Source organism: Micromonospora maris AB-18-032, assembly GCF_000204155.1.
Lineage (GTDB): Bacteria > Actinomycetota > Actinomycetes > Mycobacteriales > Micromonosporaceae > Micromonospora > Micromonospora gifhornensis.
Genome location: NC_015434.1, coordinates 4407284 through 4461545, shown reverse-complemented (window position 1 = coordinate 4461545; position 54262 = coordinate 4407284). Strand labels below are relative to the sequence as shown.

Annotated in this window: 56 protein-coding genes and 1 pseudogene (2 of these 57 cut by a window edge); 23 read left to right on the top strand and 34 right to left on the bottom strand. The window is 71.3% G+C overall.

The window, feature by feature from the left end:
• Both VAB18032_RS19780 and VAB18032_RS19775 read right to left on the bottom strand, forming a co-directional pair.
• Positions 1-108 carry the 5' portion of a response regulator gene (locus VAB18032_RS19780; RefSeq protein WP_013734673.1) on the bottom strand. The gene continues 552 nt to the left of window position 1, outside the view, so 108 of the gene's 660 nt are visible here — the first part of the coding sequence; the start codon lies at positions 106-108; its stop codon lies off the left edge, out of view.
• The gene (locus VAB18032_RS19775; protein ID WP_013734672.1) at positions 96-1397 is read right to left on the bottom strand and encodes a sensor histidine kinase; all 1302 of its coding nucleotides are present in this window, start codon (positions 1395-1397) and stop codon (positions 96-98) included. The genes VAB18032_RS19780 and VAB18032_RS19775 overlap by 13 nt, the downstream gene beginning before the upstream one ends.
• A 138-nt stretch (positions 1398-1535) precedes the next feature.
• On the opposite strand from VAB18032_RS19775, the gene VAB18032_RS19770 reads away from it, so the two are divergent.
• Together VAB18032_RS19770 and VAB18032_RS19765 are read left to right on the top strand one after the other, a co-directional pair.
• A complete protein-coding gene (locus tag VAB18032_RS19770) occupies positions 1536-1790 on the top strand; it encodes a hypothetical protein (protein ID WP_148272319.1) in 255 nt (84 codons plus the stop codon).
• 128 nt (positions 1791-1918) lie between these two features.
• Entirely contained in the window at positions 1919-2368 is a 450-nt protein-coding gene (locus VAB18032_RS19765) for an SCP2 sterol-binding domain-containing protein (RefSeq protein ID WP_013734670.1), read from the top strand.
• 51 nt (positions 2369-2419) lie between these two features.
• On the opposite strand, the gene VAB18032_RS19760 is transcribed toward VAB18032_RS19765, so the two are convergent.
• Positions 2420-3352: a hypothetical protein gene (locus VAB18032_RS19760; protein ID WP_013734669.1), complete on the bottom strand. Its 933-nt coding sequence runs from the start codon at positions 3350-3352 to the stop codon at positions 2420-2422.
• A 285-nt stretch (positions 3353-3637) separates the two neighbouring features.
• On the opposite strand from VAB18032_RS19760, the gene VAB18032_RS19755 reads away from it, so the two are divergent.
• Both VAB18032_RS19755 and VAB18032_RS19750 read left to right on the top strand, forming a co-directional pair.
• Complete coding sequence (locus tag VAB18032_RS19755) at positions 3638-4345, top strand: DUF4386 domain-containing protein (protein ID WP_013734668.1); 708 nt, start codon at positions 3638-3640, stop codon at positions 4343-4345.
• Positions 4346-4404: 59 nt separating this feature from the next.
• Complete coding sequence (locus tag VAB18032_RS19750; protein WP_148272318.1) at positions 4405-4944, top strand: hypothetical protein; 540 nt, start codon at positions 4405-4407, stop codon at positions 4942-4944.
• Here the strand turns inward: VAB18032_RS19750 and VAB18032_RS19745 are convergent.
• The 5 genes from VAB18032_RS19745 to VAB18032_RS19725 are packed head-to-tail and all read right to left on the bottom strand — an operon-like array spanning position 4928 to position 9020.
• Positions 4928-5512: a TetR/AcrR family transcriptional regulator gene (locus tag VAB18032_RS19745; RefSeq protein WP_013734666.1), complete on the bottom strand. Its 585-nt coding sequence runs from the start codon at positions 5510-5512 to the stop codon at positions 4928-4930. The two genes, VAB18032_RS19750 and VAB18032_RS19745, sit on opposite strands and share 17 nt — an antisense overlap.
• Positions 5513-5555: 43 nt before the next feature.
• A complete protein-coding gene (locus VAB18032_RS19740; protein ID WP_013734665.1) occupies positions 5556-6488 on the bottom strand; it encodes a M56 family metallopeptidase in 933 nt (310 codons plus the stop codon).
• Positions 6485-6880 carry a BlaI/MecI/CopY family transcriptional regulator gene (locus VAB18032_RS32940; protein WP_013734664.1) on the bottom strand — a complete coding sequence of 132 codons (396 nt, stop codon included), beginning with the start codon at positions 6878-6880 and terminating at the stop codon, positions 6485-6487. The genes VAB18032_RS19740 and VAB18032_RS32940 overlap by 4 nt, the downstream gene beginning before the upstream one ends.
• Entirely contained in the window at positions 6877-8298 is a 1422-nt protein-coding gene (locus VAB18032_RS32935; RefSeq protein WP_013734663.1) for a cytochrome c biogenesis CcdA family protein, read from the bottom strand. Before VAB18032_RS32935 ends, VAB18032_RS32940 begins: the two co-directional genes overlap by 4 nt.
• Positions 8295-9020 carry a DsbA family protein gene (locus VAB18032_RS19725; RefSeq protein ID WP_013734662.1) on the bottom strand — a complete coding sequence of 242 codons (726 nt, stop codon included), beginning with the start codon at positions 9018-9020 and terminating at the stop codon, positions 8295-8297. Before VAB18032_RS19725 ends, VAB18032_RS32935 begins: the two co-directional genes overlap by 4 nt.
• Before the next feature lie 260 nt (positions 9021-9280).
• Between VAB18032_RS19725 and VAB18032_RS19720 the strand changes: the two genes are divergently transcribed.
• A complete protein-coding gene (locus tag VAB18032_RS19720) occupies positions 9281-10699 on the top strand; it encodes an MBL fold metallo-hydrolase (RefSeq protein ID WP_043721355.1) in 1419 nt (472 codons plus the stop codon).
• Between the two features lie 175 nt (positions 10700-10874).
• On the opposite strand, the gene VAB18032_RS19715 is transcribed toward VAB18032_RS19720, so the two are convergent.
• On the bottom strand, positions 10875-12092 hold the full coding sequence (locus VAB18032_RS19715) for a cellulose binding domain-containing protein (protein ID WP_013734660.1): 1218 nt from the start codon (positions 12090-12092) through the stop codon (positions 10875-10877).
• Positions 12093-12283: 191 nt separating this feature from the next.
• Complete coding sequence (locus VAB18032_RS19710; RefSeq protein WP_013734659.1) at positions 12284-13276, bottom strand: PaaX family transcriptional regulator; 993 nt, start codon at positions 13274-13276, stop codon at positions 12284-12286.
• A 198-nt stretch (positions 13277-13474) separates the two neighbouring features.
• On the opposite strand from VAB18032_RS19710, the gene VAB18032_RS19705 reads away from it, so the two are divergent.
• Entirely contained in the window at positions 13475-14005 is a 531-nt protein-coding gene (locus VAB18032_RS19705) for a cupin domain-containing protein (protein ID WP_013734658.1), read from the top strand.
• 79 nt (positions 14006-14084) lie between these two features.
• Here VAB18032_RS19705 and VAB18032_RS19700 read toward each other — a convergent pair whose 3' ends face one another.
• Both VAB18032_RS19700 and VAB18032_RS19695 read right to left on the bottom strand, forming a co-directional pair.
• Entirely contained in the window at positions 14085-15476 is a 1392-nt protein-coding gene (locus tag VAB18032_RS19700) for a DEAD/DEAH box helicase (RefSeq protein ID WP_013734657.1), read from the bottom strand.
• Positions 15477-15658: 182 nt separating this feature from the next.
• Positions 15659-15877, bottom strand: a complete 219-nt coding sequence (locus tag VAB18032_RS19695; RefSeq protein ID WP_013734656.1) for a hypothetical protein — start codon at positions 15875-15877, stop codon at positions 15659-15661.
• Positions 15878-16333: 456 nt separating this feature from the next.
• On the opposite strand from VAB18032_RS19695, the gene VAB18032_RS19690 reads away from it, so the two are divergent.
• Positions 16334-17305 carry a trypsin-like serine peptidase gene (locus tag VAB18032_RS19690; RefSeq protein ID WP_043725050.1) on the top strand — a complete coding sequence of 324 codons (972 nt, stop codon included), beginning with the start codon at positions 16334-16336 and terminating at the stop codon, positions 17303-17305.
• Positions 17306-17388: 83 nt separating this feature from the next.
• Here the strand turns inward: VAB18032_RS19690 and VAB18032_RS19685 are convergent, their stop codons facing one another.
• Positions 17389-17973: a hypothetical protein gene (locus tag VAB18032_RS19685; protein WP_043721352.1), complete on the bottom strand. Its 585-nt coding sequence runs from the start codon at positions 17971-17973 to the stop codon at positions 17389-17391.
• 323 nt (positions 17974-18296) lie between these two features.
• Between VAB18032_RS19685 and VAB18032_RS19680 the strand changes: the two genes are divergently transcribed.
• Positions 18297-19841: an NAD(P)-binding domain-containing protein gene (locus VAB18032_RS19680; RefSeq protein ID WP_013734653.1), complete on the top strand. Its 1545-nt coding sequence runs from the start codon at positions 18297-18299 to the stop codon at positions 19839-19841.
• Here VAB18032_RS19680 and VAB18032_RS19675 read toward each other — a convergent pair.
• The 5 genes from VAB18032_RS19675 to VAB18032_RS19655 all read right to left on the bottom strand — a co-directional run bounded on the left by VAB18032_RS19675 (position 19825) and on the right by VAB18032_RS19655 (position 24720).
• A complete protein-coding gene (locus VAB18032_RS19675; RefSeq protein WP_013734652.1) occupies positions 19825-20424 on the bottom strand; it encodes a nitroreductase family protein in 600 nt (199 codons plus the stop codon). The genes VAB18032_RS19680 and VAB18032_RS19675 overlap by 17 nt on opposite strands.
• Before the next feature lie 166 nt (positions 20425-20590).
• The gene (locus VAB18032_RS19670; RefSeq protein ID WP_013734651.1) at positions 20591-21742 is read right to left on the bottom strand and encodes a carboxylate-amine ligase; all 1152 of its coding nucleotides are present in this window, start codon (positions 21740-21742) and stop codon (positions 20591-20593) included.
• A 56-nt stretch (positions 21743-21798) separates the two neighbouring features.
• On the bottom strand, positions 21799-22953 hold the full coding sequence (locus VAB18032_RS19665; protein WP_013734650.1) for a M20 family metallopeptidase: 1155 nt from the start codon (positions 22951-22953) through the stop codon (positions 21799-21801).
• 98 nt (positions 22954-23051) lie between these two features.
• A complete protein-coding gene (locus VAB18032_RS19660; RefSeq protein WP_013734649.1) occupies positions 23052-23609 on the bottom strand; it encodes a carboxymuconolactone decarboxylase family protein in 558 nt (185 codons plus the stop codon).
• Between the two features lie 148 nt (positions 23610-23757).
• On the bottom strand, positions 23758-24720 hold the full coding sequence (locus VAB18032_RS19655; protein ID WP_050814634.1) for an AraC family transcriptional regulator: 963 nt from the start codon (positions 24718-24720) through the stop codon (positions 23758-23760).
• A gap of 101 nt (positions 24721-24821) precedes the next feature.
• Between VAB18032_RS19655 and VAB18032_RS19650 the strand changes: the two genes are divergently transcribed.
• Together VAB18032_RS19650 and VAB18032_RS19645 are read left to right on the top strand one after the other, a co-directional pair.
• Positions 24822-25736 carry an NADP-dependent oxidoreductase gene (locus VAB18032_RS19650; RefSeq protein WP_232510828.1) on the top strand — a complete coding sequence of 305 codons (915 nt, stop codon included), beginning with the start codon at positions 24822-24824 and terminating at the stop codon, positions 25734-25736.
• A gap of 216 nt (positions 25737-25952) precedes the next feature.
• On the top strand, positions 25953-26864 hold the full coding sequence (locus tag VAB18032_RS19645; protein ID WP_013734646.1) for a CDP-diacylglycerol diphosphatase: 912 nt from the start codon (positions 25953-25955) through the stop codon (positions 26862-26864).
• A 64-nt stretch (positions 26865-26928) separates the two neighbouring features.
• Here the strand turns inward: VAB18032_RS19645 and VAB18032_RS19640 are convergent, their stop codons facing one another.
• The 4 genes from VAB18032_RS19640 to eda all read right to left on the bottom strand — a co-directional run bounded on the left by VAB18032_RS19640 (position 26929) and on the right by eda (position 29613).
• The gene (locus VAB18032_RS19640) at positions 26929-27381 is read right to left on the bottom strand and encodes an SRPBCC family protein (RefSeq protein WP_013734645.1); all 453 of its coding nucleotides are present in this window, start codon (positions 27379-27381) and stop codon (positions 26929-26931) included.
• Positions 27378-27716 (bottom strand): ArsR/SmtB family transcription factor, encoded by a 339-nt coding sequence (locus VAB18032_RS19635; protein WP_013734644.1) that lies wholly within the window; start codon positions 27714-27716, stop codon positions 27378-27380. Before VAB18032_RS19635 ends, VAB18032_RS19640 begins: the two co-directional genes overlap by 4 nt.
• Before the next feature lie 133 nt (positions 27717-27849).
• Positions 27850-28950 (bottom strand): sugar kinase, encoded by a 1101-nt coding sequence (locus VAB18032_RS19630; RefSeq protein ID WP_013734643.1) that lies wholly within the window; start codon positions 28948-28950, stop codon positions 27850-27852.
• A gap of 6 nt (positions 28951-28956) precedes the next feature.
• Positions 28957-29613 (bottom strand): bifunctional 4-hydroxy-2-oxoglutarate aldolase/2-dehydro-3-deoxy-phosphogluconate aldolase, encoded by a 657-nt coding sequence (gene eda / locus VAB18032_RS19625; RefSeq protein WP_013734642.1) that lies wholly within the window; start codon positions 29611-29613, stop codon positions 28957-28959.
• Positions 29614-29667: 54 nt separating this feature from the next.
• Here eda and VAB18032_RS19620 point away from each other — a divergent pair, with 54 nt between their 5' ends.
• From VAB18032_RS19620 to VAB18032_RS19610, 3 genes are all read left to right on the top strand, one after another.
• Positions 29668-30444: an IclR family transcriptional regulator gene (locus VAB18032_RS19620; protein WP_043721344.1), complete on the top strand. Its 777-nt coding sequence runs from the start codon at positions 29668-29670 to the stop codon at positions 30442-30444.
• A gap of 288 nt (positions 30445-30732) precedes the next feature.
• Positions 30733-31398 (top strand): YceI family protein, encoded by a 666-nt coding sequence (locus tag VAB18032_RS19615; RefSeq protein WP_013734640.1) that lies wholly within the window; start codon positions 30733-30735, stop codon positions 31396-31398.
• Positions 31399-31544: 146 nt separating this feature from the next.
• Positions 31545-32177 carry an HNH endonuclease family protein gene (locus tag VAB18032_RS19610; protein ID WP_013734639.1) on the top strand — a complete coding sequence of 211 codons (633 nt, stop codon included), beginning with the start codon at positions 31545-31547 and terminating at the stop codon, positions 32175-32177.
• A gap of 58 nt (positions 32178-32235) precedes the next feature.
• On the opposite strand, the gene VAB18032_RS19605 is transcribed toward VAB18032_RS19610, so the two are convergent.
• The 4 genes and pseudogenes from VAB18032_RS19605 to VAB18032_RS33225 form a co-directional block, all read right to left on the bottom strand.
• Positions 32236-33987, bottom strand: coding sequence for an ABC transporter ATP-binding protein (locus tag VAB18032_RS19605; protein WP_013734638.1), 1752 nt, complete (start codon positions 33985-33987; stop codon positions 32236-32238).
• Entirely contained in the window at positions 33984-35675 is a 1692-nt protein-coding gene (locus VAB18032_RS19600; protein ID WP_043721334.1) for an ABC transporter ATP-binding protein, read from the bottom strand. The genes VAB18032_RS19605 and VAB18032_RS19600 overlap by 4 nt, the downstream gene beginning before the upstream one ends.
• A gap of 99 nt (positions 35676-35774) precedes the next feature.
• On the bottom strand, positions 35775-36026 hold the full coding sequence (locus VAB18032_RS19595; protein WP_013734636.1) for a hypothetical protein: 252 nt from the start codon (positions 36024-36026) through the stop codon (positions 35775-35777).
• Positions 36026-36130, bottom strand: a pseudogene (locus tag VAB18032_RS33225) (DivIVA domain-containing protein); the annotation flags it as partial. The pseudogene VAB18032_RS33225 and the gene VAB18032_RS19595, both read right to left, overlap by 1 nt.
• Positions 36131-36138: 8 nt before the next feature.
• On the opposite strand from VAB18032_RS33225, the gene VAB18032_RS19590 reads away from it, so the two are divergent.
• Positions 36139-36378, top strand: coding sequence for a GntR family transcriptional regulator (locus tag VAB18032_RS19590; RefSeq protein ID WP_013734635.1), 240 nt, complete (start codon positions 36139-36141; stop codon positions 36376-36378).
• Positions 36379-36490: 112 nt separating this feature from the next.
• Here the strand turns inward: VAB18032_RS19590 and VAB18032_RS19585 are convergent, their stop codons facing one another.
• Together VAB18032_RS19585 and VAB18032_RS19580 are read right to left on the bottom strand one after the other, a co-directional pair.
• Positions 36491-37951 (bottom strand): thrombospondin type 3 repeat-containing protein, encoded by a 1461-nt coding sequence (locus tag VAB18032_RS19585; protein ID WP_148272317.1) that lies wholly within the window; start codon positions 37949-37951, stop codon positions 36491-36493.
• Positions 37938-38729, bottom strand: a complete 792-nt coding sequence (locus tag VAB18032_RS19580; protein WP_148272316.1) for a hypothetical protein — start codon at positions 38727-38729, stop codon at positions 37938-37940. The genes VAB18032_RS19585 and VAB18032_RS19580 overlap by 14 nt, the downstream gene beginning before the upstream one ends.
• Before the next feature lie 226 nt (positions 38730-38955).
• On the opposite strand from VAB18032_RS19580, the gene VAB18032_RS32570 reads away from it, so the two are divergent.
• The 3 genes from VAB18032_RS32570 (at position 38956) to VAB18032_RS19565 (ending at position 41248) form a co-directional block, all read left to right on the top strand.
• Complete coding sequence (locus tag VAB18032_RS32570) at positions 38956-39648, top strand: helix-turn-helix transcriptional regulator (protein ID WP_232510827.1); 693 nt, start codon at positions 38956-38958, stop codon at positions 39646-39648.
• Between the two features lie 69 nt (positions 39649-39717).
• Positions 39718-40317 carry a cysteine hydrolase family protein gene (locus VAB18032_RS19570; RefSeq protein WP_013734631.1) on the top strand — a complete coding sequence of 200 codons (600 nt, stop codon included), beginning with the start codon at positions 39718-39720 and terminating at the stop codon, positions 40315-40317.
• Between the two features lie 7 nt (positions 40318-40324).
• Positions 40325-41248 carry a GlxA family transcriptional regulator gene (locus tag VAB18032_RS19565; RefSeq protein WP_013734630.1) on the top strand — a complete coding sequence of 308 codons (924 nt, stop codon included), beginning with the start codon at positions 40325-40327 and terminating at the stop codon, positions 41246-41248.
• A 1-nt stretch (position 41249) separates the two neighbouring features.
• On the opposite strand, the gene VAB18032_RS19560 is transcribed toward VAB18032_RS19565, so the two are convergent.
• From VAB18032_RS19560 to VAB18032_RS19550, 3 genes are all read right to left on the bottom strand, one after another.
• Positions 41250-42335, bottom strand: a complete 1086-nt coding sequence (locus VAB18032_RS19560) for a TFIIB-type zinc ribbon-containing protein (protein WP_043721329.1) — start codon at positions 42333-42335, stop codon at positions 41250-41252.
• A 25-nt stretch (positions 42336-42360) separates the two neighbouring features.
• The gene (locus VAB18032_RS19555) at positions 42361-43512 is read right to left on the bottom strand and encodes an SPFH domain-containing protein (protein WP_013734628.1); all 1152 of its coding nucleotides are present in this window, start codon (positions 43510-43512) and stop codon (positions 42361-42363) included.
• 169 nt (positions 43513-43681) lie between these two features.
• Positions 43682-44302, bottom strand: a complete 621-nt coding sequence (locus VAB18032_RS19550; RefSeq protein ID WP_013734627.1) for an L-threonylcarbamoyladenylate synthase — start codon at positions 44300-44302, stop codon at positions 43682-43684.
• Between the two features lie 85 nt (positions 44303-44387).
• Here VAB18032_RS19550 and VAB18032_RS19545 point away from each other — a divergent pair, with 85 nt between their 5' ends.
• Entirely contained in the window at positions 44388-44774 is a 387-nt protein-coding gene (locus VAB18032_RS19545) for a hypothetical protein (RefSeq protein ID WP_013734626.1), read from the top strand.
• A gap of 78 nt (positions 44775-44852) precedes the next feature.
• On the opposite strand, the gene VAB18032_RS19540 is transcribed toward VAB18032_RS19545, so the two are convergent.
• Positions 44853-45149: an amphi-Trp domain-containing protein gene (locus VAB18032_RS19540; RefSeq protein ID WP_013734625.1), complete on the bottom strand. Its 297-nt coding sequence runs from the start codon at positions 45147-45149 to the stop codon at positions 44853-44855.
• 63 nt (positions 45150-45212) lie between these two features.
• Entirely contained in the window at positions 45213-47363 is a 2151-nt protein-coding gene (locus VAB18032_RS19535; protein WP_081476160.1) for an amylo-alpha-1,6-glucosidase, read from the bottom strand.
• Positions 47364-47538: 175 nt separating this feature from the next.
• Between VAB18032_RS19535 and VAB18032_RS19530 the strand changes: the two genes are divergently transcribed.
• The 3 genes from VAB18032_RS19530 (at position 47539) to VAB18032_RS19520 (ending at position 50716) form a co-directional block, all read left to right on the top strand.
• Entirely contained in the window at positions 47539-48186 is a 648-nt protein-coding gene (locus VAB18032_RS19530; RefSeq protein WP_148272315.1) for a class I SAM-dependent methyltransferase, read from the top strand.
• A gap of 97 nt (positions 48187-48283) precedes the next feature.
• Positions 48284-48865 carry a LemA family protein gene (locus VAB18032_RS19525; protein ID WP_043721323.1) on the top strand — a complete coding sequence of 194 codons (582 nt, stop codon included), beginning with the start codon at positions 48284-48286 and terminating at the stop codon, positions 48863-48865.
• Positions 48866-48892: 27 nt separating this feature from the next.
• Positions 48893-50716 (top strand): DUF2207 family protein, encoded by a 1824-nt coding sequence (locus VAB18032_RS19520; protein WP_013734621.1) that lies wholly within the window; start codon positions 48893-48895, stop codon positions 50714-50716.
• Between the two features lie 6 nt (positions 50717-50722).
• Here VAB18032_RS19520 and VAB18032_RS19515 read toward each other — a convergent pair whose 3' ends face one another.
• Positions 50723-51685, bottom strand: a complete 963-nt coding sequence (locus tag VAB18032_RS19515; RefSeq protein WP_013734620.1) for an ArsR/SmtB family transcription factor — start codon at positions 51683-51685, stop codon at positions 50723-50725.
• A gap of 59 nt (positions 51686-51744) precedes the next feature.
• On the opposite strand from VAB18032_RS19515, the gene VAB18032_RS19510 reads away from it, so the two are divergent.
• Together VAB18032_RS19510 and VAB18032_RS19505 are read left to right on the top strand one after the other, a co-directional pair.
• Entirely contained in the window at positions 51745-52968 is a 1224-nt protein-coding gene (locus tag VAB18032_RS19510; protein ID WP_013734619.1) for an MFS transporter, read from the top strand.
• A 76-nt stretch (positions 52969-53044) separates the two neighbouring features.
• Positions 53045-54262, top strand: partial view of a copper resistance CopC family protein gene (locus VAB18032_RS19505; RefSeq protein ID WP_013734618.1) — the 5' portion only. Its footprint extends 708 nt past the window's final position; the window shows 1218 of its 1926 coding nt (coding positions 1-1218); its start codon is at positions 53045-53047; the stop codon falls past the right edge of the window.

The following is a 54262-nucleotide window of genomic DNA, read 5'->3' as shown; positions in this document are numbered from 1 at the left end:
TGTGGTCGGCGAGTCGGTGGTGGCGACCACGTCGAGCGATTCGGCCCGCAGCAGCAGCGCCAGCCCCTCACGCAGCAGGGCGTCGTCCTCGGCGATCACGATCCGCACGTCAACTCCACGAGCATCGTCGTCGGCCCACCGGGTGGGCTGGTGAGGGTGAACCGGCCGTCATGGGCCTCGACCCGCCGTCGGATGCCGCCGATTCCCGAGCCGCGGCCCTCGTCGGCACCGCCGTGGCCGTCGTCGGTGACCGACAGGTACAACCGGTCGGCGTCGCGCCGTACGGTGACCGCGGCCGTACGGGCACCGCTGTGCCGGGCGACGTTTGTCAGCGCCTCCGCCACCACGAAGTACGCCGTCGCCTCCACCGACGCGGCGCACCGGCCCGGTACGTCGACCTCCACCGTGCACGGCACACCGCAGCCGGCGGCCAGACCGTGCAGCGCACCGGCGAGCCCACGGTCGTCGAGCACCGGCGGCAGGATGCCCCGTACCACGGTCCGTAGTTCCGCGAGCGCCGACTCGGCCGCGTCCTGCGCCCGCTCCAGCACCTGCGCGGCCTGCGCCGGATCACGCGCCAGCGCCCGTCGGGCGGCACCGAGCAACACGGTGACCGCGACCAGCCGGTTCTGCGCCCCGTCGTGCAGGGAACGCTCGATGCGGCGCAACTCGACCGCGTGCGCGTCCAAGGCCGCCGCACGGGTGGCGGTCAGTTCGGCGATCCGCAGCGAGGCGTCGACGTCGCGCGGCGGTGCCAGCAACCGTCGGCCCGGCAGCGCCTGCAGGCGGGCCATCCGGGGGCCGAGGGCGATGGCCACGGCGAGCCAGCCGACGCCGATCATCGCGACCACCAGCGCGTCGGGCAGCCCGTCGATGCGCCACATGACGACGCCCGGGCCACCCACGTCCGGCGGCAGCAACCAGAAGTAGAGCGGGAACAGCAGGTACTGCACGGCGGACAGCGGCAGCGACAACCCGAGCACGCCCAGCACGAACCCGCCTGTGCCGTGTATCGCCACGAAGGCGCACTCGCGCCGTACCCACGGGTCGCGCAGGGCGTCGCCCAGGCCGGCGGGGACCGGTGGCGGTGCGGGCAGCGGGAACCCCCACCGGGACAGCCGACCCCGTTCCCGCTCGGCGACCGACCGCACCGCCTTCAACGCGGACGGGACGACCGCGAGACCGATGCCGACCACGCTCGCGATCGTCACCACGAACAGCAGCAGGAACGCCGCCAGCGCCAGGATCGCCGTACCGAGGCCGCCGACGAGGTGTTCCAGAGCGTCGACGGTTATCCGTACGCGCTCGCGCAGGTACCGCCGTACCGCGTGGTCGCGATCCGGCTCGGTCCCGGCGCGGGTTTCCCCGGAATCCCCACCCGCGTCTGTTCTCGGCATGCCCACCTCCCCGGCAGAGACGATAGGCGACCGCCCTCGACGCCGGCCCGCGGCGGCGGAAAAGGTACAGCCTGCTGTACCTGGATCGGGTCGCTGACTGGATCGTCGGTGGCCGGCCGGATCCCTAGCGTTGTCGTCATGGTCAACCACGACACGCAGGGAGCAGCAATGATCGACCAGCACCGTCACGCCTCCGCCGAGACCGCCGCCACGCCGGACAACGACCGTAACCTGCTCCGCCCGGTGTTGTGGCTGCTGCTGATCCTCAGCGCCGCCGCCAACATCACCATGTCCGTGATCGGCGCGTACATGATCGGTTCCGGGTTCGGGCTGATCACCGTGGCCTGCACGGTGGCGCTCGTCGTGCACCACTACCGCCACCGCCGCGCCTAGCCGCGAGCCGGCGACGGCGTCGGGGGCAGGCGTCCGGGGCCAGCGGAGCTGGGCAGCCTGGAAGATGCCGTGTCCGGCGCGCCGCCGCGACGATGAAACGACCAGCCCGCCGGCCCTGGAGGAGTCCGATGTCCATCCACGACGTACGAGTCGACGTCATGGAGCCGGTCGAGTTCGCCCGGCTGGTCAAGCGCACCCCGATCGAGGAGCTACGCCAGGTTCTCCACGGTGCACGGCGTACCGAGATTCTCGACCACCTGATCGGCGGGATGCCTGCCGCGTTCCGTCCGGAGGTCGCCGGTCGTACCCGGGCGGTGGTGCACTGGCGCATCGGCGACCGGCCCGACGGCGGAGTCGACAGGTACGAGATGGTCATCGCCGACGGGGTCTGCACCCTGTCGCCGCGCGCCGACGGCACGCCGCAGTTGACCCTGGACCTCGCTGCCGCGGACTTCGTCCGCCTGGTCACCGGCAACGCCCGCGCCGTCATGTTGGTGATGAAGGGCAAGTTGCAGACCCGCGGCGACCTCGCGTTGACCGCCCGGTTCCCGAAGCTGTTCGCCGCCCCCCGGCCCTGAGCGGGCGAGGTCCGACCGCGCCCGGACCTCGCCCTCACCGGGTACCGACGGTCAGCGGTACGGCATCATCGGGAACCAGCCCACGCCGAACATCGCGGGGACTCGCAGATCCCAGTAGACGACGGTGAAGACACCCAGCATGAGCATCAGCCCGCCGGTCACCACGGCGCTGCGCGACGGATCGGACGCCCACTGCAGGAAGCGACCGCGGGTGACGAGCACGATGATGGCGAACAGCACCGCCACGATCAGGATGTTGCCCAGCGACTGTAGGACGAACGCCAGTGCCCCGTTGAGCGGGTTCCCGGTGTCCACGGCCCAGTGGAACAGCTTGTTGAACAGCGGGTACGGCCGGCCGATGAGGAAGCCGCCGATGAGGGCGCCGATGGTGACCACCCGGGCCACCGGGCGACGGGCGAACACGTCGGGAAGGATGCCGAGGGCAGCCAGGCCGAGATAGGCCAACGCCAGCCCGATGAGGCCGAACACCACTGACGACTGGATGAGCCGGACCGGCATCTCGCCGACGACCTCTGTCGACAACTGCGGCAGCCGGTCGCCGAGCATCACCCCGACCGCCCCGTACACCGCGGAGACGGCCACCATGCCGACGGTCATCCAGCCGACCGGGCGCAGCAGCGCGGCGACGGTGTGCCGGGCCATGCCGGTGCGTTCCGTACTGGCCTGGGTCAGCGGGCCGACCGACGCCATCATGGCGATGTTGCAGGCGGTGAAGGTGCCCGCCAACCCGGAGACGAAGGCGAAGAGAAGCCCGGCAGCCGTGCCGGCGATGGGTGTGGTCTTGGCGTCGTGGCCGAGCGCCGCGTTGGCCACGGTGTCGCCGATGACCGAGTCGACGAGTTCGAACGACCACACGACAGCCAGCAGAATGCCCCCGAGGACGGCGATGATGGTTGCCCGTACCGGTGGCCGGGTCTTCGTCGCATTTATCGGTAGTGCCTCGCGGCTGTCAAGGTGGGCCATGTCGACCGTCCTTCCGTCGTGCTCTTTTCGGGGGTGTGCGGCCCGGTCGCTGCCGTGCTCGCGCAGATAGCATCGAAGGTTCGTTCGTGGATGACGTCTCGTATCGTGCGGACTTCGGCATTGATCAGCGGCAACGTCCGCCGTTCGGCGGCACTGTGCCGGTTTTCGGGAGAACTGTCGTCCTCGCAGGATCGTCCGAGTGGCCGATTCGCCGTCGCACCGGCACGCAGCAGGGTTGCGGTATGACCGCCGTCTGTTGAGTGGCCGCGCCGTAGAGGAGTGCCGATGGACGCATTGCGAAGGACCTCACTGGTCGCCGGTGGGCTCTACGTGCTCACCTTCGTCTCGATTCCGACCGTCGCGCTCTACGGGCCGGTGCGCGACTCGGATTTCGTCCTCGGCGCCACGTCCGAGACCTCGGTCCTCGTCGGCAGCGTCCTCGAGGTGATCGTTGCCCTCGCCTGCATCGGCACCGCCGTCGTGCTGTATCCGGTGGTGAAGCGGCAGGGTCAGACCCGGGCGCTGGGCTTCGTCAGCGTCCGGATTCTCGAAGCCGCCTGCATCTTCATCGGCGTCGCGAGTCTGCTGACGATCGTGGCGCTGCGGCGGCAGGGAGTCGGCGCGGAGGCCGTGGTCACCGGCCAGATGCTTGTCGCCTTCTACGACTCGGTCTTCCTGGTCAGCCAGAGTCTCATCCCGGCCGCGAACGCGTTGTTGCTGGGCACGCTGTTGTACCAGGCGCGCCTCGTGCCGCGGGTTCTGCCGGTGCTCGGGCTCGTCGGTGCACCCCTGCTCGTCGTCTCGGACCTGTGCGTGCTGTTCGGTCTCTGGGACCGGCTGTCCCCGGTGACGGCGATCGGGGCCCTGCCCATCGCCGTCTGGGAGTTCTCGCTGGGGGTCTACCTGATCGTCCGGGGCTTTCGACCGTCGGAGATCACGGCGGGATCGGCCGCCGCCGGCACGTCTGTCCGGGACGTCGAGCCCGTGACATAACTCGTACAACGGCGTACGGTTTATCTCGAACATGAATGTTCGAGATGGAGGTGCGCGGCATGACCGTCGACAAGCTCCTGCGACGTTGGCCCGCAGCCCTCGGTGTGCTGGTCGCGGTCGGTACCGTGCTGGGCGTCGAGCATGGCGGCCAGATCGCCCCCGTCGTGGCGGCGTCCGGGTTCGTCTACCTCGCCGCGGTGGCGATCGGGCGGCCCGGCGCGGCATGGGCCGCCTTCGGTGTCACCTTCGTGCTCGTCGGGCTGAGCCTTCGTGCCGGTTTCGATGCCGTGCTCTGGATCTGCGTCGCGGCTGCCGTCCTCGCCGTCCTCGGTGCCCTGCGGGCCGGCGTACGGCCGGTGTGGTCGTTGCCGCTGCAGTCGGCGGCGATGCTCGTGCTCGGAGCGGCGGCGCTGCTCGCGGTACGGGCCGACCACCTCGCCGCCGGCGTCATCGTCAGTGTCGCCCTGTTCGCGCACGCCGCCTGGGACGTGTGGCACCACCGTACCGAGCGGGTCGTCACGCGTTCCTTCGCGGAGTTCTGTGGCGTCCTGGACGTGCTGGTCGGGGTGGGCCTGCTCGTGGTCACCCTGACGAGGTGACGGCGAGCGCCGCCAGTACGGTGTCGGTTACCAGCCGGGTGGCGTCGTCGGCCGGCACGTCGCCCCGATGCACTGCGGCGGAGGCCCCGTGCAACACCGCCTGGACGGTGGTGAGCTGCCACGACAGCGGCATGTCCCGGCGGAACACGCCCTCGTCCCGGCCGCGTTCGACAAGGGCGCGCATCCGGCGAGCCGGCTCCTCGTGCACGCGCCGCATCTCCTCCGGCGTCAGCGCATCGCTCGCCGCGACCACGATCGCCCCGAACCGGTACGTCAGCTGCCAGGTCGCCGCCAGCAGGCGGGCCATCGCCTCCCGGGCGTCACCGTCGAGATCGACCGCGTCGAGGGCCTGGTCGGTGCTGGCGATCACCCGGCGGCTGACCGCCTCGACCAGCGCCGCACGGGACGGGAAGTGGCCGTAGAGCGTCACCCGGCCCACGCCCGCCGCCCGCGCGATCTCGTTGACGCTCACCGCCGGGTCGGTGGCGAGCAGGGCGGTGGCGGCCTCCAGGATCGACTCGACGTTGCGGCGCGCGTCCGCGCGCCGGGCCGTCCCGTCGATCGTCATCCCGCCTCACCCTGTTTCTCGAACAACGGTGTACGCCTTGAGTCTAGGGCGAGCCGATCGGACAGGTGACGCTCTGCACTGCCACCCCGGCGGAGGCAACCGTCACGGCCGCGGGCCCGGCCAGGAGCAACGCGATCGCGGTGGCGGCGACGAGGCGGTGGCGGATCCGGGGCCGGGCCGGCGGGGCCAGCATCCGGCGTACCCGTTCGACCGCACCTGTCGCCGCGCCGAGCGCGTGCCGGGGGGTGCGGTCGGCGAGCCGCACGATGGCGGTGGCGACCGCCTGCCGCCCGTGGTGCTCACTCGCGCGGTCGTCGGCGAGATGCTCCACCAGTCGCCGGATCTCCCGTTCGGCGATCTCGGCCATCGGCAGTCCGGGCAGCGCGCGGTGGAACGCGGCGGCGAGGGCGACGAGGAGGTGGTGCCGGCCGCGCAGGTGCGCGCGCTCGTGCCGCAGTACGGCCGCGAACTCGTCGGCGGTGAGGGCGTCGAACGCGGCGCTGGTGACGATGACCTTCCCCGGACGGCCGGGCAGGCAGTAGACCGCCGCATCCGTGTGGTCGACGATCGTCCAACCATCGGCGTCCTGCCGACTCAGCGGCAGCAGCGCGGCCAGGTGCCGACGACGCCAGCGGCGGGCGGATAGGAACGTGCGGACGAAGCTGACCAGCAGGCGGGCGACCAGGATCGCGGTGGCCAGCAGCGCGGTCACGGCGAGGGCCCCGTGCAACGCACCCATTCCCGCCAACGCCCGGAGGCACGCCGTGACGATGCCGTCCAGGCCGGCGGCCAGCGCAGCCGGCGGTACGGCGACGAACAGCCCGGCGGCGAGGACGGCGACGGTGACGGACAACTCCGCACCGAGCCACAGCCCGACCGTGAGTCGCGGCAGGGAGGTCGTCCACCGCCCGGTCAGGGCAGAAGGTGCGAGCAGCGCCACCGCGGTCGCCCAGGCCAGCAGTACCAGGCTGGTCACGAGCTCGGCCTCCCCCGCTGATCCAGCAGCTCACGCAGCGCCGCCGCCTCCTCGGGCCGCATGGCGTCCACGAACCGGGCCAGCGCGGCGTGCTGGTCGGCGGCCGACGAGAGCGCCTCGGCCATGAGCTGTCCGACGTGCTCCTCCCGGCTGGCCCTCGGTCGGTAGCGGTAGGCCCGGCCGGCGAGATCGCGGTCCGCCCAGCCCTTGCGGTGCAGGTTGTCCAGCACCGTCATCACCGTGGTGTAGGCGAGCCGGCGGTCCGCCATCGCGTCGACCATCTGCCGCACGGTGAGCGGCTCGGTCGCTGCCCACAGCGCGTCCATCACCGCGGCTTCCAGCGGACCCAGTGGACGGTCGTTGCCCGGGTCCTTCCGTCGATCTCGGCTCACCGGTCGACCGTACCGTCGGCGGTGAGCAGCTTCGACCCGGCCGGCGTCGGGCAGGCACGCTCGCCGGCGAGGCGACGCCGCAGCGCCCAGCCGAGCAGGACGATCGAGGCCACGGCGAGTACCGGCTGCGCCGGAGCGAACCAGCTCATCGCCCCGCTGTAGCCCAACGCGAGCAGGACGATCTTGTTGCAGACGGGACAGCCGACGGCGAACAGCGACAGGGTCGCCCCGGTCACGCCGGTCCGCGTACCGGTGCGCCCCGCCGCCGGCCCGGCGGGCCCGACGTAGGTCGCCAGCAGCAGCCCGGACAACACCGCGGTCACCACCAGCACCGGCCACGCCCACCAGGTGACGGCCACCTCGCGACCGAAGAAGGGGGTGTCGATCAGGGCGGTGGGTACGGCGATCACCACCGTGGTCACCACGGCGCCGAGGACCGCCACCCACCATCGCCGCGCCGACCAGGCCGCCCGGTCGGGCCGCACGTTGACCCCGGCCAGGCCGGCCGCGGACGGCAACGCGGCGACCGGCCCGGCGCTGGTGCGCTCCATGTCGGTCGCCGGGTCGCTGCTGGTGCCCTGCCGGCTGGTCGCCGATTCGGCGGCGCTGCGACGGCGGCGGTGTATCAGGACCGCTGCCGCGGCCAGCCCCACGACCAGGAGGACCCACTCGTCCGGTACGTCGCCGAGGGTGCCGGTGATCCACTCCTGCGCGGTGCTCTCGATGTCGGTCAGGCCGAAGCCGCCGGTCAGGCCGGCCGTGCCGTCGAAGGCCAGGAAGAACCCGCCCAGCGCGACGAAGAGCAGGCCGGAGAGGGTCGACGTGGTGTGCAGACGCAGCCGACCCACCGCGAACGACCGGCCCCGCAACCAGCGCCGTTCGGCGATGCGCCACCGGTCCCAGACGAGGGCGAGCAGCAGCAGGGGCACCGTCATGCCCAGCGCGTAGACGGCCAGCAGGGCGCCCCCGATCGCCGGCCGCGCCGAGGTGGCGGCCACCGTGAGGATTCCGCCCAGGATCGGACCGGAACAGAAGCCGGCCAGCCCGTACACCGCGCCCAGCGCGAAGATCGACAGCGGGGAGTTCCCGGTGATCCGGCCCAGCAGCCGTTGCGCCGGCCCGAAGGCGAACCCCTTGCCGGCCAACTGCACGACTCCGAGCGCGATGATCGACCATCCGGCGACCAGGATCAGCGTGTCGCGGTGTTGGAAGAAGACGTTGGCCACCACCGTGGACCCCACGCCGAGCGGCACCAGGACGGCGGCCAGGCCGAGGTAGAAGACGCCGGTGCGGGCCAGCATCCGACGCGGGTGCTGGAAGGCGTACGCGAAGAAGGCCGGCAGCAGCATGGCGCTGCACGGGCTGAGCAGGGCGAGCACCCCGCCCAGCAGGGCGGCCAGGTAACCGGTCTGGCTCACGGCGCGTCCAGCTGCTCGTCGATGGCCTGCTTGAAGGACTCGTACGGCTGGGCGCCGATGATGGGCGTGTCCCCGACGATGAAGGCCGGGGTGCCGGTGAGGCCCATCGAGGCGGCCTCCCGCTGGTCCCGGTCGATCGCCTCCCGGGTGACGGCCGAGGCCCGGTCGGCGTCGAAACGGGCCAGGTCCAGGCCGAGTCGCGAAGCGATGTCGCGCAGGGCGGCGTCGTTGAGCGCTCCGCTGTTGACCCGGCGCTGCTTGGCGTACAGCGCGTCGTGGAACTCCCAGAACCTGCCCTGGGCGGCGGCGGCCCGTGCGGCGCTGGCGGCGGCCCGGGACTCGTCGCCGAGGTAGGGCAGGTCACGCCACTCGATGCGGACGAGCCCCCGGTCGACGTACTCCCGGATCAGCCGGGGTGCGGTCTCCCGCGCGTGCTTGCCGCAGAACGGGCACTGGAAGTCGGCGTACTCGATGACCACGACGGGGGCGTCGGGTTCGCCGAGCGCGACCGGATCGCCGGGTGCGCGCCTCGCCAGCTCGGCGAAGGGGTTCTCCTGCTGACTGCCGGCCGTTCCCGCAGCGGGGGCGGTGGGCTGGTCGGTCGGTCTGGCGATGATCGCGAGAACCGCGACGACCGCGATGACCACCACCGGCCCCAACCAGCCGGCTGCCTTGCGGATCGGTGGCGGGGTCTTCCCGGCATCCCCACGGGACCGCTTCATCGGCGCCTCCTCCAGTCCGATCCACAGCTACTAGCTGCTTTAGTACTAGCGAGCATAGTACTAAAGCGGCTAGTAGTTGTCAGGCCTGGTGGTCGCTGCCGGAGATGTCCGCAGACGGGACTGAAAAGCGCCTCCTGTCGCCGGTGTCATGGCCCGTTGGCGCGTGCCGGAGGCAGAGACGGGTAGTCACCTGATGCGAAAAATCTCCATGCCCACGACATCCCCCTGGCGTACGTGGCACATGGGAAGGGAGAACGGCAATGGCAGTAGGCGTGTACGTCATCGCGACATCCTCACTCGGCGACCGCAGCTACCTGGCCTCGGACGGGCAGCAGGCGGTCGTGGTCGACCCGCAGCGCGACATCGACCGGCTGCTGTACCTGGCCGGCGAGAAGGGGGTGCGGATCACCCACGTGGTGGAGACGCACATCCACAACGACTATGTCTCCGGCGGCCTGGAACTGGCCCGGACGACCGGCGCGCAGTACCTGGTCGCTGCGGCCGACGAGGTCGACTTCGCGCGGACTCCGGTCGCCGACGGCGAGGTGGTGTCGGTATCGGACCAGCTGCGGCTGCGGGTGGTCGCCACCCCGGGCCACACCTTCCACCACCTGTCGTACGTCCTCGACGAGGCCACCGGCGGCGACTGGCGGCCGGTGGGCGTCTTCACCGGCGGATCGCTGCTGTTCGGTACGACCGGACGCACCGACCTGCTCGGCAAGCAGTACGCCCACGACCTGGCCCACCAGCAGTACGCCTCGGCGAAGCGGCTGGCCGACCTGCTGCCCGACGGGGTGCAGGTGTGGCCGACGCACGGCTTCGGCAGCTTCTGTTCGGCCAGTCAGGCCGACGCCCCCGACTCGACGATCGGCCGGGAGAAGCAGGTGAACCCGGTGCTGCGCCTGGCGGCGGACGAGTTCGTCGACCAGACCCTCGCCGGCCTCGACGCCTACCCGGCGTACTACGCCCACATGGGCGTGGCGAACCTCGCCGGACCGGCTCCGGTGGATCTCACTCCGGTGACCAGGGCGGACGCCGCCGAGTTGGGTAGGCGCATCGCCGCCGGTCAGTGGGTCGTGGACCTGCGCAACCGCAAGGCTTACGCCGCCTCCCACCTGGCCGGCACGGTAAGCCTCGGGCTAGACGGCCCGATGTCGACCTGGCTGGGTTGGCTGATCGACTGGGGCAAGCCGGTGACCCTGCTCGCCGAGACCCCGGAGCAGATCGCGCACGCCCAGCGGGAACTGGTACGCATCGGTATCGACCGGCCGGCGGCACAGGCCACCGGCGAGGCCGAGCGGTGGGCGGCGGATCCCGGGCAGCTGCGGGAACTGCCGATGGCCGACTTCCCGGCCCTCGCCGCCGCCCGCGCCGGGCGACTCCCGGCCGGTCTTCCCGCCCCGGACGTGCTCCTCGACGTGCGGATGACAAACGAGTGGCGCGGCGGTCACGTGGACGGCGCTGTGCACGTACCGCTCCCGGATCTGCCCGAGCGGCTCGCCGAGGTGCCCGCCGGTACGGTCTGGGTGCACTGCGGATCCGGCTACCGGGCCACCGCCGCCGCATCGCTGCTGGTCAACGCCGGCCGTGAGGTCGTGGTCATCAACGACAAGTTCGACCGAGCCGAGGCGGCGGGCCTCGCCATGACCGCGCCGACGACGCCGACCGGCGGTCGGTGACCGAAAGAGGCACGCCGGGATCAGATGTCTCGTTCCGGCTGCCCGCCTGCCTGCCGCGTGGTCAATCAACCAGCGGCGTCCCAACCTGAGTCCGGCCTCGTGGAGCGGAACGCGCTCGAACGGGCCGGTGCCGTGGCATCGGCCCGTTCGAGGCCCTGGTTGGTTACCGGTGCCCTCAGCTACCGCTGCAGACGGCGGCGGTTCCGCTACCGTTTCCGGTGCCCTGGAAACCGAAACTGGTGGTCTGACCGGCGCCCACCTGTCCGTTGTAGTGCTCGTTCCTCACGGTGATGATGCCGCTGCTGCCGGTGGACACGCCGTTCCAGACGTTGCTGACCGACACGCCGCTCGGCAGGTTCAGGGTGACTGTCCAGCCGTTGAGGGAGGTGCTTCCCGCGGTGACGTTGACGTTGGCGACGAAGCCGCCGTTCCACTGGTCCTGCACGGTGAAGACCGCCGTGCAGCCGCTTCCGCCGGGCGGCGGGCTGGCGGGTGGTGGCGTGGTCGGCGGTGGGGTGGTGGGCGGTGGGGTGGTGGGCGGCGGGTCGCCGTCGAGCGTCAGGTTCTTCTGCTGGACGGTCCACTGCGTACGGCACAGGCCACAGTTGGGGCCGACGAAGTTGGCCCCGGCGGCGGTGTCGCCCTTGAGCCGCCACTTGAAGTAGAGCGTCGCCACCCGAGCGAACTCTCCGCCGTTGGGCTGGTCGTAGGTGGCGCCGTGCCCGACGTTGAGGTTGCCCATGAAGGCGGGCAGCCCGGCCGGCAGCTTGCCCCAGTCGTCCATCGCGTTGGGGTAGGCGATGTCGCTGGGCCCGCCGATGAAGTAGGCGATCGGCTTGGTCAGCCGCCTGAGCTGGTAGTCATCGGCGTCGTTCAACAGGCCGCTGTTGAAGATGCCGGTCGTGGTGACGCGGGGGTCGTTGGAGACGGCGTACGCCTCCACTCCGCCGCAGGAGAAGCCGGCAACAGCGATCTTGGTGGTGTCGAGCTTGTTGTAGTACTTGCTGCCTTGCCGGGAGTTCTCCGCCACCGCCCAGTCGATGGTCTGGGTCAGCATCTGCGCGTTTGTGGAGCCGCCGCCGTTCGGCGCCCCGTTGGCCACGGCGAGGAAGCCGTGCGAGGCGATCTCACGCAGGAAGTTGTGCTGCGAGAGGCCGTTGCCCGAGCAGGCGCCGTTGCCCCAGGCGAGGATGGGCAGCCGCTCGGCCGGGAGGTTCTGCGGCCGGTAGATGGTGTGGTTGGCCAGGCTGGGGGAGGTCTCGTAGTCGGCCGGGTACGGGCCGGAGCCGCCGACCGCGGCGCTGGCCGGACTCACGCTGATCGCCATGATCACAGAGGTGACCGGGACGACGAGGGCGACGAGCCCCGCGTAGACCTTCGATCTCCTTTTCATGCACCCTCCAGGGGATGTCAATGGTGGCACTCCCTGCGGTGGCGGTGGCCGCTGTCCAGCCGTGCCCTGACCAAGGTCGGCACCGGCCGCGAGTCGATGTGGCTGCCCTGACCGCCCGGCTGCGGTCCCCACAGGCGACTCAAAAGGGGGAGCGGTGTGTGCAGTAACTATTACCAGCGCAACGAAAAGTGTCAATGTGGCGAGCGATTCGGGTCAGCCTGCGACGGCGGGCCGGTCGGTGTCGCCCGGACCGGCTCCGGTCGCGCGGGGTCGCTCGACGCGCGGAAGTGCGTGACCCACGAAACGGCGTCCGGCCAGTACGGCGTGACCACCTCGACGAGGCGGGTCTGGGCGAGCGCACCGAGCGCGGTGTGAACGTCCAGGAAGGTGTCCCGGGCCTGCTGACGCGGCCACGGCTGCGGGAGGAGATGCTGCGGCAGATCGGGGTCGGAGTCCGCGAACTTGCACCAGGAGTCCATGGCGGACGTGCGGGCCACCAGCGCTGCGACCGGGTCCACCCTCCCGTTGCGGGCGGCTTCCCGCAGCTCGGCGTACCGCTCGACGAACCGGGAGTAGTCGGCAGCCAGAGCGGCCAGGTCGTACGCGCTCGCCGGTCCGTGCGGCCCGGACTCCTCGTCGAACCGGACGTGCATGACCGACCACCGGGCATCCTCGACGTGCTGCAACAACTCGTCCAACGCCTGGCGCACGGGCGCAGCGTCGGAGCCCGGCCGGATCCACACGCTGTCGTACAGGCCCACGAAGCGCAGCGCGCTCAACGACCTGCGTACGGCGTGACGCAACGCCTGACCGGAACTCGGAATCGAGAACGACACAAGCACCCAGTCGCCGGTCCACTGCGGGGGACGGGCACCGAAGTTCAGGAAGTGCTGCATTCGCGAGCGATGCTTGGCGATCGCCTGCGGCGTCAGGTGGTAGACCGGCGGCCTCGCGTCCCCACGCCTGGCGATCAAACCGCGCTTGACCAGGCGCGACAGCGCGGCCCGGGCGCTGGATTCGCTGATTCCGAACTCCCGCAGCAGGGCGATGACCGCGGTCGACGGCAGATCGGCGTCCGACGAGTCGAGATACTCGCCGAGCAGGGTCGCCAGCAGGTGTTGCGGGCTGGACCCGGCCTGGGCCCGGGGTAATCGGACGGTGTCGACGGATTCTTCGGCGTACACCTCATCAGGGTGCCGCACCGGGTCGCCCACCGTGCCGTCAGGCGGTCGCTCGACCGCCCTCGGTGCTGTCCGAAGAGGAGTGAAGCCCGCCACTCAAGCTTCAAACTTGAACTTGGCGGCCTATGCTTCAAGCTTGAAGCTATCGAAGTGGGTGAAGCGGACTTCCGCTGAGTGCCGACGGAAAGTGTGGTGACAGGGATGGACAAGCAGCTGCCCCCCAAGGACGACCCGATCTGGACCGCCGCGAGAGGCTTCGTGGCGCGTGACGACGAAGGCGTCCTCAAATTGGTCAACGGCGGGCAGGAGGCGGCCCGCGTGAAGGTCACCGGCGACCAGACCGACGGCCAGCTCAGTCTCCTGGCGTTCGATATCGCACCCGGGTTCGGGAACCGGGCACACGCCCACGGGGCCGAGAGCGAGGCCTTCTACGTGGCATCGGGTGAATTCCGTTTTCTCAACGGCAACCGCACCTTCGAAGCCGGTCCGGGCGACTTCATCTATGTCCCGAAGAACACCCGCCACGGCTTCAAGAACCTGAGCAGCGAGATCGGCAAGCTTCTGGTCTTCTACAGCCCGGCGGGAGCGGAGCAGTTCTTCCTCAAGTACGGTGACGACCCCGACCCGGCCGGAAACCCGCCGCCGGCGTGGACCCCGGAGAAGTTCGCCGAAATCGCGGGCGCCCTCGACGCCCACCACATGATCATGTTGCCGGACGAGGACTGGGGCTAGGCCCCGGGTCGACGTCCGGTCAACCGCCCCGGCGAGGCGCCGGATTCGTGGGGGTGAACCCGGGTGGTGTCCAGGCTGGTCAGCGCCCGCCTCGGCGGGCGCTGGGCCGGGCCCGGGCGGAGAAGGCAGCCACGCCGCCGCGCGCCGGTGCGGATCGCGTCGACGCTACCGCCGCCGTGGCCGGCTTGCCGCCGCGTCGGCCCCGGCCGCCGTTGGCGGGCGGCGCGTCGTGCCGAACATCGGCCGCCGGCATCACCGGCCGGGGGACGAGGGTCCGTTCTCCCGGGGCGAGTTCCCGCAGCAGCGCGTCACCTGGGCGCAGTCGGGTCGTGGTGGCGGTGATGCCGGCCTTGCGGGTCAGTTCCCGCACCTCGGGCACCTGCCCGTCGGTCATCAGCGTGACCACGGTCCCGGCCGCGCCGGCCCGGGCGGTGCGCCCCGAGCGGTGCAGGTACGCCTTGTGCTCCACCGGCGGGTCGGCGTGCACGACGAGCGCCACGTCGTCGACGTGGATGCCCCGGGCGGCGATGTCGGTGGCGACCAGGGTGTGCACCTGGCCGTCGGCGAACGCCTGCAGGTTCCTGGTGCGCGCACCCTGGGCCAGGTTGCCGTGCAGCTCGACGGCGGTCACCCCGGCGGCGACCAGCCGGCGGGCGAGCGTCTTCGCGCCCCGCTTGGTGCGCGTGAACACCACGGTGCGGCCCGGCGCGGCGGTCAGTTCGACAAGCACCTCGAACCGGTCCGAGGGCTCGACGTGCAGCACGTGGTGCGCCATCGCGGTGACCGGCGACAACCCCGAGTCGACGCTGTGCACGGCCGGATCGGTGAGGAACCGGCGTACCAGGACGTCGACGCCGGCGTCCAGGGTCGCGGAGAACAGCAGGCGTTGCCCGCCGCGCGGGGTCTGCTCCAGCAGCCGTCGTACGGTGGGCAGGAAACCGAGGTCGGCCATGTGGTCGGCCTCGTCCAGGACGGTGATCTCGACGGCGTCGAGGTGGGCGGCGCCCGTCCCGACGTGGTCGGCCAGCCGGCCCGGGCAGGCCACCAGCACGTCGACACCGGCGCGGAGCCCGGCGATCTGCGGTCGCGCGGCGACGCCACCGAAGATGGTCATCGTGCGCAGCGACAGGGCCTGCGCCAAGGGCGCCATCACGCTGTCGATCTGGGTCGCCAGTTCACGCGTGGGAACGAGGATCAGCGCGCGGGGGCGTCCCGCCCGCCGTGGCGTCCTGGAGGCGGCCAGGCGAGTCAGCACCGCCAGTACGAAGGCGTAGGTCTTGCCCGAACCGGTGCGTCCCCGGCCGAGCACGTCCCGTCCGGCGAGCGCGTCGGGCAGCGTCGCGGCCTGGATGGGGAACGGCCGGTCCACGCCGCTCGCGGCCAGCACGCGGTTGAGCGCGTCGGGCACGCCGAGTTCGGCGAAGGTGGGCGCAGGGGATGAGGTGATCTGGTGTGGGCGGCGTGCCGCCATGAAGGCTCCGAACGTCGAAGGGACGTCCCGCCCGGCGCTGACCATCCGGCCGCGGCGCGTGGCGTGGGACATCGAACCCGGCCGCCATTGCTGGGCGGGCCGTGCCGTCAGTCTACTCGACGTCGCCGCCGGGCCTCGCTGCCCGCGTACATGCGGTCAGCGTGGCCCGTGTCGACGGCCGATCAGGGGCTTACCACCTGCCACCGGCTCTGTTCGTCCATCCATGCCCGGGCCAGGATCTCCGCCGACTGTCGGCCGGGGCACTGGTGGATCTTCGACCGGCCGGCTTCGCCGCCGGCTCGGGCCTCCACCTCCCACGACTCACCGTCGGTACGGATGTACACGTCGCGACGCCCCCGCACGGTGCGGTTGCCGTTCCACCAGTGGCGTTCGGTTTTCACCCCTCGACCGTATAGCACAACTTCCGAGGATGGAATGTTGGCGATCTTGGTAGGCGGGGGTGCACGCACAGCGACCGCGCAGGCAGGCGCGGTCGGAGCGGACGGGTAGTGATCAAAGGCGCATACCCGGCATACCGGCCCGCCAGCGTGGTCCGGGCCCGGCAGTGGCGATTTCGACAATTAGCGTGAGTTGCAATTGTCGGCTGCGGTTCGTCAATCACGTCGAAGCTGTGACGATGCTGAGTCAAATCGCGATTTGCAAAGTGATTGTGGCGATCGAATGTTGTGCCGGTGTGGGTGGCGCGGTGTTTGTTGGCGCGTCCGAAACCCGTCACTTCTCGTTCATTGCGATCTATGCACGTCGATAAATATGATTTCCGTGTTCCCGATCGGGAGCCCAAAGGACGAGGGAGGTCCTCTTTGAAATCCACCCTGCGCTGGACCGCGATCGCGGGAATGTCGATCGCGTTGGTCCTGGGGGGCGCACCGGCCGTCAGTGCAAGTCCCACCACCACCGAGAGCAACGGCAACACCAGCACCGTCGCCCGGACCCTCGACGGTCGGGCGATCACCAACGACAGGATCGCCAAGGAGGTCGCGGAGTTCTGGACGCCGGAGCGGATGGCCTCGGCCGTCGACCTGACCTTCGCCCGGCCCGGCGGCGTGGTCGAGTCACCGGCTCTCACGCCGAAGCCCACCGGGCCGGCGGGCGCGGTGGCGCCCATGGCGCCGAGGATCGCCGGCACTGACGACGTCCGGACCATGGTCAACGAGTCGCTGGCGGTCGGGAAGGTCTACTTCACCGTGCCCGGCGGTGGCACCGCCTCCTGCTCGGCCAGCACCGTCGCCAGCGGCAAGCGGCGGCTGGTGATGACCGCGGGGCACTGTGTGCACGGGGGTGCCGGCGGCCAGTGGTACAGCAACTGGCAGTTCGTCCCGCGCTACCGCAACGGCGCCCGTCCGTTCGGCACCTTCGTGGCGTCCAGCCTCAACACCCGTACCGCGTGGATCAACAACAGCAGCTACGCCGAGGACATGGGCATCGCCGTCATGAACAACGGCGGCTCCTACGGGCTCAAGGTCGTCGACACCGTCGGCGGTCACGGCCTGCGCTGGAACTACGGCTACAGCGTCTCGGTGACCGCGCTGGGTTACCCGTCCAACCTCGGCGGCGGCGAGAGCCAGTACTACTGCCAGGGCACCACCTGGAACGCCGGCGGTCAGCAGATCCGGATGTGGTGCAACATGACCTACGGTTCCAGCGGCGGACCCTGGCTCCAGGAATACAACGACAGCACCGGGTACGGATTCATCAACAGCGTCGTGAGCCACGGTGACAACCCGGGCAACGGCCAATTCGACGGACCCTACTTCGACGACGACATCAAGAGCCTCTACGACTTCGCCGAAAGCATCTCTCCGGCATAGGGGCACCTGAAATCATCGGCCCCGGCCAATTGGCCGGGGCCGATGATTGTCGATTGCCACGCAGTGCCGTCATCGAATGGCGGTCACAGCCCCGCCGCGGCGTCGTACCGGCGGCGCAGGTCGACCATTTCCGAAGGGCTCAGCGCCTCCTTCTGCGCCGGCTCCGCGTACTTCGGCGGGAACATCTGCCGCAGCCGGTCGATGAAGATGACGTCCTCGGTCGCCTCCACCACCTGGATACCCGGCGGATCGGTCGAGAAGTCCATGATCAGTGGACCGGCCAGTTTGACCGCCCAGTCCCAGGTGCGCTTCTGCTCGGCGACCCCGCAGAGGTGGAAACCGTAGACCGTCTGCACGTCGGCGAGCTTGCTCGCCTCGGACGGCTCGTACCCGTAGACGTGCACCCCGCAGATCACCGCCGGCTTCGTCTGCTCGCCGTTGGCCACCTGCTGGAGGTCGTGCCCCGCGTGGTTGTGCTGCTCCGGGTCGGCCTGTTCGAGGATGGTCCGCATCCGGGTCAGGATCTGCCCCTGCAGATCCGCCGGCTCCGCCTGCGAGCCGGCCGTCCTGACCACGACGGCCGCGCCGGCCGACACCGCCACCAGGATCGCCGCCACCCACACGTAACGGTGTCGATACCACCCCGCGAAACTTGCTCGGGAAACCATGACTGCTTCTCACCTCGTCGCCGGTACTGCTGAGTTGGCAGGACGTACCCAGGGAAAGGTGCCCGGTCGGGCAGTGGCCCGGCGCTACGGCGCGAGCGTCCGCCAAGTGGCGCGCTGCCGGTAACGCGATGCTCCCGCGTGGCCGTTCCCAGCGCGGTTGCCCCCACGCTGCGGCGATGTGAGCCATTCCAGCACGCTTTCACCCGCTCCGGCAACAGTTCGGGCACAGGCCGGTTTGCGCGACGGTGCGCGGTGGCATTGACACGCGCCGTCATGCATTCCATGGTCAATGGATTCATCTCTCAGTCGAAGGGGCCCGCAGGATGGTCAGCAACGAGCACAGGTACGTCATCATCGGCGCCGGCCCCGCCGGTGTTCAGCTGAGCTACTACCTTCAGCAGCACGGCGCCGATTACCTGACGCTCGAAAGTGGTGACTCACCCGGCGGGTTCTTCCGCCGGTTCCCCCGGCACCGTCGGCTCATCTCGCTGAACAAGGTGCACACCGACAGCACCGATCCCGAGATCCGGCTGCGGTGGGACTGGAACTCGCTGCTCAACGACTCCCCGGACCTGCTCTTCCCGAACTTCAGCAAGGAATATCTGCCGGCCGCCGACGACCTGGTGCGTTACCTCGCCGAGTTCCAGCGGCACTACCAGCTCAACATCTCCTTCGGCACGACTGTCGAGCAGATCACCCGCACCGCCGACGGCTTCACCCTGCGCACCGACCAGGGCGAGGTGCGGGCGCGCTGCCTCATCGTCGCCACCGGTTGGGGCAAACCGTTCGTGCCGGCCATCAAGGGCATCGAGCACGCGATCGGCTACGAGGACATGGTCGTCGACCCCGAGGAGTACGAGGGCCAGCGGGTCCTCGTCATCGGCAAGGGCAACTCCGCCTTCGAGACCGCCTCGGCGATCCTCGGTCGGGCGTCGATGGTGCACCTGGCCAGCCGGCACCCGCTGAAGTTGGCCTGGAACACCAAACACCCCGGCGACGTACGCGGCCAGTACGGCGCGATCCTCGACAGCTACCAGTTCAAGACGCTGCACTCGGTGCTCGACTGCACCATCGACGAGATCCGGCCGGTCGACGGGCGCTTCCAGGTGTCGATCACCTACACCCACGCCGACGGTGAGACCGCCGTGCTCGACTACCACAAGGTGGTGCGGTGCACCGGCTTCCAGATGGACACCTCGCTGTTCGACGAGACCTGCCGTCCCGACATGGTGCGCGACGACCGGATGCCCGACCTGCGCCCGGACTGGCAGTCCACGAACGTCGACGGCCTCTACTTCGCCGGCACCATCGCCCAGGCCCGCGACGTCAAGCACGCCTCGTCGCCGTTCATCGACGGATTCCGGTACAACCTGCGCACCTTCACCCGAATGCTGCGGGAACGCTACGAGGACGTGCCGTTGTCGTACGCGACGACCCCGGCCGACCCCGCCTCGCTGACCAAGCTGATGCTCGACCGGGTCAACTGGAGCTCGGCACTGTGGACCCAGTTCGAGTACCTCTGCGACGCGTTCGTCCGCGACGACACCACCGGCGACTTCCGCCACTACGAGGACCTGCCCGAGGACTACGCCGTGGAACGCTTCGCCGACGCCACCCAGTGGTACACGTTGGCGCTGCGCTGGGGCCGTGACGAGTACGGCGACGTCTTCGCCATCGAGCGTCACCCGACCCCCGACCGCGCCCGGGAGAGCGCCTTCATCCACCCGGTGATCCGGCGCTACCGGGGCACCGAACTGCTCGCCGAGCAGCACCTGCTGGAGGACCTGCTGGCGGAGTGGCGTCGACCGGACCGGCACGTCGAGCCGCTTGTCGAGTTCCTCAGCAAGGACTTCACCAACGGATCATGACCTCGTCGAGCGGTTTGCGGGCCAGGTCCGGGACGCGGGCGTCCGGCGCGGGATAGCCGACCGGCATCACCACGTACGGGCGCTCCTCCCGGGGCCGCTCGCACACCTCGTTGAGGAACCGCATCGGGCTGGGCGTGTGGGTCAGCGTGACCAGGCCGGCGTGGTGCAGGGCGGTGATCAGCACGCCGACCGCGATGCCCACGGACTCCTTGACGTAGTACGGCTTCGGGCTGTGCGGCCCCTGATGCACCTCGAACACCACGATCACGGCCGGTGCGGTCTCCAGGAACGGCTTCTGCCAGTCGGTGCCGAGCCCGGAGATCGCACCCAGCCACTCCGTTGAGGCGCGGTGGTCGTAGAAGGCACGTTCCTCGGCCTCCGCCGCCTCGCGCAGCCGGCGCTTGCGGGCCGGGTCGGTCAGCACGACGAACCGCCACGGCTGCACGTTGGCGCCGCTGGGTGCGGTCGACGCCGCCCGGATCGCGGCCTCGATCACCTTCTCGGGCACCGGGTCGGGAGCGAAGTCCCGTACGGATCGGCGTTGCGCCATCCGTTCCGCGAACTCCTCCGCCTCGCGGACCATGTCCGCCGGTTGTCGACGCCGGTGCTGGATCGGAACCCTGGGTAACAGATGCGCGTGGGTCACCTGTGGCCTCCCCTGAAACAGGTGGACCGGCCGCCACCGGGGGCGATGCCCGCCGTGCGACGTTCGGTTCCTCCAGCATCGCGGAGGCGGGTGCCGTTCGTCGTTACGTAAGTGTGCCTTCTTGTTCGGCCAGCACTCCGGGCGCGGTCTGCGCGATGATCTCGTCGACCACATCGGTCAGGCGTCCGCGGGCAGCTGCGGCGGCCCGCTGGCGGGTCGCCCCGTCGCCGTCGGTGCCGAGCCGGGCCAGCCAGTCCTCCACCCGCTGCCGGTCGCCCGCCTCGTCCAGGGCCGGCCGGACCAGGCGTACCAGCCGATCGGCGAGCGCGGCGGCGGGCAGCAGCCGGCCGGTGGCCACGTCGACGCCGTGGCCACCCATCCCGTCGCGGGCCGCCCGCCAGTACGCCAGCCGCAACAGCTCCGGTACCGGCCGGGGCCCTTCGTCACCGGTGTCCACGGCCTGCCCGGCGACCATCACCAGCGCCCGCACCAGGGCGGCCAGCGCCACCGATTCGGCGGCGGTGACCGGCACGTCGGTCACCCGCACCTCCAGCGTCGGGTGGTTCGCCGACAGCCGCAGATCCCAGAAGATCGTCCCGTGGTCGACAAGCGCCCCCGCCTCGATCAGCATGGCGATGTGGTCGTCGTACTGCTGCGCGGAGGTCAGGAACGGCGGGGGACCGGCCACCGGCCACCGACCCCAGGTCACGCTGCGCCAGCTCGCGTAGCCGGTGTCCCGCTCGCACCAGTACGGCGAGTTGGCGGTGAGGGCGAGCAGCACCGGCAGGTGCGGGCGCAGATGGTTGCCGATGAGTACGGCCCGGTCCCGGTCGGGCTCCTCCACGTGCACGTGCACGGCGCAGATCGCGAGTTCGTCGTGCAGCCCGCGGAAGGTGGCGTTGCCGCGATCCTGGCGCGGCCCCTCGGTGATGGGCGGTGGCACGGCGTTGCCGAGCACCGGCGAGGCACTGGCGATCACCCGCAGCCCGGCCGAGCTAGCCGCGCTCTGGACCGCCCGCCGGCCCTCGGCCAGCTGCGCCCCCAGCTCGTCCAGGCTCCGGCACGGGTCGGTGCGGGCCTCCACGTGCAGTTTGGTGATCTCGCCGCCCACCCGCGCGCCGAGAGCCGGGCGGGCGCGGTCGATGACGGTGGCGGCCTCCGGGACCACCTCGCCACGGTCGGGGTCGACGACGAAGAATTCCTCCTCGACGCCGATCCGGGGGACGGTCGATCCTGGACGCTGTTCCGTAGCCATGCCGCCGACGACCTCCCGCTGTCGGCCCGTTGCCGACGGTAGGCAGGTTACGGGATTCAGGCGACGAGTTGCGTGCCGAAACCCTCCATCGAGGACACTGTTTCCACGAGTCCGGCCAGCAGCGCCGTACGCTCCGGCATCCGGTCCAGGCAGACGTACTCGTCGGCGGAGTGTGCACCGCCTCCGACCGCGCCCAGACCGTCGAGCGTCGGTACGCCGAGCGCGGCGGTGAAGTTGCCGTCGGAGGCCCCGGCGGCGTACGCCCCGACAAGCTCCGGCATGCCGAGCGCCAGCGCGGCCGACCGCGCCATCTCCAGCAGCGGTTGGGCCAGCTCGGCGGGCATGGGGTAGCGGTTGATCCCGCCGCACACGGTCAGCGTCGCCTCGGACAGGTGCGGCTGCAACCGGCGGATCGCGTGGTCGACCCGCTCCAACTCGGCCTTGCTCCAGGCCCGCACGTCCACCGCCAGGCTGGCGCTCTCCGGCACGGTGTTCGTGGTCGTCCCGGCGGAGAGCAGGGTGGGAGTGACGGAGGTGCCCGCGCTGTCCGCCGTGCCGAGCGCGCCCAACGCGAGCACCTGATGGGCGACCTCGACCGTGGCGTTGATCCCCCGCTGGGGTTCCACGCCGGCGTGGGCGGCACGGCCCTGGATGGTGAGGCGGTACACCGAACCGCCCTTGCGGGCCACCTTCACATGCCCTTCCGGGGTGGCGGCCTCGCAGACCAGTACCGCGCCGGAGCGCCGCGCCTCCCGTTCGATCAACGGCCGGGAGGTGACCGATCCGCTCTCCTCGTCACAGCTGAGCAGCACCCCGACCGTCGAGGTGTCCTCGACCAGGCGCAGGGCGGCGAACATCTGCACGATGCCGGCCTTCATGTCGCACACACCGGGGCCGGTCGCCACGTTCCCGCGTACGGTGAAGGGTCTGGTTTCGGTCGTGCCGATCGGGAAGACGGTGTCGAAGTGGCCGAGGAGCAGCACCCGCTGGTCGACCGCCGGCCACAGCAGGTGCGGTAGACCGTCGAGCACGACCCGTTGGGCCGGCCGCCCGAGCACTTCTGTTCCCCAGCGGGCGAGCAGGTCGGCACAGGACTCGAGATGGGGCAGCGAGCCCGGTGCCGACTCGTACGCGACGAGGGTGCCCAGCTGGTCGACCATGTCTGCCTGCAGCTTGTCGGCGGCATGGCGCAGACGACGTGCGTGGTCCATCGATCCCTCCGAACTCACGGGTGACGGGCCTGGCCAGGCGTGTCCATCGACCATCGCAGAGGGGGAGGGGTGTAGCCACCCTTGTCCGTGCTGTGTGCTCAGTCAGTGCGAACCGTTGCCCCGTAACCGAACTCGACGACCTGACGCGCGGACGCGGCGTAGGCGTCCCGACCGGCGGGCGCGAAGGTGCCGAGCCCGTCGACGTACCGGTTGAACATGCAGAACGCGGCAGCGATCAGCACGGTGTCGTGGATCTCCGTGTCGGTGGCGCCCTGCGCGCGGGCGTCGGCGACCAGTTCGCTTGTCACGTTGCGGCCGCTGACCTGCACGGCACCGGCGATGCGCAGCAGCGCCCGCAGCTTTGCCGAGATCGGGGCGCTGTCCAGGTCCGCGCGTACCTGGTCGACGAGGTCGTAACCCTCGTCGAGCTGCGCGGCGGCGAACGCCGAGTGCGAGGCGCAGCAGAACTCGCAGTCGTTGCGTCCGGACACGTACGCCGCGATCAGTTCCCGCTCACCGGCCGGGAGGGTGTTCGGGGCCCGCAGCAGCACCTCGGCCAGTTCGTTGAGCGGCTTCGCCGTCTCGGGGCGGTAGCGCATCGGGCCGGTGATGCCGGGGAATTCCTTCTCATCGATTCCGAGATCGATGTGCGCCATGCTCGTCCTGCCTCTCAGCAGTGCGTCGTGGCCCGGGTGGGCGGCGCTCACCGAGGGGCGCTGCCCCTGTCGAGGATCGCTGCCCGTGCGGGGCGGCGTGAGCGACGCCGCGCAGCCACGATCACATCCGATACCCGGCCGCGCTTCTTCATTCGTGCGCTGTCCGGGCCGGCACGAGGCCACCACCGGACCGGCGGTACCGGCCGGGAGCGACGGCGTGATGGCGCTTGAAGGCGTTGCCGAAGGCGAACTCCGAGGTGTAGCCGACCTTGGTGGCGATGACGTTCAACGCCGCATCGGATTCCTGGAGCAGCCGGGCGGCAGTGGTCATCCGCCACCAGGTCAGGTAGGTCAGTGGCGGTTGACCGAGCAGCGCGGTGAAGCGGCGGGCGAACGGTGTCCGGGACAGCCCGGCCTCGGCGGCCAGTGCGGCGACGGTCCACGGACGGGCCGGATCGCGGTGCATGGCGTTCAGCGCGGCGGCGATCGGCCCGTCGTTGAGCGCCGCGGCCCAGCCGGTGTCGGACGCGCGTACCGGCTGCCCGTCGAGCCAGGCGCGCAGGATGTGCAGCAGCAGCGTGTCCAGTAACGCGGGGACGATGGCGTCCGTGCCGAGGCGCGGGTGCGCCAGTTCGTCGCCGAGCAGCTGCACGGTGGCGTGCAGCTGCGGGTGTCGCCCGAGGTGCGCGGGCAGGTGGATCAACTCGGGTAGATCGGGCAGCAGGGGATGGGTGCGCGCGGTGTCGAACTGGTAGCCGCCGCAGAGGATGATCGTGGCCGGGGCGGTGGCTGGCCTGTCGGTGTCGCTGTCGTGGCGGTGCAGTGTCGGCTGGGCGTCCGGGTCGCAGGCGGGCCCGGTCGCCGGCGTCGCCGGGCTGTCGACGAGCACGTGTCCGCGTCCGTGCGGCCGGAACACCACGTCCCCGGTCGACAACGCAACGGGCTCGCTTCCCGCCTGCACGAGCCAGCACCGCCCTTGCAGGATCACCTGGAATCCGGCGGACCCGGGCATCGACGCGAACTGCTGCGTCCAGGGGGCGTGCCAGGCCACCCGCGCGGAACGAGGCTGTCCCGTTCGCATCACCGCGATCACGTCGCTGAGCACGTCCACCCGCCGAGGGTAGCGCCGGGCAGGACGATCGCGTATGAACGAGAGCCTGCGAAGCATGGTTCGTCCCTGGGGCTCGCCCATAGGTTCGAGCGGTGAGAGCCATGAGAATGCACGAGTACGGTGACGCGTCCGTGATCCGCGCCGACGACGTACCCCGTCCCGTCGCCGGTCCAGGCGAGGTCGTGATCAAGGTCGCCGCGACCTCGTTCAACCCGTCCGACGTGGGGTTGCGCCGAGGGCTGCTGCGCGCGGTCTTCACCGCCGACCTGCCGTACACGCTCGGTGGTGAGGTGGCCGGCACGGTCGTCGAGGTCGGCGCGGCCGTGCCCACCCTCGACGTCGGCGACCCGGTCATCGGTCGCATCGACGGCGGCGGTGCCGCCGCCGAGTACGTCACCGCTGCGGCGGAAAACCTCGTCGCGGCGCCCACCACCATCCCGCTCGCCCACGCCGCCGCCGTTCCCATCGCCGGTGTCACCGCCTGGCAGGCCGTGTTCGACCATGCGAAGGTCATCGCCGGCCAACGGATCCTGGTCAACGGCGCGGGCGGTGGCATCGGCGGGTTCACCATCCAACTCGCCAAGCACGCCGGAGCGTACGTGCTGGCCACGGCGAGCCCACGCAGTGCGGACGCCGTTCGCCGGCTCGGTGCCGACGAGATCATCGACTACCTGGCCACGCCGCTCGTCGACGCGCTCGACGAACCCGTCGACACCGTCGTCAACCTGGTTGCCGGCAGCGCCCGGCAGGCCGGCATGCTGCTGCCGCTGGTGCGGCCCGGTGGCCTCGTCGTGTCCGCCACGGTCCCGGTGCGGCCACCGGCCGGATCCTCCGTGACCGCCGTGCACTTTGTCGCCCGCAACGACACCGACCAGCTTGCCGCGCTGGTCGCGCTCATCGATGCCGGCAAGGTCCAGGTCGACATCGCTGCCGTCCGTCCGCTCGCCGAACTGGCCGAGGTGCACCGCGAGGCCGAGTCAGGTCAGACCCGCGGAAAGATCATTCTCGTGCCGTGAGATTCACCAGCAGGCAGCAGGCAGCAGGCAGCAGGCAGCTGAGCGGCGACCCGGAGCGACACGATCAGGGGATCCGTTCGGTTGCCGACGCTGAGCCCTGAGCGGATCGTCCTAGTCTCGACATGTTCATTCCTCGCGTCCGCTTCTCCCCGCCAGGGGCCGGGCGCTGATGGACACCGAGCGGCCTGCTCGGGTCGCGACGGGCGGAGGCTGAGGATGGGCGACAACAGGGCAACCGGGAACATCCACCGACGTCAGTTCGTCAGGCTCTCGGGGGCGGTCGGCGCCACGGGCCTGTGGGGTCTCGCGGGAGGTGGTGCGGCGCTGGCCGACGGGGGACCGGCTCCCGGTCCGCCGGCACCGGACCCCGGCGGACCGGGTGGCTCGGCCTGCCCCACGCCGTCGCAGTTGTGCGGCTATCCGAGCGACACCGGCGGCCGGTACGACCTGTGGGACCGCGTGCAGGTCTGTGAGGGGACGAAGCCCGGCCCGCCGTTCCCGCAGTGCCTGGCCACGACACCCACCTACGTGATCCTCAACGGTGGGTCCGGGTCCAACCACGACTTCCTGCTGGTGCCCAGTTGCCGCATCAGCGGCATCGAGTGCCCGTTCATTGCCACCTCCAGCGCGCCGAACTACTGGCTCGACGCCTGGAACAACGCGCAACCGGGGCAGCCGGGTCATGTGGTCTATCCGCACATCGGACTGGGCGTCAACTCGGCCGATCCGACGATCCGGCAGCAGGACCAGTTGCACATCCACCTGGCCGGCATCCACTCGGGCATCCAGACGCAGCTCAACAACCACGACAGCGCGATCACCAACGACCCGGCGCGGTGGCGTACGCAGATCGTGCCGGTGTGGGGACTGACGAGCACCGGCGCTCCGGCCCCCCGGTCGTACCGGGTGCTGCACGTGGCGAACCTGAACACGAACCTCTTCACGCTGCTGCGCGACAGTGTGGTGCGCCCGACCGGGGCGAGCATGGCGGCGCAGATCCTGGCCGTCACCCCGCGGCTGGTCGGCAACGGTGGGTTCTACGTCCTGAACAGCGAACCCGGCCTACCCGTCCCGCCGGGCCAACCCGGCGGCACCGGCACGGTCGACTTCCTGCTCGCCTACGCGTGATTGCCCGGCTGCCTGGCCCGTCAGCGGGCGGGAACGACCCCCGTCGACCGTCCCCGACCCGCCCTCAGCGGCGCAGGAACGCCTCGATCCGGTCGAGGGCGCCGACCCAGACCTCGTGGGCGAAGAAGTCGCGCATCTCCGCGGCCGGGAATCCGGTCTGGACCACCGTGACGAGGGTGCCGTCCCCGTCGGGTGCGAAGGTGACCTCGACGTGGGTGGTCATCGTGGCGCCGTCTGGGCTGCTGCCCACCGCCTCGGTGACCAGCCGGTGTGGCCGGTCGATCTCCAGGAAGGTCTGCGTCTCGCGGAACAGTTGGTCGCGGCTGGGCCCCCAGACCGCCGTCTGGGTGCCACCGACGCGCAGGTCGGTCTCGATCTCCACGATGCCGGGCTGCTCGTCGAGAATGCTGAACCAGATCTTCTGCTGCTCCGGATCGGTGTACGCGTCGAAGACCTCCTCGGGAGAGGCCGGCAGGTACCGGCTCAGGCGCAGGTGCAGGTCGGGCGTCTCGGTCACTGTTGCGTCCCCTTCCGCAGGGTGAAGTAGGCGTCGAGACCGTCGAGGCGACGTTCCCAGAGCCGTTGGTAGAAGGTGATCCACGCCATCGCGTCGTCCAGTCGCTCGGTGCCCAGTCGGCATTGCCGCGCCCGGCCGACCTTTTCCGTGACCACCAGGCCGGCCTCCTCCAGCACCCGGACGTGCTTCTTCATCCCGGTGAGGGAGATGGCGAACGGCTCGGCCAGATCGCTGATCGTGGCCGGCGCGGCCCCCAGCCGGGCGAGCACCTGCCGGCGGGTCGGGTCGGCCAGCGCCGAGAAGATCCGGTCGAGGCGCGCATCTTGCTGAACCATATGGTTCACCATAGCGACAGTGAACCACATGGTTCAACGTTCGTGGGATTCCGCGATGGTCGGTGACGCGAGAAGTGACAATCGCCCGGCCCCGATCAGCGTCGGGGCCGGGCGATGGCGTCAGCGGTGTCGATCAGCGTTGGACCCGGGCGCCCGCGCCGCGCATCAGCGCCTCGACCTCCTTGCGGTTGGCCATCGAGGTGTCGCCGGGGGTGGTCATGGCCAGGGCGCCGTGCGCCGCGCCGTACTCCACCGCGGTGGCCAGGTCGTGCTGCTCCAGCAGGCCGTAGATCAGCCCGGAGGCGAAGCTGTCCCCGCCACCCACCCGGTCCATGATCTCCAGGCCGGGACGGTGGGTGGCCTCGACGAACCGGCCGCCGCCCCAGGCGATCGCACCCCAGTCGTTGACCGTCGCGCTGCGGACCGTACGCAGCGTGGTGGCCACCACCCGGAAGTTGTCGAACTCCTTGGTGACCTCGTCGATCATCCGCTGGAAGTTGGTCACCTCCAGCTCCGACAGGCTGGCGTCGGTGTCGGGCACCTCGAAGCCGAGGGAAGCGGTGAAGTCCTCCTCGTTGCCGATCATGACGTCGACGTACCGGGCGAGTCGCCGGTTGACCTCCTGTGCGCGGGCCTGCCCGCCGACCGCCTTCCAGAGGCTGGGCCGGTAGTTCAGGTCGTACGAGATGATCGTGCCGTGCCGGCGGGCGGCGACCATGGCCGCCTCGATGGTCTCCGGCGTGGTCTCCGACAGCGCGGCGTAGATGCCGCCGGTGTGCAGCCAGCGCACCCCCAGGTCGCCGAAGAGGTGGTCCCAGTCGACGTCGTCGGCGCGCAGCTGGCTGGCGGCGGTGTGGCCCCGGTCCGAGGTGCCGACCGCGCCGCGTACGCCGAAGCCGCGCTCGGTGAAGTTGAGGCCGTTGCGCACGCTGCGGCCGAGGCCGTCGTACGGCATCCAGCGGATGAACGACGGGTCGACACCGCCCTGCAGGATCAGGTCCTCCAGCAGTCGCCCCACCTCGTTGTCGGCGAACGCGGTGACGATGGCGGTGCGCAGCCCGAAGCAGCGGCGCAGCCCTCGGGCGACGTTGTACTCACCGCCGCCCTCCCAGGCCCGGAAGGCGCGGGCGGTGCGCACCCGTCCCTCACCCGGGTCCAGGCGCAGCATCACCTCGCCGAGCGAGACGAGGTCGTAGCGGCACCGGTCGGCGGGGCGTAGGTCGAGAACGGACATGGCGGATCAGGCCTCCCGGGCGGCGGTCACGGCGGCGGCGGTCAGTGCGGTCACGTCGTCCCAGCGGCCCTCGGCGAGCAGGCTGGGCGCGACCATCCAGGTCCCGCCGACGGCGAGGACCGGCGGCAGGCTGAGGTAGTCGCGCAGGTTGCCGGTGTTCACCCCGCCGGTCGGGATGAAGCGTACGGACCGGAAGGGCGCGGCCAGGGCCTTGATCATCGTGGTGCCGCCGAGCTGCTCGGCGGGAAAGAACTTGACCGTGTCCAGCCCGGCGTCGAGGGCCATCTGGATCTCGGTCGGGGTGGCGGCACCCGGGAAGACGGGCACGCCGACCTGCTGGCAGTGGGCGACCACCCGGGCGCTGAAGCCGGGGCAGACGATGAACCGCGCGCCGGCCGCGACGGCGTCGTCCACCTGGCCGGGGGTGAGCACGGTGCCCGCGCCGACGAGCAGCTGTGGGTCCTCGGCCATGGCCCGGATGGCGTCGGCGGCGGCGTCGGTGCGGAAGGTCACCTCCACACTGCGCAGGCCACCGGCGGCCAGGGCGGCACCGAGCGGGGCGGCGGCACGGGCGTCGTCGAGCACGACGACCGGCAGGATCCGGCCCGCGGCGATGGTCTCCGAGACGTCGGCGGGCTGTTCAGAAGGATGAACGGCAGTCACATATGTGACCCTACTGCTGATCCCGGCAATGTCAATCCCGCTACAGTGAGCGCCATGACAACCGCCGAGGGCTTCCAACCGGTCAAGTCGGCCGGGCGCACGCTGGAGGTACTGGAGACCCTGGCCGCCTCCGGCGGCCGACGCTCCCTCGGCGACCTGGCCCGCGACCTGGGCATCCCGAAGAGCAGCCTGCACGGCATCCTGCGCACGATGATGCAGCGCGGCTGGGTGGAGGCCGACGACACCGGTACCCGCTTCGGGCTGGGCGTACGCGCCCTCCAGGTCGGTGCCGCGTACCTGGACACCGACGACGCGGTCGGGCTGCTCGCCGGGGTGCTCGACGAGTTGTCCCGGCAGTTCGGCGAGACCGTGCACCTCGGCCGACTCGACGGCGCGCACGTGGTCTACACCGCCAAGCGGGAGTCGTCGCACCCGCTGCGGCTCTACAGCGCCATCGGACGACGCCTGCCGGCCCACGCCACCGCCCTGGGCAAGGTGCTGCTCGCCGAACGAGCCACCGAGGAGGTCGAGACGATCCTCGGGCCGTCCCCGGCGGCGCTGACCCGGCACACCATCACCGACCTGGCGGCGCTGCACGCCGACCTGGCGGCCAGCCGGGAACGCGGGTACGCCGTCGACCACGAGGAGAACACCGAGGGCATCGTCTGCTTCGCGGTGGCGGTGCCGCTGCACACCCCCGCGGTGGACGCGATCAGCCTCTCCATCCCGGCGGCCCGCCTGAACGAGCAGGTGCAGCAGCGGGTGGTGACCGCGCTGCACCGCGCGGTAGACCAGGTCCGCGCCGCCCGCGGCCTGCTCACCGCCAGCTGAGCCGAGGGCGGATCAGCATCGACCACCGACCGACGCGGCGCAGTAACGCTGCGTCGTCTGAATCCATCACGCAAGGTTAGGACGCAGCCGCCGCCGAAACGGTTCTCTGCGGGCGTGACCCGCCGCCCGCCGTCTCCGATGCGTCTGGCCTGGTGATTGTCCTCACGATCACCACTGGTCGAGGCAGGGAAACCCCCTCTGACCTCCCTATGCTTGGCGTCGATGATCGTCCGGCCGTCCGGTGCCGGTCTGGGCCTTGAGTCAAGGCGGGGGAGGAAGTGGCGAGCGATGACCGGCTCCACGCGCATCTGGAACGGCATGTCCATCCCCGCACCCGGCAGTTACGAGCTTGACGCCGGGCACAAGCGGATCGGGTTCGTCGCCAAACACATGATGGTCAGCCCGGTGCGTGGCGAGTTCCGCCAGGCGACCGCCCGCATCACCGTCGCCGAGGACCCGCTGGAGTCGACGATCGTGGCGACCATCCAGTCCGCCAGCATCGACACCGCGAACGTCGACCGGGACACCCACCTGCGCAGCGCCGACTTCCTCGACGTGGAGCAGTTCCCGACCCTGGAGTACCGCAGCACCGGCATCACCGCCCTGGACAAGACCGATCCGATCTTCTATTGGGCCAAGCTGAAGAACCACCGGCTCGGTCGCCGGTCGGTGGTGGAGGAGCCCGCGCCGCCGACGCGGCCGGTGACCGCCCGGTTCGTGCTCTCCGGTGAGTTGACAGTCAAGGGCATCACCCGTCCGGTGGACTGCCAGGTCGAGTTCGGCGGTGCCCGACGCGACCCGTACGGGCAGGACATCTTCGGGTTCAGCGCCACGGCGGAACTCAACCGCGAGGACTACGGCCTGGTCTGGAACGTGGCCCTGGACAGCGGCGGCGTACTGGTCGGTCGCACCGTGCGCATCGAGATCGCCGGCGAGGCCATCCGCCAGGGATAGGCCGCTCTTCATCCGGATTTAACGATCGTTTCGTCCGCCGGCGTATTCATTGATCACGATCTTTGCGAGAATCCGACTGTCGCCGGTCACGCCCGTCAGCGGGCCACCCCCACCCGCCGTGGCAGGCGACAGTCAGGAGTCGCCACATGGCTCACGTACGCAAGGCCGCCGTCACCCTGGTGGTCGCCCTCGCCCTGTCCCTGGTGCTGGTCCCCCGGCCGGCCCACGCCACCCCGCCCAACATCCCCTCGTACGCCACGGCGTTGAGCCGGCTCAACTCCCTCACCGTGGCCGCCGAATCCCACCAGTCCAGCTACAACCGGGACCTGTTCCCGCACTGGAGCACGGTCACCGGCACCTGCAACACGCGCGAGCAGGTCCTCAAGCGTGACGGCACCAACGTCACAGTCGACGCGAGCTGCTATCCGACCTCCGGTTCCTGGTACAGCCCGTACGACGGCCTGACCCGGACCAGCCCGACGCAGATCGACATCGACCACGTGGTCCCGCTCGCCGAGGCCTGGCGCTCCGGCGCCTGGTCGTGGACCACCTCCCGGCGGCAGACCTACGCCAACGACCTCGGTGGCCCTGAGCTGTGGGCGGTCACCAGCACGGTGAACCAGGCCAAGGGCGACAAGGACCCGGCCGCCTGGAAGCCGCCGCGCGCCGCGTTCCACTGCACCTACGCCCGCGCCTGGATCCAGGTGAAGTGGTACTACGCGCTCTCCGTCGACAGCGCGGAGAAGTCGGCCCTGGCCTCGATGCTGAGCACCTGCTGACCCGCTGAGCTACCCGGACCTGGCGGTGCTTGCCGGCACCGCCAGGTCCGTCGTCAGGTCAGCGCCGCCAGGCCGCCCAGAGTTCGGCGTACCGGCCACCGGCGGCGACCAGGTCGTCGGGGCGACCGAGTTCGACGATCCGACCGCCGGACATCACCGCCACCCGGTCACAGGCGTGCGCCTGGGTGAGCCGGTGCGCCACCACAATGGCGGTACGACCCCGGATCACCGCCTGGCTGGCCAGTTCGAGCTGCTGGGCACCGGCGCTGCCGGCCTCCGCGCTCGCCTCGTCCAGCACCACGATCGGCGGGTCGAGCAGGACGATCCGGGCCAGCGCCAACTGCTGGGCCTGACCAGGGGTGAGCGGATGCTCACCGTCACCGACGGGGGTGGCCAGCCCGTCCGGCAGCGCGGCGACCCAGCCGTGCGCGCCGACCAGCCGCAACGCGGCGTGCAACTGCTCGTCGGTGGCGTGCGGGGCGGCCAGCCGCAGGTCGTCGGCGAGCGTGCCGGCGAAGACGTGCACCTCCTGGGTCACCACACCGACGGTGCGACGCAACTCGTCCGGGCCCAGGTCGTCGATCAACCGGCCACCCAGCCACACCGCGCCCTCGGTGGCCGGGAACACCCCGCCGAGAATGGCCGCGAAGGTGGTCTTGCCGGCACCGCTGGCACCCACGATCGCCAGCGACTCACCGTCGGCGATCTCGATCGACACGTCGTGCACGACCGTCGGGCCGGCGGCGTACCGGTGCGACACCGACTTGGCGGTGACCCCGGCGGGCCCTCGGGTCGGCGTCTCGGCGGTCCGCTGCGCCGGCACGTCGACCTCGGTGACACCGACCAGCCGGGCCAGCGCCGCGCCGGCCGACTGGATGTCGTTGAACGAGATCAGCAGCATGCCGAGCGGGCCGAAGAGGCGGTGGAACAACAGCGCGGCGGCGGTCACGTCACCGACACTGCTGTCCCCGGCGCGCACCAGCAGGAACCCGGTCAGCAGGACGGCGGTCAGGCCGATCGCCTCGGCGTAGTTCATCATGTTCGCGAACCAGAGGAACCCGCGTACCGCCCGCAGTCGGGCGTCGGCCGCCTCCTGGGAGGCCTGCTCGACCCGCTGGCTCTGCCGCTGTTCCATGCCGTACGCGTGCACCGTCCGGACCCCGCCGAAGGTGGTCAGCAGGCGTTGGGTGCGTACCGCGGCGGCCTGCCGTTCGGCGGCGTAGAGACGCTTGGCCGCCGGCACGAACCGGCGCAGGCTCAGCGCGTACACCGGGAAGACGACCAGGAACGCGACGGCGATGCGCCAGTCCAGGGCGGTGAAGCCGACGAACGTGACCACGACGGTGACGAGTGCGGTGAAGACGCCGGCCGCCAACTGGATCGAGTCGGTGACCTGCTCCACGTCGTCGGTGACCCGGGAGGCGACATCCCCCGAGCCCGCGCTCTCCAGCCGGGCCGAGTCCATCCGCAGCGCGTGGTCGAGGACCTCCTCCCGCAGGTCGGCGCAGGCCCGCATGCCCCACTCGGTGACCAGCCAGCGGGCGGCACCGGTCAGCACCGCGCCGGCGAAACCCACGCCAAGGATCCAGGCCGAGGTCAGCAGCAGCGACCGGGTGGTACCGCCGGCCACCACCAGGTCGACGAGCCGACCGAGCAGCAACGGTACGACGACCGCGGCGGCGCTGGCCGCCAGCGAGGCCGCGATCGAGGCCCAGCCGAACATCGGGTGGCGGCGCAGCGCCCGCCAGAAGGTGGCCAGGGCGGCCCGGCCGGTGGCGACGGGCAGCATCGTCGACGTCAGGCCGCTCATCGCAGCACCACCTCGGCGTACGCGGACCGGGCGAGCAGGTCCCGGTGCCGTCCGACGGCCGCCACCCGACCGGCGTGCACGAAGACGACCCGGTCGCAGCGGTCGAGCAGCGGGGCGCTTGTGGTGACCAGGACGGTGGCCCGCTCACCGTCGGCACGGTAGGCGCGTACCCCGTCGGCGATGGCGTGTTCGGTGACCGCGTCGACCGCCGTGGTCGGATCGCGCAGCACGGTGACCGGCCGGTCGGCGAGCAGCGCCCGGGCCAGGGCGATGCGCTGCCGCTGACCGCCGGAGAGGTCCAGCCCACGGTCGAGCAACTCCCGGTCCAGCCCGGCGTCGCCGTCGGTGAGCACGTCCACGCTGGCGGCGGCCATGCCCCGGCGCAGCGCATCGTCGTCGTGCTCGTCGCCGGTCTGCAGCACCTCGCGCAACGTGCTGCCGAACAGGTCCACCGCGTGCGGTTCGACCAGGACGACCCGGCGCAGCGTGGCGACGTCGAGGTCGGCCACCGGCGTACCGGCCAGCGTCACCTCGCCCCGCTCGGGTGGCCGCGCCCCGGCCAGCAGGTCGGTGATGGCGTCGGCGGTACGGGTCTGCTCGGTGACCACACCGAGCAGCTCCCCGGGACGCACGGTGAGGCTGACGCCGTCCAGTCCGGGGGCGTGCACCTCGTCGAGGACGAGCGGGCCGGGCCGCGCCACCGTGTCACCGGACCCGGCCTGTTCGGGTGCGGCGAGCACCTCGGCCACCCGGGCCGCGCTGGCCCGGGCGGTCGCCAGCCGGAAGACGCAGTCGGCCAGGTTGAGCACCGGGTCGCTGATGAAGGTCGCCAGTCCGACGATGGTGATGAGCTCACCGACGGTGATCCGCCCCTGGAGGGCGAACCAGCCGGCGAGCGCGGCGACCACCGTGACCAGCAGGCCGGTGGTGAACGTCGACACACCGACGAATGTCGCGCCGGCCCGCACCGCGCCGACGTTGGCCCGCAGCGAGGTACGGCTGGCCGCGCGGTAGCGGCGCGCGGCCTCGTCGACGCCACCGAACCCGCGCAGCGGCCGAAGCCCGCGCAGCAGGTCGGAGGCGGTCGCCGCGGCCCGGCCGATGGCCTGCTGCTGTGCGGAGGTGTGCCGTTCCACCACCGGCCCGAGCGCGTGGAGCCCGAGCACCAGCAACGGGACACCCACCACCAGCCCGAGCCCGAGCGACCAGTCGATGCGCAGCAGCACCACGGTCGCCACCGTCAGGCCGAGGAACGCGGAGATCATTCGGCTGCCCAGTTCCAGCAGTTCGGCGGCGGCCTGGGTGTCGGAGGTGGCGATCGACAGCAGCTCGCCGTTCTGCCGGCTGGTCCGGATGCCCCGCCCGGTGAGCACCCGCCGGACCACCTGCATGCGCAGGTCGTGCGACTCCCGCACCACCGCCTTGGACAGGAACCAGAACCCGAACCGCCAGCCCATGGTGAGCGCCAGGAACAGCGCGAAGATCCCCACCACCGACCAGACCATCGCCGTTGTCGACCCCGTCCCCACGGCCTGGTCGATGACCAGACCGATGGCCACCGGGACGAGCGCCTCACAGACCTGGTGCAGCGACCAGAAACCGGCGCACAACGCCGTGTCGCGGCGCTGCCGCCGGAACATCCCACCGATCAGCCGGCCGGTCGGCACCGCCGCAGGGGTCTTCGTCATCCTGGCCTCACTTCTGAAGTTAGGCCAGGCTAACTTGTCGCCCGTCCGGCTGAGCGGCCGGATCGTGCTGACGTGGCCACAGCCGGGGTTGTTCGGACGCTACTGCGCCGTGGTGGCGCAGGGTCCGTCGTGCTGATCGCGGCGTTGGCAGCGGCCGGGTCCGTCGCCCCGGGCGTCACACCACACTCGGGTACGCAGGAACTGCTTGTCCTCTTCACTGAGGGTGGTCTCACCGAAGTCGACGACAGTGACGTGGCCGAGCGAGTCACGTAACGCGACCGCCAGGTCGACAGCCTCGTCCAGGCTGGTCAGCGTGGTCGGGAGGTGGATGATCCAGCGTGGTGCGCCCATCACCGCCCGCCCTGCGGGTGATCTGCCGGGCGGCGGCAGCCGTTGTGCCGGGACTGCCACTGCCGCAACGCCTGCCGGATCCGCTCGGCCTCGGTGTTCGCGGTGACCTTGCATGCCCACACCGCGGAAGTTCGAACCGCACTACCGGCGGATCATTGCCGACATCCGAGCACGCGTCGCGTCGGGAGAGTGGCCACCAGGCCACAAGCTGCCGTCGACGAAGGCGCTCGCCGAGATGTACGGCGTCAACAGTCAGACGACCGTCCGCCAGGCTGTCACCATCCTGATCGAGACCGGCGAACTCTACGGTCACCAGGGGCTTGGCGTCTTCGTGGCGGAGCAGGAAACCTGAGCGCCACACGTTCAGCCGAGGGCTGCCTGAGCGTGGCCACCCATAGCAACGCCCCGACAGGCCAGCGCCCGTCCGGTCACTGACCGGACGGGCGGCGTCGGAGAAGGCTCGGTCAGCAGAGCCCGTTGCAGCCGCCGCCGTTCGGCGGTGGCCCGTCCAGCCACGGCTGCGGCAGACCGGGCACGTGCTCCGGCTGCGCCCCGGTGATGCGCGGCTCGGAGAAGACCGAGTTGTACGCGTTGGCGGTGTCGTCGACGTAGATGATGCCGGTCAGTTTGTTCTCCGGGATGGTGCCGTCGGCGTACGTCGGCGTCCAGTTGCGTACCGGCGTGATGTTCGTGCCGACGATCCGGGTGAACCCGTCGCTGCCGGTGAGGATCGACACGACATCGCTCGTGTAGTCCGGGTTGACGTAGCCGTGGTCGTTCTCCGTGCCGTCACCGCCGTCGTCGCCGTGGTCACCCCCATCGTCGTGGCCACCGCCGGAGTCGTTGTCGTCGGAGTCGTAGTACATGTTGATGCCGTCGTCGCAGCTGCCGCTCGCGTCGCAGGTGGTGATGGTCTGGCTGCCGGTGCTGTGCGTCGAGTCGGTGAAGATGACCGACTCCATATGGATGGTGCCGAGCTCCTTGCCGTCCTCGTCGTAGACGTGGTAGATCGTCTCCAGCCAGCTGTCCAGCTTCCCGTCCTTCGAGTGGGACTTCGACGTGGTCTCGCTGACCAGACGTCCGTGCACGTCCCAGACCCAGGTGTGCTCCTCGATGTAGACGCCACCGTCTTCGCCACGCTCCTCGTACTGGTGCAGGACGGTGTCGCCGCGTGAGCCGTCGGCGTTGAAGTACTCCTGCACCGAACCACCCGGCACCAGGTCCACGACGCTGCGCGATCCGTCGGCGTAGTGCAGTTGGTAGTCGAAGTCGTCGAACCAGCCGCCCTTCTCGGTCTTCACGATGCCGCCGTGCGCGACGGGACTCTGCCCCGTCACACCGGGCTGGTACTCGACGAAGTGCGAGTCGAACGGAGTCAGCAGGCTGCCGCGCAGCGGGTCACCGACGGACTGCGAGATCCTGCCGCGGCCGATCGCGACCCCGTCGCGCTGCACCGACAGCTTCAACTCGTCGAACCGCTTGAGGTCGATGCCCAGCCGGGTGTAGGCGTCCTTGCGGACCGGCAGCGCGAAGACACCGAGGGTCGGCAGGTTGGTGGTCGTCTCCCTGAGCTTCAGGATCTCCTCGGGGAACGCGATGAAGCTGCCGCGACCGTACGAGAAGGACGGCAGCTTGTTGACCGAGGCCACCTCGACGACCACCTGGAGGCTCGGCGTGCTGTGCGGGTCGTGCGGATCGGTGCCGGCGGCCACCTCGTCGGCGTCGCTGACACCGTCGGCGTCGCTGTCGACGACCCGCCAGGACAGGTAGCAGCCGGTCGGGTCGCAGAGCCGGGCGTACGACAGGCGGGGCCGCTCCGACGGCTTGTCGGCGGCGGCGGGGGTGCTGATGGCGACAAGTGCCATGGACATGGCGAACAGGGGAGTGACGATCATCGCCACTCGCATTCGGTTACGGACTGTCATGAGCCGTACGGTCACACCCGCCCGGTGCCGCCCAGACCGTTGAGTCGGTAACCAGTCGAACCACCGTCGGCCCGGGCGAAACCCTAGCTAGGGTGTGCCTGCTACACCCGCCCGACGAAGGACGGACGTGGACATCGATCAGCAATCCCACGGTCTCCAGGAACAGGAGCACCAGGAGGAGGCCGACCAGCTGCTGGCCGCGGCCGACCGTGCTGGTGACCCGGTGACCGCCGCCCGTCTGGTCGCGGAGGCGTTCCTCGCGGTGTCCCGTACCGCCGACCCGGCCGGCCTGCCCCCGATGGTGCGGCGACTGGCGGCCCTGCGCGCCCAGGCCGCGACCCCGCAGGCCGGCCCGCGAGCCCAGCCGGCGACGCCGCAGGCCGGGGCGCGTAGCCGCGAGGTGGTCGCCCGGCAGCGCGAGATCGAGTTCCTCCACCACGCCATCGCCGCCGCGGTCAGCGCCCGCCTCGGCCGCCGACTCGCCCGGCGCGGGCCCGCCACCCCGCCTGGCCCGGCCCACCCCGACGAGGCACTGCGCCTGTTCACCGCCGCCGGGCTGCACCACGACCCGCTGTACGTCGAGTGCGCCATGATCGCGACGCTGAGCGCCCAGCGTCCCGACCGGATCAGACCGCTCTTCGCACAGGTGGTCGAGCCGTGGCTGGTCGACGACCGGATCGACCCGGCTCGCCGGACGCGGTTGACCACCATGCTCGGCATGGGCGAGGCGTGGTCCGGTGACCTGTTGCGCGGCCGGGCCACGCTGCGCCGGGCGCACGGGTACGCCGTCGCCGCCGGCCGCCTCGACCTGGAGGCCGAGATCACCTCCTGGCTGGCCAAGTGCGAGGCGCTCTGCGGCGACCTGGTGCTGGCCCGGCGTCGGCTCGCCGAGGCGCGGGTGCTGGCCGCCCGGTCCGGCTCCGCCTGGGTGGGGTCGCACATCGCCCGAGTGCGCCGCCGCGCTGCACCTGGCCAGCGGCGACGTCGACGCCTGGGTGGGAGTGGTGGGCCGGCTCGTCGGCTCGGCCGTCGGGGCCAACTCGGGTCTGGTCTTCGAGCACCGCTGCGAGTTGGCCACCTACCACGCGCTGCGCGGGGACGCCGCCGCCGCGCAGGCGGTCGTCGCCGCCATCGAGGATCCGCCACTGGACTGGCCCGGCGCGCCGGCGCTGCCGGCCTGGCGGGCGTGGATCGTCGACCCTCGGAACCCGGCGACGATGGCCTGGCTCGAACGCTCCCTCGTCGGGCTCAACCGGCCGGTGGAACGGCTGTCGCGCGCCCGGCTGGCCTGGTTGCTCGGCGGATGGCATGCCCACTGTGGACGGCGTGCCGACGCGATCCGGTTGCTGGAACTGGCCAGCAGCGAGTACGCGGCGACCGGTGCGGCCGGCCTGCTCGCCCGCGTCGCCGTCGACCTCGCCTCGGTGGCCGAACGGGCCGTTGCCACCGGCGCGCCACCGGGCGGCCGGTCCGGCCAGGTACCGGCGTCGGCCACCGGATCGTCGGCACCGGCCGAGGCCGCGCTGACCGCCACCGAGCGCCGGGTCGCCGCCGCCGTCGCCGAGGGACTCAGCAACCAGGAGGTCGCCGCGCGGCTGTCGGTGTCGATCAAGACGGTCGAGTTCCACCTGCGCAACGCCTACCGCAAACTCGGCGTACGCAAGCGCACCGAACTCGTCAGGCACCTGCTGCGCTGACCGGATCGTTCCGCAGCGGTGCGCGATCGTGGCTGGTGCGCCCCGACCGGGGACGGTCAGGATGAACGCATGACCGCAGCACTCGTCGTGATCGACGTACAGGAGTCCTTCCGCCAGCGCGCCAACTGGACGGCCTGCTCGCAACCGGACATCGTCGGTCAGGTCAACCGGCTGGTCGAGGCTGCCCGCAGCCGGGGTGACCTGGTCGTCTGGGTGTTGCACTCCGAGCCGGACAGCGGTGACGTGTTCGACCCGGCGCGCGGCTTCGTCCGACTGATCGACGGGTTGCAGCCCGCCGAGGGCGAGCCGGTGCTGACCAAGTACGTGCACAACGCCTTCACCACGACCCGACTCCAGCAGTTGCTCACCGTCCACGGCGTCCGGGAGGTCACCGTCTGCGGCATCCGTACCGAGCAGTGCTGCGAGACCACCGCCCGGCTCGCCGCCGACCTCGGCTACGAGGTCACCTTCGTCGTCGACGCGACCGCCACCATGCCCGTCGAGCACCCGGACGCCCCCGCAGGCCGGACGATCGCCGAGATCCTCGCCGATCCGCGTACCCTCAACACCGACGAGATCATCGAGCGCACCGCGTACGCGCTGTCGGGCCGGTTCGCCACCATCCGTACCGTCGACGAGGTGACCACCCCGGTCGGCGCCGACCGCTGAGGTGTTCGTGGGCCGGGTCGTCTTCCTGCTGCTTCCGCAGCTGCACCTGCTGGATCTGGCCGGTCCGGCGCAGGTCTTCTCCGCGGCGGCGGACTCCGGGCTCGACTACCGGCAGTCCTTCGTCGCGGAGAGCAGTGAGGTGGTGACCGCACAGGGGCTGCCGGTGCGCGCCGATGTCGACTGGCCCGATCTGGACCCGGCCGACCTGGTCGTCGTCCCCGGCTGGCGGTCACCCGCCTCCCGTGCCGAGCCGGCGCAGCCCGCCACGCTGCGCCGGCTCGTCGCGCACCACGCGGCGGGCGGCACGGTGGTCAGCGTCTGCGGTGGCGCCTACCTGCTGGGTCGCGCCGGGCTGCTGGCCGGTCGCCGGTGCACCACCCACCACGAACTTCAGGACGAGTTGGCCCGCCGGTATCCGGCGGCCACCGTGCTCAACGACCGGCTGTACGTCGTCGACGACCGGGTGGCGACCTCGGCCGGCATCGCCAGCGGCATCGACCTCGCGCTGCACCTGATGGCCGTCCGGCACGGGCCGGCGTTGGCCGCCCGGATCGCCCGGGAGATGGTCGTGTACGCCCGGCGCAACGGACACGAGCGGCAGGACAGCGCGATGCTGCGCTACCGCTCGCACCTCAGCGACGTGGTGCACCGCGTCCAGGACGTGATCGACGAACGGTTCACCGAAGCGTTGCCGCTGGTGGAGTTGGCCGGTGTGGCCCGGGTGAGCGAGCGCACCCTGACCCGGCTGTTCGACGCGTCCACCGGCCTGACCCCGCTGCGGTACCAGCAGTTGCTGCGGGTCGAGCGGGCCGAGCACCTCATCGGTCACGGCGTCGCCGTGGAGGCCGCGGCCCGGGCGGTCGGGTTCACCGACGCCCGGATGCTCCGGCGGTTGCGGGCCCGCGCCCGCTCGACCCACTCCGTAGGTTGACCTATCGCGACATGAGGAACACGACAAGCGCGATCACCGCCAGCGCGGCCAGCACCGCGGCAGCGATCTTGGCCTTGCTGTACGGCCGCTCGCCGATGACCTCACCGGTACGGGCGTTCACCAGCACCTGGTACGACCGCCCGGCGTGCAGGTACGCGGCGATCCACACCGGCAGCAGGAGCAGCTTGTAGGTCACGTCCGAGTAGCTGGTGTCCACCGCGTCGACCTGCTGCTCGTCGCCGCCGATGTCCGAGCGGCAGTCCCGCTCGATCACCGGCGCCATCCGGGCCTTCGCCTCCACCAGGCCGGCCTCCGGCTCGGTGTCGTAGCGCAACGCGTGGTACCCGGCCAGGTAGTCCTGCTCGTACGGGACCGCCTCGTTGAGCGGCCACGGGGTCAACTCGTCGAGCTTGTTCGTCGGCAGGTGCGTGGTGGCGGGCACCAGCACGTCGTCGAAGTCCCGGCGCACCGTGCCGCTGGCCGAGTGCCACCGGGTGTGCCGGACCTGCCGGGTGCGGGTCTCCGTCTTGCCGTCCACCGTCACCGTGTACGTCTCGGTGACGTAGTAGTGCTCGCCGCGCTTGCCGCGGTAGTCGGAGACGGTCCGCGCGTCGAACGTCCAGTGCGGCAGGTAGGTGCCCTTGAGCGTCTCCGCCTCGCTTACCTTCTTCAGGCTGCTCGGGGCGAACCAGCGGCTGCGGCACCAGGTGCTCAGCGCGGTGCGCACCCCGTTGCGGTCCACCGCGAACGGCAGTACCGCCTCCGGGGCGATCAGCTCGTCGGCCGCCTGCTGCGGCACCAGCGGGGTGGCGCAGAACTGGCACCGCTCGGCCAGTGCCGCGCTCTCGGTCGAGGCACCACAGCCCGGACACCGGTAGACGTACGCGCCCACGGCGGCAGCCGGCTTGCGGGCCAGGGTGGCCAGCCCGTCGAAGGAGTGCTCGCGCACCTCCCGGGTGGCGGCGGCGATCTGCTGCTGGTGCCCGCAGTAGGGGCACTGCAGGGCGGTCGTGCCGGGCGCGTGCTCCACCCGGGCGCCGCAACCCCCGCAGCCGTACGACGGGGGCGAGACAGCGGTTTCACTCATCGGTGTACCCTCCCGATCCCGATGATCACAGCGGCGGCAGCGGCGGCGGGACGCTGGCCAGCACGGACGCCAGTTCGGGCACCTGTCCGGCCGGCTGCCACTGCGCCATGCCGGCCCGCCAGACCAGCGTGTCCGGGCCGAACCCGCCGGCACCGGCCCGCGCAGCCAGCGCACCGATGTCGAACGGGCCCTGGCGCTCGCCACCGACACCGACGAACCACTGCGCCTGGCCCGGCAGCGGCGGCGGCTCTGCGCCACCCGGCGCGGCGGCCGTCGGTGCGGCGTACGGTGCGGCGGCCTGCGGTGCGGCGGCCGGCGGCGCACTGCTCTCGCCGGACATGGCCCGGGCCATCTGCTGACCCAACGCCATGCCCATGCCCATGCCGACGCCGGCGCCCGCCTCGCCACCCGGGTTGTTCGCCGCCGCCTCCAGCGCGGTGGCCGCCTGGTAGCGGGTGAACCGGTCCAGGTCGCCGACCGCACCCATCTCGGTGCGCTTGTCCAGCGCCCGCTCCACCTCCGGCGGCACGGAGACGTTCTCGATGACGAACTTCGGGATCGCGATGCCGACCTCGGCGAGTTCCTCGGTCAGCGCGCCGGCCAGCTGCCGGCCGATCGCGTCCTGGTGGGCGGCCAGGTCCAGCAGCGGCACCCCGGCCCGGGCCAGTGCGCCGCCGAGCCGGCCCACGATGAGCTGGCGCAGGTACTCCTGCACCTCCTCGGTGCGGAACTGCGGGTCGGTGCCGACCAGCTCCTTGAGCAGCCGCTGGGCGTCCACCACCCGGGCCGCGTACGCGCCGAAGGCCCGCACCCGGACCACCCCGAACTCGGGGTCGCGCAGGATCACCGGGTTCTGGGTGCCCCACTTCATCTCGGTGAACTGGCGGGTGTTGACGAAGTACACCTCGGCCTTGAACGGCGAGTTGAAGCCGTACTTCCAGCCCTTGAGGGTGGACAGGATCGGCATGTTGCGGGTTTCGAGGGTGTGGGTGCCCGGCAGGTAGACGTCGGCGACCTGGCCCTCGTTGACGAACACCGCCGTCTGGGACTCCCGGACGACGAGTTTGGCACCCATCTTGATCTCGTTCTGGAAACGGGGGAACCGCCAGACGATCGTGTCCCGGCTGTCGTCCAGCCATTCGATGATGTCTACGAACTCGCCCCGAAGGCGGTCCATGAGCCCCATCGTGCCCCTCCACTTACCGAGATCAACTGTGTGGCGGCGACGATAGCAACCCTGCGCCAGCTGCGGTTCCACCTGCCGTCTCGGTACGGGGGCCCGCTCGATGGAACCGGGGGCCGCTGATCGGGGGCGAAGATCATCAGGTACCCTCGCCGCGCCACGGTCAGGCGAACCGTTCCGGGTCGCCCGCGCCGACCCGGACGATCTCCGGTTCGCCCTCGGAGAAGTCGACCACCGTGGTCGGCTCGGTGCCGCAGTCACCCGCGTCGACCACCGCGTCGACGGCGTGGTCGAGGCGTTCCTTGATCTCCCAACCCTGGGTCAGCGGCTCGTCGTCGCCGGGCAGCAGCAGCGTGCTCGACAGCAGGGGCTCGCCCAGCTCGTCGAGGAGTGCCCGGGTGACGGGGTGGTCGGGGATGCGTACGCCGACGGTGCGCTTACGGGGGTGCAGCAGTCGGCGCGGCACCTCCTTGGTGGCCGGGAGAATGAACGTGTACTGGCCCGGGGTGGCCGCCTTCACCGCGCGGAAGACCGCGTTGTCCAGCTGCACGAACTGGCCGAGCTGGGCGAAGTCCCGGCAGACCAGGGTGAAGTGGTGGCCGCTGTCCAGGTGACGGATCTCCCGGATGCGGTCCATGCCGTCCTTGTTGCCGAGTTGGCTGCCGAGGGCGAAGCAGGAGTCCGTCGGGTAGGCGATCAGCCCGTCGCGGCGCAGGAGGTCGACGACCTGCCCGATGATGCGCGGCTGCGGATTGTCCGGGTGCACGTCGAAATACCTGGCCATGACCGGAAGCTTAGAGCGCACCCGGGCTGTCGCCTTGCCGACAGTGCCGCCCGGCGGTAAGGGGTCGACGCCCATCGTTGTCTGTATGAGCGCGCGTGGCTACCCGGACGTGCTCCGGTACCCCGTCATGCCCACCCCGGTACGCATCACTGTGCTCGTCTTCGGGCTGCTGTCGCTGCTGTTCGCCCTGGCCACGGTCCATCGCCTGCTCACCGAGGGCGGCTCGCTGGGCGCGGCGGTCTTCTTCGCCGCGATGACGGCCGCCTGCCTGCTGGTGACCACCGCCCTGGCCACCCGCCGGACCTGGGCGCCCTTTCCGGCGTACGCCCTGGCGGGTCTGCTGGCCGCGGCCTCGCTGGGCCTGTTCGGCGCCATCACCTGCGTCGGGGTCGCCCTGCTGGCCTGGGTGCTCTGGGCGCTGAACACCCGGGCCTCCCGCGACTGGTTCGGTCGCCGACACCGACTGCGCTGACGTCCGCCGCAGTACGTGTTAAGAGGGGGCCCCTGTACTACGCCAGGCGTTAACAAGGGGCCCTTCCTTACCTGCGGGCTACTCGGCGGCGGTCGTCGGCTCCTCGTCCGCGCTGTCGGCCTCGGCAGCCTTCTCGGCGACCGGCTCCGCAGCGGGGGCGGCCTTCGGGTTGGTCCAGGAGAACTCGATCTCGACCGAGTACTCGTCCTTGCCCTCCTGCTCGATCTCCAGCTCGCAGTTCACCTGGTCGGCCACGGCGAGGGTGCCGGCGGCGCCGTAGAAGATCTGCCCGGTCTCCAGCTGGTTGGCCACCTGCCGCAGCCAGGCCGCCAGATCCGCCCGCGACACGGTGCGCTCGTCCTCGTAGATATCCATGCCGACATGCTGGCATTGCCCGTTGCGACCGTGTCGGCAGGGTGCCGGGAGATGCCGAGCGCCTCAGCGGTGCTGCCGGCGGGCGGCGATCGCCTGGCGGGTGGGGCGGCGGACCACGGCGATCCGGTCGCCTCGGGCGCGGATCGAGGTGCGGCCGCCCCGTCGACGGCGGACGGTCAGGTCGACCGTGTACCCGCCGACGCGTACCCCCTCCAGCACCAGGTCGGGTAGCCAGGCGGGCAGGTGCGGGTCGACGAAGACGGTCCGCAACGGCGCGGCGGGACGCAGCGCCAGCAGGGCCTGGATCAACGCGATGACCGAACTGGCCGACCACGCCTGCGGCGAGCAGGCGCTCGGATAGACGCCGGGGTGGGGATGGGCGTCGTCGCGGGGCAGCCCGCTGAGCACCTCCGGCAGACGGTGCTCGGCGAACAGGGCGGACGCCGCGAACATGCCCTCGGCGAGCCGGTGCAGGTGCTCCCAGCAGCCGTACCGGGCCAGCCCGAGACCGATGGTGCCCGCCTCGACCGGCCAGACGCTGCCCCGGTGATAGCTGAACGGGTTGTACGCCGGATGCGCGGCGGACAGCGTCCGCACCCCCCACCCGCTGAACATGTCCGGCGCGAGCAGTCGGTCCGCGACCAGGGGCGCGATCCGCGGCGGCACGATCCCGGTGGCCAGCAGGTGCCCGTCGTTGGAGTTGACCGACCGTACCGGCCGTTTGTCCGGTCCCAGCGCCATCGCGTAACAGCCCCGATCGGGCAGCCAGAAGACGCGGTGGAAGCGGCGGCGCAGGGCGGCCGCCCGGCGGGCCAGGCGGGCGGCGACGACGGGATGACCGGCCACCGCGTACGTCCCGGCCGCGTGCCGCAGCGCGGCATACCAGTACGCCTGCACCTCGCTGGTGGCGATCGGGTTCGGCACCACCTGGCCGTGCTCGTCGACGATGGCGGTGTCCGAGTCCTTCCACCCCTGGTTCTTCAGGCCGCCCCGGGACCGCCGGTGGTACTCCAGGAAACCGTCACCGTCGCGGTCGCCGTACCGGTCGATCCAGTCCAGGGCGCGGTCGGCGGTCGGCAGCAGCTCCCGTACCGTGTCGAGATCCCCGGTCCAGGCGTAGTACTGGCCGAGGAAGATCAGGAAGTCCGGCGCGGTCGACCAGTCGCCGTGGTAGTGGGTGAACGGATTGACGTTGAGTTCGGACAGCGGTCCCTGGCGCGCCTCGTGCAGCGGCTTGCCGGGCTCCTCGTCGCGCCAGTCGTCGACGCGTCGACCGAAGTGCCGGGCGTTGAGCCGGAGGCTGTCCGCGAGCATCGTCGGCCCGGCGAGCATGGCCTGCCAGGACGCCGTCATCGTGTCCCGGCCGAAGATCTCCTGGTAGATGGGGAGCCCGGCGATCGGCGCGGTGGGGCCGTCCGGTTCGCCGAGCGGCAGCCCGGCCAGGTCCTCGCGGGCGCACCGCCACGCCGCGGTGACGTCGAAGTTGGTGCTGGTCAGCCGGGCCAGTTCGGCGGTGAGTCGGCGGCGTGCCGAGCCGGCGGTGTCGCCGGGCTCGGCGAAGCTCGGCGCGGGCGCGCCGAGTCGCTGACCGTCGAAGATCGGCTCGACGGCCAGGTCGATCAGGTCGACTCCGCCCGGCGACAGCATCACGTCGATGTCGAACCCGCCGTCGACGTACCGGATCGGGCCCGACGCCTGGACCCGGATCGCCACCGCCCGGTCCAACCCGTCACACCGGTAGGTCAGCAGCAACTCCTGCCCGGCGGGATCCCACCGGGCCTCGACCGCGCCGGACTGGATGCGGCGACCGCTCTCGGCCTCGCTGGTGTCGGCGAAGTCGGCGTCGAGACGAATCCGCAGCCGCAGGTCCAGGCGCCGCTCGGCGTAGCTGAACAGGGTCAGCCGGGTACGCAGGCCCGCCGCCACGAACCGCTCGACGGCCAGGTACGCCGCCCGTGACGGCAGCACCTCACCGTCACCGAGTTCGGCGTAGGACAACTGGGCGTGCCCCTGCACGGTGGCCGTGCTGAACGGCACCGGTTCCCGACCGTCGACGGTGATCCGTTCGGTGCTGAGCACCCGGGTGTTGCGGGCGAAGAAGCCCTGCGCGCCGACACCGGTGATGCGCCCGCGCACGTCCGTGACCAGGGTGCTCCAGCCGCTGGCCACGTAGAGCAGGTCCGGGCGTACGCGCAGGTTCCGCACGCGGCTCATCCCGACCCCCTGACCTGCTGTGCGGCGCCCGCGAGCGACGGTGGGGCGCTTGTTACCCCGCTGCGCTCCCGATACACCCGCCTGTGCCGGCCTCGACCCCGCTGGCGCGAGCGGGGGATGCTGTCGACAGACGACGCCGATCCGGGCGAGCGCGCGGCAGCACAGGGGAGTGGTCGTGGCAGGGGTGTCCCATCCGATCTTCGCCCGGCTCTACGAGCGGTTCAGCGCCCAGCTGGACCGGGCCGGGATCGCCGAGTACCGCCGGGCCCTGACGGTCGGCCTGTCCGGCCGGGTGATCGAGGTGGGTGCCGGCAACGGGCGCATGTTCCCGCACTATCCGCCCGAGGTGACCGAGGTTGTCGCCGTCGAGCCGGAACCCCGGCTGCGGGCTGCGGCGGTCACGGCGGCGCGCAGCGCCCCGATCCCGGTCACCGTCGTCGACGGCCTAGCCGAGGCCCTGCCCGGCGCGGACGGCGAGTTCGACGCCGGGGTCCTGGCCCTGGTCCTCTGTACGGTGCCCGACCAGGCCGCCGCCCTCGGCGAACTGCGCCGGGTGCTGCGTCCCGGCGCGCAGCTGCGCTTCCTCGAACATGTCGCCGCGCCACCGCGCACCGGGCTGCGTCGCCTCCAGCGGCTGGTGGACGCGACCGTCTGGCCGCTGCTGCTGGGCGGATGCCACACCGGCCGCGACACCGCCACGGCGATCACCGCCGCCGGCTTCGTCGTCGAGGACCTGCGCCGGTTCCGGTTCCCCGAGACCGGCCCGGTGGGACCCGCCGCCCCGCACATTCGGGGACGGGCCCGAAACCCCGGACCGCGATGAGTCGCCGTCCGCCACGGCCACCCGGACAGCCGTTCGCCTGATTGCGCCCCGTGACTAGGCTGCTCATGCTCGGGCCAGTGCTTCCGGGGGGTAGGGGATGGGCACAGGAATCCTGATGAGCATCGCCGGCGGCGTGTTCTGCCTGCTGGCGGTGCTCGTGCTCGGTTGGGTGCTGGTCGCGTACAACCGGTTGGTCCGTCAGCGCAACCAGGTGCAGGCCTCCTGGGCCCAGATCGACGTCCAGCTCAAACGCCGCTACGACCTGATCCCCAACCTGGTGGAGACCGTCCGGGGCTACGCGGCGCACGAGAACGCCGCCCTGACCGGGGTGATCGCCGCCCGCAGCGGCGCGATCGCCGTGGCCGGTGCCGCTGCGGTGGTCCACCGGGCGGAGGCGGAGAACACCCTCACCCAGGCCCTCGGGCGACTGTTCGCCGTCGCCGAGGCGTACCCGGAGCTGAAGGCCAACCAGAACTTCGCGTCCCTACAGGGCGAACTGGCCCGCACCGAAGACAAGATCGCCTACGCTCGGCAGTTCTACAACAGCGCGGTGCTGACCTTCAACACGACAGTCCAGTCCATTCCCACCAACCTGGTCGCGAACCTCGGCGGGTTCCGGCCGACGGAGTTCTTCCAGGCCGACGGCGCGGAACGCGCCGCCGCCCAGGTCCGGTACTGACGGCGACCGCGCACGAGGGAGGCCGGGTTGTTCGTCGATCTCGCGGTGAGCGCGGTGGCGCTGGCCGGATGGTTCGCGGTGTACGGTGCCATCCGGTTCGCCACCCGACCGGCCAACCCGACACCGGCACCGGCCACCATGGAACTCGGCGACGAACCACCGGCCCTGGTCAACATGCTGGCCAACCGGTGGACGGTCACCGAGGACGCGGCCGAGGCGACCCTGCTCGACCTCGCGGCCCGCGGCTTCGTCGAGCTGCGCCAGCCGGGCGACGACCCGATGCAGACCACCCTGCACCTGCCCGCCTCGCCGCCGGACGAGTCCGGGCTGCGTCCGTACGAGCGCAGGGTGCTCGCCCGGGTGCGGGGTCTGGCCGCCGGTGGGGCGCTGCCGCTGACCGCCCTGACCTTCCGCGACCAGGGCCAGGCCAGGGCGTGGAACAGGCGGTTCCGCGCGGAGGTGGTCGACCACGCGCGGGAGGCCGGGTTGTCCCGGCGACGCTTCGGCCCGAGGGTGACCGCGCTGCTGTCCGCCGCCGCCCTGGTCGCGGCGGTGTTCGTCTGGCTCGCCGTCACCCACTACGGACTGTCGCACCCGGCGGGGGACACCCGGGGACTGGCCGCCGGGTTCTTCACCTTCGCCGTGCTGTCCGCCCTCGCCGCGGCGACGCCGGGCGAGCGGGACACCCCCCGGGGCGCGCAGGTGGCGGCGCGGTGGCTGGGGGTGCGGGACTGGCTGCGGGGGCATGAGCAGTTCGCCGAACTGCCCCCGGCCTCGGTGGCGATCTGGGACCGGTACCTCGGCTACGGCGCGGCCCTGGGCACCACCCACCTGACCAGCGCGCTCCTTGACCTGGGCATGGGCGATCGGAAGCTGGTCTGGTCGTCGTACGGGGGCACCTGGCATCGGGTCCGGGTCCGCTACCCCCACCGGTCCCACCACGGTCGCACCCTGCCGGGACTGCTGCTCCGAGCGGTGATCATCGGCGGGCCGGCGGTCTTTATGCTGAAACTCTTCGGCCCGGTGGCCGATCCCACCCCGACCAGCGACTATCCGGGCGCCCGGGCCTTCTCCATGGTCATTTTCGGCCTGGTCGTGGTGGCGGGGCTGATGCTGACCCGGGCCGTCTACACGGTGGTACGCGCGGTGGTGGACCCGTTCACCGAACGCACCATCACCGGCGAGGTGCTCTGGGTGCAGGTGTGGAAGTCGACCGCCCAGGGGCAGAACCGGCCGTCCCGGCCCTGGCTCTACCACCTGGCGGTGGACGACGGCAGCGGCGATCGGACCACCGCCTGGGGGCTGCCGAGTCAATGGGCCGGGGACTGCCACGACGGGGACACCGTGACCATCCGGGTGCGCCCCTGGTCCCGGCGGGTGGTCGCGTTCGCGGTGGTGGGCCACGGTCGATCGCGGAACCTGGCCGAACCGGTCACCCACCCCAGCGAGGTGTCGGCCGGTCCCGAATCGCCCGCGTACCTGATCACCCCGGAGGAGATCGGCCAGGCGCTGGGCCTGGCGGTGCACGCCCCCGAGGCGGTCGACCTGCCCGGCCCGTTCACCGGGGTGCAGTTCCGGGCGGCCCGCGACGGCCAGCCGGTGCTGACCATCCAGGCGGTCTCCGGTACGGTGGCACAGTGGATCTGGCGGCTCAACAGCCGAGGTCAGGAAGTGCCCGGGGTGGGCGACGGGGCGTACCTGCTCGGCGAGCGGGCCGTGCTGCGTCTCGGTGACCGTACGCTGCTGGTGACCCTGCTCGGTGCCGCCCGGACCAGGACGGCCAGCCTGCCGTGGCTGCTGACCCAGGCCGCCACCCGGGCCTCGGCGGACCGACCCGAGACCACCGGCTGAGCGGGGTCATTCGCCGGTCGCCGGTCCACAGAGGATCGTCCCGCGCGGGGTCCGCCAGTAGAGCACCTCCCGGCCGGAGCGGCGCTTGGTCACCAGACCGGAGTCGAGCAGCACCCGCAGGTGGTCGCCGACCGAACCCAGGGACAGTCCGGTGACCGAGGCCAACTGCGAGGTGCTCAGCGGGGTGGCCAGCCGGACGAGGATGGCCGCCCGGTTCGCCCCGATCAGCCGGTCCAGTCCGTCCGGCACCGGTGGGGCGGTGTCGGCGAGGATGCCGCTGGCGGGATAGACCATGCCGAAGCGGGTCGGCTGGTCCCACAGCACCCAGCCACGCGCGCAGTGGGCCGGCACGAACACCAGCTGTTCGGCCCGGTCCAGCGGCAGCGGCGCCGCCGGGTAGTCGTTGACCCGGAGCCAGCCGTCGCCCAACCACCGCATCTCGGGGTCGAAACCGGCGACGGCGCCCGCCCAGCCCTCGGCGCTCAGCCGCGCGGTGCGGGCCACGATGTCGGCCAGCAGTCGCCGCCTGCGGTCCGGCCACTCCGGTTGCACCGTGTGCGTCCAGACCCAGTCCAGCAGGAACACCACCTGCTCGGTCAGCCCGTCGGCGCACAGCGTGTCGGGCAACGGGCCCGGCCGGCACACCCGTAGGTCGTCGCGGACCTGCGCGTCGCCGCGCCCGGCGACGACCGCCAACTCCTCGGCGAAGCTGGGCGCGGCCGTCGCGGGCGCGAGGGTGAGGAAATCCGCCGTCCACCGTGGTTGGAAGGCCGCCGCCAGCAGCGCCCGCAGCGTCGGACGCCGCGTCAACATCTGCTGGTACGCCCCGAGGTGCGGACGTCGCCAGGCGTGCTGCCAGGGGCGACGGGGGCTGTGCAGGGCCCGCAGCGCGGCGACGGTGTCGGTCATCGGCGACACGGCGAACCGGCTGCGCGCCAGCAGGTCCACCGGCACCCGCCAGATCGACATGTTTCGCCTCCAGCCGTAACTCTACGCCGTACGTCTGCGCGGCCACGAGGATCGATCCGGTGAGGACGTACTCGGAGCTGTTCACCGTTGCCGAATTCCGCAATCTCTTCCTGGCCAACTGCGCCGGTATCGCCGCCCACACCACCTCGGCGCTGGCGCTGGGCTCGCTGACCTACGCCACGACCGGCTCCGCCCTGCTCACCGCGTTGAGCATGTTCGGTGCGCCGCTGGCGGGTGTGCTCGGCAGCCTGACCCTGCTCTCGGCGGCGGACAGCCTGCCGCCACGTCGGGCGTTGAGCCTCGCCGCACTTGTCGCACTCGTGGGCGCTGCGCTCCAGGTGGTTCCCGGTCTGCCGTTGTGGGCACGGTTCGCGGTCATCCTGATCGTCGCGTACGTCGGGTCGATCACCGGCGGTGCCCGGTGGGCGCTGATCAACGATATCCTGCCGGCCGGCGGGTACGTGCTGGGCCGCTCGGCGATGAACGTGAGCGTCGGCGTCATGCAGATCGCCGGGTTCGGGGCCGGCGGGCTGCTGTTGGTGTGGCTGAATCCGTACCAGGTCTTCGGGGTGGCCGTGGTGCTGCGGGCGGTGGCGCTCGCGGTGACCCGGTTCGGGCTGCGGGAGCGGGCAGCCCGCTCGGCGGCGACCGCGTCGACCCGCCGCACCCTGCGGGTCAACCGGCAGTTGTGGCGGGAGCCGGGATGCCGGTCGCTCTACCTCAACCTGTGGCTGCCCAGCGGTCTGGTGGTCGGCTGCGAGGCGTTGTTCCTGCCGTACGCGGGGGAGCGGGCCGGGTTCCTCTTCGCCGCCGGTGCGCTCGGCATGCTCACCGGTGACGTGCTGGTCGGGCGGTTCCTCTCGCCGGCCGCGCGGGACCGCTGGGTGCTGCCGCTGCGACTGCTGCTTCCGGTGCCGTACCTGGTGTTCCTGGTCGGCCCGGGGCTGCCGCTGGCGATGCTTCTCGCCCTGGTCGCCTCGGTGGGGTTCGCGGCCTCGTTGCCGTTGCAGGAGCGGCTGATCGCCCGCGCGCCCGCCGAGGCGCGTGGCCAGGTGCTCGGCCTGCACCACAACGGCATGATGACCGGGCAGGCGGTCTGCGCGGCCCTGGCCGGGCTGCTGGCCGACCTGATGGCGACGCACTGGGCGGTGGCGCTGCTGGCCGGGCTCTCCCTGACCACGACGGCGCTGCTCACCCCGGGTCTGGCCAGCACCCGGCCGGCACCGGTCACGGCCTCGCCCGGGAACAACCGGCCGGCGGTCGTGGGGCGTCGAGGTCCGTGAGTGTCTTGACTTTTGCCATCTATGCAAAAAGATAGATGCGTCTTGGCCAAAGCTGCGCCGTCGTGAGGATGAACTGATGCGTCGTTGCCCTCGGACCACGGTGCGGGTCACCTCGGGCCTGCTCGCCCTGCTGCTCGCCACGGCGGTCACCCTGCTCGCCGACACGACCCCGGCGGCGGCGCACGGCAGCCTGGCGATGTCCACCCCGAAGGCCGACGCAACGGTGAGCGAGCCACTGACCACGGTGCAGCTCTACTTCACCGAGCAGGTGGTGCCGAACGCGTACTTCGCGGTCACCGCGCCGGGCGGTACCCGGGTCGACAACGGCTGGTCGCACGGGCAGCCCCGGCAACTCGACCGGCCGGTGCGCGAGTACTTCCTGGTCGACGGCACCTTCCAGCCGCGTGAGTACACGACCGGTTTCCCGGCGGTGGTGAACCTGGCACACCTGCCGGCCAAGGGTCGGTACACGGTCAGCTACCTGTCGGTGGCCTCCGACGGCGAGGCAGTACGCGGGACGATGAGCTTCCGCTACACCGGTGCGGTGACCCCGGCCCCGGCCGGCTGGCGTCCGCCCACCGACCAGCCGGACCCGTCCCTGGTCGCCGCGGCCGACCAGCACGGACACGACAGCGAGCCGTCACCCGCCTCCGCCGCCCCGCCGGCCTCGGCCCCGCCGGCCGCCGCACCGGCACCGACCTCGGACGGCGGCCCCGGCGCCGGGACCTGGACCGCCGTGACGATCGCGGTCGCCGCTGTCCTGCTCGGGCTGCTCGTCTGGCGTCGCCCGGTGATCGTCGGTCGGCTGCTCGGGCGAGCGGAGCGCACCCCGCAACGCGCTCGCGGCTCCCGCAAGGGACCGAAGAGCGTGCCGTCCCGCTCGGCCGCACCAGCCGGCCGGACCCGGTCGGGCTCGGCGACCAGGGCCCGATCCGGCGCGACCGACCGACGGCGTACGACCGTCGTGGCGGCGGCCCGCTCCCGCGGCGAGGCCGTCACCGCCGGCCCTGCCGCGACTGCATCCTCGACGGCGCTGTCGACACCACCGTCGACGGCGCCGGGTGACGAGCCGCCGCCGGTCGATCGGTCGAGCAACACCCGGCTGGCGCTGCTCGTCGGCGGGTTGGTGGTCGCGCTGCTGGCCGGATTCGGGCTCGGTCGCCTCGGTGGCGGCGAACAGCCGGCGGTGACCGACGCGCGGCCGGGCGGCCTCAGCGTGCCGGCGGCCGGCTCTGCCGTCGACGGGCACCAGCATCCGCCGGGCACCGGAGCACACGCACACACCGGCGACGGC

What these genes read in the sequence shown, in the direction of transcription:
- VAB18032_RS19775 (WP_013734672.1), bottom strand. Translation starts at nt 1,397, where the DNA reads ATGCCGAGAACAGACGCGGGTGGGGATTCCGGGGAAACCCGCGCCGGG.
- VAB18032_RS19770 (WP_148272319.1), top strand. Translation starts at nt 1,536, where the DNA reads ATGGTCAACCACGACACGCAGGGAGCAGCAATGATCGACCAGCACCGT.
- VAB18032_RS19765 (WP_013734670.1), top strand. Translation starts at nt 1,919, where the DNA reads ATGTCCATCCACGACGTACGAGTCGACGTCATGGAGCCGGTCGAGTTC.
- VAB18032_RS19760 (WP_013734669.1), bottom strand. Translation starts at nt 3,352, where the DNA reads ATGGCCCACCTTGACAGCCGCGAGGCACTACCGATAAATGCGACGAAG.
- VAB18032_RS19755 (WP_013734668.1), top strand. Translation starts at nt 3,638, where the DNA reads ATGGACGCATTGCGAAGGACCTCACTGGTCGCCGGTGGGCTCTACGTG.
- VAB18032_RS19750 (WP_148272318.1), top strand. Translation starts at nt 4,405, where the DNA reads ATGACCGTCGACAAGCTCCTGCGACGTTGGCCCGCAGCCCTCGGTGTG.
- VAB18032_RS19745 (WP_013734666.1), bottom strand. Translation starts at nt 5,512, where the DNA reads ATGACGATCGACGGGACGGCCCGGCGCGCGGACGCGCGCCGCAACGTC.
- VAB18032_RS19725 (WP_013734662.1), bottom strand. Translation starts at nt 9,020, where the DNA reads ATGAAGCGGTCCCGTGGGGATGCCGGGAAGACCCCGCCACCGATCCGC.
- VAB18032_RS19720 (WP_043721355.1), top strand. Translation starts at nt 9,281, where the DNA reads ATGGCAGTAGGCGTGTACGTCATCGCGACATCCTCACTCGGCGACCGC.
- VAB18032_RS19715 (WP_013734660.1), bottom strand. Translation starts at nt 12,092, where the DNA reads ATGAAAAGGAGATCGAAGGTCTACGCGGGGCTCGTCGCCCTCGTCGTC.
- VAB18032_RS19705 (WP_013734658.1), top strand. Translation starts at nt 13,475, where the DNA reads ATGGACAAGCAGCTGCCCCCCAAGGACGACCCGATCTGGACCGCCGCG.
- VAB18032_RS19700 (WP_013734657.1), bottom strand. Translation starts at nt 15,476, where the DNA reads ATGGCGGCACGCCGCCCACACCAGATCACCTCATCCCCTGCGCCCACC.
- VAB18032_RS19690 (WP_043725050.1), top strand. Translation starts at nt 16,334, where the DNA reads ATGTCGATCGCGTTGGTCCTGGGGGGCGCACCGGCCGTCAGTGCAAGT.
- VAB18032_RS19685 (WP_043721352.1), bottom strand. Translation starts at nt 17,973, where the DNA reads ATGGTTTCCCGAGCAAGTTTCGCGGGGTGGTATCGACACCGTTACGTG.
- VAB18032_RS19680 (WP_013734653.1), top strand. Translation starts at nt 18,297, where the DNA reads ATGGTCAGCAACGAGCACAGGTACGTCATCATCGGCGCCGGCCCCGCC.
- VAB18032_RS19675 (WP_013734652.1), bottom strand. Translation starts at nt 20,424, where the DNA reads ATGGTCCGCGAGGCGGAGGAGTTCGCGGAACGGATGGCGCAACGCCGA.
- VAB18032_RS19670 (WP_013734651.1), bottom strand. Translation starts at nt 21,742, where the DNA reads ATGGCTACGGAACAGCGTCCAGGATCGACCGTCCCCCGGATCGGCGTC.
- VAB18032_RS19665 (WP_013734650.1), bottom strand. Translation starts at nt 22,953, where the DNA reads ATGGACCACGCACGTCGTCTGCGCCATGCCGCCGACAAGCTGCAGGCA.
- VAB18032_RS19660 (WP_013734649.1), bottom strand. Translation starts at nt 23,609, where the DNA reads ATGGCGCACATCGATCTCGGAATCGATGAGAAGGAATTCCCCGGCATC.
- VAB18032_RS19650 (WP_232510828.1), top strand. Translation starts at nt 24,822, where the DNA reads ATGAGAATGCACGAGTACGGTGACGCGTCCGTGATCCGCGCCGACGAC.
- VAB18032_RS19645 (WP_013734646.1), top strand. Translation starts at nt 25,953, where the DNA reads ATGGGCGACAACAGGGCAACCGGGAACATCCACCGACGTCAGTTCGTC.
- VAB18032_RS19635 (WP_013734644.1), bottom strand. Translation starts at nt 27,716, where the DNA reads ATGGTTCAGCAAGATGCGCGCCTCGACCGGATCTTCTCGGCGCTGGCC.
- VAB18032_RS19630 (WP_013734643.1), bottom strand. Translation starts at nt 28,950, where the DNA reads ATGTCCGTTCTCGACCTACGCCCCGCCGACCGGTGCCGCTACGACCTC.
- VAB18032_RS19620 (WP_043721344.1), top strand. Translation starts at nt 29,668, where the DNA reads ATGACAACCGCCGAGGGCTTCCAACCGGTCAAGTCGGCCGGGCGCACG.
- VAB18032_RS19615 (WP_013734640.1), top strand. Translation starts at nt 30,733, where the DNA reads ATGACCGGCTCCACGCGCATCTGGAACGGCATGTCCATCCCCGCACCC.
- VAB18032_RS19610 (WP_013734639.1), top strand. Translation starts at nt 31,545, where the DNA reads ATGGCTCACGTACGCAAGGCCGCCGTCACCCTGGTGGTCGCCCTCGCC.
- VAB18032_RS19605 (WP_013734638.1), bottom strand. Translation starts at nt 33,987, where the DNA reads ATGAGCGGCCTGACGTCGACGATGCTGCCCGTCGCCACCGGCCGGGCC.
- VAB18032_RS19600 (WP_043721334.1), bottom strand. Translation starts at nt 35,675, where the DNA reads ATGACGAAGACCCCTGCGGCGGTGCCGACCGGCCGGCTGATCGGTGGG.
- VAB18032_RS19595 (WP_013734636.1), bottom strand. Translation starts at nt 36,026, where the DNA reads ATGGGCGCACCACGCTGGATCATCCACCTCCCGACCACGCTGACCAGC.
- VAB18032_RS19590 (WP_013734635.1), top strand. Translation starts at nt 36,139, where the DNA reads ATGCCCACACCGCGGAAGTTCGAACCGCACTACCGGCGGATCATTGCC.
- VAB18032_RS19585 (WP_148272317.1), bottom strand. Translation starts at nt 37,951, where the DNA reads ATGACAGTCCGTAACCGAATGCGAGTGGCGATGATCGTCACTCCCCTG.
- VAB18032_RS19570 (WP_013734631.1), top strand. Translation starts at nt 39,718, where the DNA reads ATGACCGCAGCACTCGTCGTGATCGACGTACAGGAGTCCTTCCGCCAG.
- VAB18032_RS19560 (WP_043721329.1), bottom strand. Translation starts at nt 42,335, where the DNA reads ATGAGTGAAACCGCTGTCTCGCCCCCGTCGTACGGCTGCGGGGGTTGC.
- VAB18032_RS19555 (WP_013734628.1), bottom strand. Translation starts at nt 43,512, where the DNA reads ATGGACCGCCTTCGGGGCGAGTTCGTAGACATCATCGAATGGCTGGAC.
- VAB18032_RS19550 (WP_013734627.1), bottom strand. Translation starts at nt 44,302, where the DNA reads ATGGCCAGGTATTTCGACGTGCACCCGGACAATCCGCAGCCGCGCATC.
- VAB18032_RS19545 (WP_013734626.1), top strand. Translation starts at nt 44,388, where the DNA reads ATGAGCGCGCGTGGCTACCCGGACGTGCTCCGGTACCCCGTCATGCCC.
- VAB18032_RS19540 (WP_013734625.1), bottom strand. Translation starts at nt 45,149, where the DNA reads ATGGATATCTACGAGGACGAGCGCACCGTGTCGCGGGCGGATCTGGCG.
- VAB18032_RS19535 (WP_081476160.1), bottom strand. Translation starts at nt 47,363, where the DNA reads ATGAGCCGCGTGCGGAACCTGCGCGTACGCCCGGACCTGCTCTACGTG.
- VAB18032_RS19525 (WP_043721323.1), top strand. Translation starts at nt 48,284, where the DNA reads ATGGGCACAGGAATCCTGATGAGCATCGCCGGCGGCGTGTTCTGCCTG.
- VAB18032_RS19515 (WP_013734620.1), bottom strand. Translation starts at nt 51,685, where the DNA reads ATGTCGATCTGGCGGGTGCCGGTGGACCTGCTGGCGCGCAGCCGGTTC.